Raw genomic sequence first — 57,671 nt, 5'->3', positions numbered from 1 at the left:
GTGAACTTCCATCACCATGATGTTGGAAGGGGCGGCATAGCGTTTAAAACCGGCAACATCGGTGGTGTCATAAAACGGGGCTTCAATTGTGCTGGCACCACACGCAGCAAGCAGCGGGGCAGCAATACCCAGTAAAACCAGAAAAACGGCTTTGGGGTGGCGTTTGGCAAACATGGCAGGCGGGCTCCTTACGGGATTTCCCAAGGGGTGTTTTTGTTTATGTAATCAAAGGTTTGAACGCTTTTCCGGGATGCGTCAAAGCCTGAGGACAAATTGATACAATTCAGGGATCAGGGGGTTACAGGTGGGAATTATGATTGTGATCCGTAAAACATAGTTTGCAGGATCGCAAAATGTCAGTGCCTTCACAAAATTTGTCTGTGTCTGCTTCCAGAATCGTCGATCCCGAGGGGATGAACTGCCCGCATTGGGTGGTGCCTGTTTTGCACTGGGGGATGGCGGTATTGATTGTGGCCGTATTTATCGTTGGCAAGATCATGGAAGATTTACCCCGTGAACAGCGGTTACCGGTCATGGGATGGCATATCTTGTTTGGTCTTTCCGTTCTGATACTGTTTTTACCTCGAATTATTGCCGTGCTTGCCAATGTGCGCCGACAACATGCCATATCGCCCGAAAACATCGTAAAAACCAATCTGGCAGCTCGAATTATGCAGGGTGTGTTGTATTTTCTGATGCTGGCCGTCCCCCTTGCCGGGTTAACGGCCATGACGACGATTGGCCGTAATTTTTCGGTGCTGGGTTTGTTTTCTCTACCGAATTTTACAGCAAATCATGAGTTGCACGAACTGGCGGAAAATGTTCACGGAACCATGGCGACAATCCTGATTATTTTGGCGGGGGCGCATGCCGGAGCCGCCTTGTGGCATCACTTTGTTGTCAAAGACAATGTTTTGCGTCGTTATTTGCCGGGACGGTAAAAATTATTCAAAAAACCGAACGACCGATGGCGTCGGTCAATATTTCCAACGCCGCAATCCCGGGGGCGGAATTACCCCGGCTATCGAGGCGCGGAGACCAGACGCAAACCGAAAATTCATTCGGAATAACGCCAATAATTGCACCGCCAACACCGCTTTTGGCCGGAATGCCCACTGAAAATGCAAAGTCGCCGACGCCATCATACATGCCACAGGTTAGCATTAAGGCGTTGATACGGCGGGCTTCAGAGGGCGAAAGAACTTCGCTGCCTTCAATGCCAACACCCTGATTGGCAAGAAAAAGCGTTGCCCGGGCCAGTTCGCGGGCTGACATGGTGATTGCACATTGTTTGAAATAGGCACGCACAACCGATTCGACCGGGTTATCGAGTTTGCCAAAACTTTTCATTAAATAGGCAATGGCGCGGTTGCGGTTGCCATGCTGGTCTTCGGATAGATAAACCTCGTTATCAGCGCGAATTTCGGGGTTTTTGCACAAACGCCCCAAAAATTCGGCAACGGAACGATCCGGGTTGGCAAACCGTGATGAAATCATATCACAAACCCGGATGGCACCGGCATTGATGAACGGGTTACGCGGAATACCTTCTTCCTGTTCCAGCAGGATCAGGGAATTAAACGCCGACCCACTGGGTTCGCGACGAACCGCTTGCCAAAGGTCGTCGCCACAGCTTCGCAACGCCAGTACCAGGGCAAAGACCTTGGACACACTTTGGATTGAAAAGGGGATATCGGCATCGCCAATGGCAAATTCGGCCCCGTTAACATGGCGAATAACCATGGCGAACCGGTCGCAGGGAACGGCGGCCAGGGCGGGGATGTAATCGGCATTGCGCGCGGTTTGAAAATCGCGCTGTTTTATACGTTCGGAAATATCAGCCAAAATTGATGTATAATCGGCACGCATAGCACAGGCCCCTGAAACAAGCGGACAAAAAACCCGGCACTGAAAGGCCGGGTTTGATGAAGGTGATATGGCGCAGAATTAAACGTCGATATCCTCGACAAACCGCGCATGTTCCTGAATAAACTGAAACCGCAATTCCGGTTTTTTACCCATCAGGCGTCCGACCAGGTCCTTGGTCTGTTCCCTTCCGTCCGGCTCGGCGGCATCGGGCAGGGTAACGCGTAGCAAGGTCCGGTTTTTGTGCGACATAGTGGTTTCGCGCAATTGTTGGGACGGCATTTCCCCCAAACCTTTAAACCGTGAAATTTCAACCTTGGCCGGGTTTTTAAACTCGGTATTTAACAGCGTTTCCTTTTCGGCATCATCCATCGCATAGATGCTTTTGCCACCCTGTGTCAGGCGGTAAAGCGGCGGCATGGCCAAAAACAGGTTGCCGTTGTCAATCAGCCCCGGCATTTCCTGATAGAAAAATGTCATAAGCAGGGATGCGATATGCGCTCCGTCGACGTCAGCATCGGTCATGATGATGACGCGTTCATAACGCAGGTCTTTTAACTGGAAATCGGACCCGGCACCGCAGCCAAAGGCTTCGATCATGTCCTTGATTTCCTGGTTGGCCATCATTTTTTCGCGGGTTGCCGATGCCACGTTCAGGATTTTACCCCGCAGCGGCAAAACAGCCTGCGTTTCGCGATCACGCGCCTGTTTGGCTGAACCACCAGCCGAATCCCCTTCGACCAGGAAAATTTCAGTTCCCGCCGCAATCGAGCGCGAACAATCCGTTAGTTTGCCGGGCAGGCGCAGGCGCCGGGTGGCGGACTGGCGTTTGGTTTCTTTCTTTTCCTTGCGGCGCTGGCGTTCTTCGGCGCGCATGATAATGCGTTCAAGCAGGCGCTTGGCATTTTCAGTGTCCCCGGTCAGCCAATGGTCGAAATGGTCGCGAACGGCGGTTTCAACCAGTTTGGTGGCATTTTGTGTGCCCAGTTTTTCCTTGGTCTGGCCCTGAAATTGCGGGTCAGGCAGAAATACCGACAACATAACGCAGCCGCCGCCAAAAACGTCTTCGGCGGTAATCGCCGATGCTTTTTTCACGCCAACCATATCGCCATATGCCTTGACCGCCTTGGTCAGGGCATAGCGAAGCCCGGCTTCGTGCGTGCCGCCCAGCGGGGTGGGAACGGTATTACAGTAGGAATGAAAATAACCTTCGCCGCCATCAGGCCAGCCAACCGCCCATTCAACCCGGCCCGGGCTGTCTGAAAACTTCGCTTCGCCGGCAAACGGGCGTTCGGTCACCATATCGCGACCTTTAAGCGTCATTTCCAGATAGTCGAGAATCCCGTTGGGGAATTTCAGGACTTCTTTTTGCGGGGTCGGATCGTCGCTGGTGATCAGGGACGGATCACAAGACCAGCGAATTTCAACGCCCTTGTACAAATAGGCCTTCGACCGCGCCATACGAAACACGGTGCCCGGTTTCAGTTTGGCGCGTGCGCCGAAAATTTCGGGGTCGGGCCGGAAAATAACCGTGGTGCCGCGGCGATTGTTCACCGCGCCGCCATCCTGAAGCGGGCCCAGAGGCGTCCCTTTGGAATATTCCTGAAAGACCAGTTTGCGGTCACGCGCAACTTCAACCCGGAACTTGTCGGTCAGCGCATTCACCACCGACATGCCAACCCCGTGCAAACCGCCCGATGTTTCATAGGCATTGCCGGAAAACTTGCCGCCCGAGTGCAGGGTGGTCAAAATCACTTCCAGCGCCGATTTATCGGGAAATTTAGGGTGCGGATCGGTTGGAATACCACGTCCGTTATCGCGGACCAGCACCGTATTGTCGGTCTGAAGTTCCAGTTCAATCCAGTCGGCATGGCCGGCAACCGCTTCGTCCATCGAGTTATCAAGGATTTCAGCGACAAGATGATGGAGTGCAGTATCGTCGGTGCCCCCAATATACATACCGGGGCGACGACGGACTGGTTCCAGTCCTTCGAGAACCTCGATATCCTTGGCTGAATACGCGTTTGTGGTGCTTTGGTTTGAATCTTCGAAAAGGTCGGTCATGTTCCCCGGAACGCAACTGGTTGTTTTAATAGAATAATCTGGCGGCCCGATGCCAGCTTGCGAATGTTGCGTATAATGCATTTCTGCTATAGCTAACTCGGCGCTGGTACGGCCTGCCGATAAACGAGTACCATAAGATTTAAATCCCGGCTCATAAAAATGTTTTTCGTTTTGCAATGCAACCGGGTTCGATGAAAAAAAACACAGGACAGCGCCGGATTTCCGGCGTTCAGGAGTGAGCGCGATGGTCGAAAAAAATGAAACTGCCAATGCCGACAGCACCATGCCGCGCGGTGATATGTGTACCCGCACATTGGCAATGCCAAGCGATACCAACCCCAGCGGCGATATTTTTGGCGGCTGGCTGATGTCACAAATGGATATTGCTGGCGGTGTTCTGGCCAGTCAGATTGCAGAAGGCCGTGTTGCCACTGTTTCAGTCGATGGCATGACATTTCATCGCCCGGTTTATGTTGGCGACGTTGTATGCGTGTATGGCGATATTGACCGTATCGGCACCACATCCATGGTCCTGCATCTTGAAGCATGGGTTCTGCGTCGTAATCAGCCGCCGCGCATTAAGGTAACCGAAGCCACCTTTACCTTCGTGGCCATCGATGCCAATGGCCGCCCGCGTCCGGTACGCAAGGATGAAGCGACAGCCTGATTAGCAGGTTGCGCATCAGGAATGCTATGAAGGACAAAGGCAGCATTCAGGTGCTGCCTTTGTCTATTTTAGGCGCCGGGATTAATTGTTAATGCCGGATTACCAGCCTTGTTCGGTTGGCATGATAAAGATTTCTGCCAGATCGACATGGCCGGGGGCCTGCACTGCGTAGAGCACGGTATTGGCGATGTCGTCCCCTTCAAGGAAGGTCATGTCGTTACGCAAATTTTCCATCTGCGCCTTTACTGCCGGGTCGCTGATCTGGTCGTAAAGTTCTGTCGCCACTGCGCCGGGCTGAATGCAGGTAACGCGGATATTGTGTTTTTTGCCGACTTCCATACGCAACCCGTCAGAAAACGCAGTAACGGCATGTTTTGTGGCGCAGTAAACCGTAAGGCCACTGAATACTTTACGTCCGGCAATCGAGGACGTATTGAAAATATGGCCTGATTTTGCGGTGATCATGTGCGGTAATACCACTGCGGTGGTGTTTAAAACTCCGTTGATATTTACATCAACCATGCGACGCCATTCGTCAGTTTTAAACTGGTCGATATCTGAAAGTGGCATTAGCCCGGCATTGTTAAACAAAATGTCAATGCTGCCTGTGGTTTTAACCAGTTTTGCCACACCGGCCTCCACGGATGAAACATCGCTAACATCCATTTTAATTACCACGGCTTTGCCGCCCTGGGCCTCAATTTCGGTTTTCAGGGTTTCAAGACGATCAGTACGGCGGGCTGCCATACCTACAGTGATACCAGCCTCTGCCAGTTTGCGGGCGGTGGCCGCGCCAATGCCGCTTGATGCACCGGTAATAAGGGCTGTTTTACCTTCAAGATTGGACATTTCGAACTCCTGTCAAGATAGAGTCCCGATCCACCGTCGTGCGGTGACATATCGGGTTGCTCAACAGGGCAGATCCTACGAGGGGGTGCTTTTTTCTTCTCGCGGTGGATTGCGAAAACTATCGCGTTTTTGCGCAAAATTTTGCTTTTGGTCGGTTGGGGAAGGTTTATTTCTGGCGATACTGTCGAGGTGTGACACCGGTTTCGCGTTTAAAAATCTTGGAAAAATGGCTGGAACTCTCGTATCCCAGCATTAGGGATATCTCCAGAATGCTTAAATCGGTTTCGCGCATTAATTGTTGTGATTTTGCTATTTTTTGCGCGATAAAATAATGTGATGGCGTTGTGCCGGTTGTTTTCTTAAACAGCCGTGAAAAATGATAAGGGCTTAATCCCGCTTCCTTGGCACAGATATCAAGGTCGAATTTTTCGTCAAGGTGGTCCCTGAAATAGGACTGAACGCGATGCAGCCGGTGTGCAGGCAACCGCGAGCCGCTGTTTTTCGCATCTTTATCGGACCGTCCATATTGACGCACAAGATGGACGGTAAGGCTTTGCACAATTCCCTCAATATAGGTCAGGCTAGCGGGCTGAGTGCTGGTTATTTCATTGTAAATCAGCCCCAGAAATGTACTGACCTTTTCATCACGAATTCCTGAAACTTCACCAAGAAAACAGGAATAAGATTGGCCTGTTTGCTTTGGTGTTTTTCTTGCGACGGTTTCAAGCAGGGGAATGGGCAAATAAAGGTGCATGACCTCAAACGGGGTGTCGTCATTAGCCTGCCAGCGAATTTCATATGGACTGTGAGAATGGGTCAGGAAAAAATCATGTGATTTGACATGAGATGTTTGCCAGTCGCCTCCGATTTCACGTTCTTCGACAATTGCCGATCCGCGAACGACCCAAACCAGCATAGGTTCAGCCACGGCAGGAACCAGAAATGCTGCCGTCTTTGCCTGATGTGAATAGATCTGTATGTAAATGTCGTTCCCGGCGGCACCTTTGGTTCCCAAAAGGTTGCGGCTTGGAACAAAATTATCCATGCCCAGGGGAGACGTGCGCGCGGGCGTTGGACTGTGGGTGTTTGTGCTTGTCGGGTTGGTCTGTGGCGTCAACCGGTGTTCCTGTTATTGTAATGGCAAGGTTCCCCACCCGGTTTCCCGGGTCGGGAACAATATGTTGCCTGGCGCTTTACCAGCTTTCCTTCGCCACCCGGACGAAATTTTCACCCATGATTTTATCAACCATATCGGGCAAATAGCCTTCGTTGATCAGGGCGTCGGCAAGGGCAGGGAGCTTGCGTGGGTCAAACACAGCCGCACCGCCAGCATTGGGGCCATAACCGCGCTCTGCCGGCCAGTAATAGGCCCGGTCAACGCCTTCGGGGAAGTCATTAGCCCCTTTGACAGATGGCATGGTGTCCAAACCAATGCCGACATGGTTAATGCCCACCAGTTCCACCAGATAATTGATATGGCGCAGCATGTCGGGAACTTCGGGGGCATTGGCCGATTTCATGAAACGCTGGAAACCACAGACCCCAATCACGCCATTGGTATCAGCACAGGCCTTGATCTGTTCGTCGTCAATGCAGCGTTCATGCCCGCCCAGTTCTTTGGGGTTGGCATGGCTAAACACCACCGGCTTGGTGGATGTGCGCATAATGTCAAGGCTGCTTTGCCGCCCGGTATGGGAACAATCCATGATCATGCCCGCCGCATTCACGGCTTTGACCATCTCGTGGCCGAGCGCGGTGAGCGGAATATCATCATCATGGCAGCCGCCCGCGACTGAATTGTTGCGGTTATAGGCAAAGTGGATTTGCTTGACGCCCAGCTTGGCAAAAACCGGCACCATTTCGGGCATGTCCTGCAGCATCATTGACCCTTCAAGGTCAAAGCCAACCCCCAGAAGACCGGCCTTTTTTGCCTTTGTCAGATCATCAAAACTTTCGATTTGCATATATTTGTCGGGGTGGGCCCCAATTTTGGCGCGGAAATCGGCGATCACCCGCATGATATGCGCCACCGAATTCATATCCATGCCGACATTGATGCAGACATAATCGATATGTCCAGCCCGATAGGTATCAAGCAGGTCGATCGGAATGATCGGGTCCAGCGGCAGGCAGGCATGCGCATCCCAGGTAAAGGAGGGGACGTGCTGGCGTTTATAGTCGCTTAATGCGCTATCGGCCGGGGCGAACGGGGTGGCAAATTCGGTGTTGGTGGCGATTGTCATGGTAACTCCGGTCAGTCCCAATCAACAAAGCTGTCAATAACGGCACGGTCATATCCACCGGCGGCTTTGTAAAGCTGTTGTGAATAGGGATGTTCAAGCGAACCCTGGGCAAGCTGGCTGGCAGTGGCGCGTTCAACAATGCGGCCATGGTTCATAATGGCAATATCGTCGCAGACATGGGCCACAACCGCAAGATCGTGACTGACCATGATATAGGTCAGCCCCAGGTCGCGGCGCAATGCCGAGAGCAAATTAAGGACTTCTGCCTGAATTGACACATCCAGTGCCGATGTCGGTTCATCTAGCAGCAGAACCCGTGGCTCAAGGATAAGGGCACGGGCAATTGACACACGCTGGCGCTGCCCGCCGGAAAGCTGATGCGGATAGCGAAACCGGAACGAGTTATCCAGTCCGACCTGTTCGAGCACCTTGATGACACGTGCATCGGAATTTCCCAGCTTATGCACGGCAACGGGTTCGCTTAAAATACGGTCGATGGTGTGACGCGGATGAAGCGATCCGAACGGGTCCTGAAACACCATTTGAACCTGGCGGTAGAAATCCTTGTTGCGTTTGTGGCCAAGTTCCTGGCCACCGACCACGATGTTTCCTTCCCAGTCCTCGACCAGGCCGGTCATGGTGCGCAAAACAGTGGATTTTCCCGAGCCCGATTCGCCGACCAGCCCGAACGAGCCGTTGGCAGGAACCTTTAGCGAAACGTCTTTAAGGACATGGTTTTCACCAAACCACGCATTCAGATTTTTAATTTCAATCATGGTCTTATCCCTCGGCCCAGCTTGCCTGACGTTGCAATACCGGCAGGTCGTCGTGGTTGCCATCCATTTTCGGCAGGCAGTTTAACAGGCCCTGCGTATAGGGATGTTTGGCCTGATCCAGCTCGCTTGCCCGAATTTCCTCGACCACATGGCCCTGATACATCACCAGAACCCGGTCGCAGAAACTTGAAACCAGATGCAAATCATGGCTGATGAAAATCAGTGCCATGCCACGTTCACGGACCAGATCATCCAGAATTGCCATGACCTGAAGCTGCACCGTTACATCAAGGGCAGATGTGGGTTCATCGGCGATCAGCAATTCGGGGTCCGGGATCAGCATCATCGCAATCATCACGCGCTGGCCCATGCCGCCGGAAACCTCGTGCGGATAGGATTTGAACACACGTTGCGGATCGCGAATTTTAACCGCTTCCAGCATTTCAATCGCACGGTGGGTGGCTTCTTTGGTGCCGACCTTGTGGTGTTCGCGATAGGCCTCGATAATCTGGTCGCCAATCGTCATGACCGGATTGAGCGAATATTTCGGGTCCTGCATGATCATGGAAATGCGCGCACCCCGCACCTTGCGCCATTGTTTGGGCGAAAGATGGCGCAAATCGACGTCATGAAATTGCATTTTATCTGCCGTAATGCTGCCATTGGCTGCGGTCAGGCCCAAAATGGCCCGCCCGGTTTGCGACTTGCCCGAACCGGACTCGCCCACAATGCCCAGCCTTTCGCGGCCCAGATCAAACGAAACACCGCGCACAGCATTCACCGGCCCCTTTGATGTGGTGAAGCTGACCGCCAGATTTTTAACAGATAACAGGGTTTCACTGGTCATGGTCAGTCTCCTCCACGCGGATCAAGCACATCGCGCAAACCGTCACCCAAAAGGTTAAAGCCCAGACTGACAACAAAAATAGCCAGACCCGGCACGGTTGAGACCCACCATTGTTGCAACAGGAACTGCCGACCTTCGGAAACCATGGCACCCCATTCCGGCATCGGTGGCTGTGCGCCCAGACCCAAAAAGCCAAGACCGGCGGCAATCAAAATCATGCCTGCCATATCAAGGGTGACACGAACAACAACCGAACTGATGCACATCGGCATGATGTGGCCCAGAATAAGCCCACGACTGGAAACACCCTGCAGGCGGGCCGCATCGATATAGTCTGACCGACGGACCGTAATGGTTTCAGCCCGGGCAATGCGGGCGTAGGGGGGCCACGCGGTAAGGGCAATGGCAAAGACGGCATTTTCCAGACCCGGCCCAAGGGCCGAAACAAAAGCCAGTGCCAAAATCAGTTTTGGGAAGGCCAGAAAAATGTCGGTGATGCGCATTAAAACGGCATCAACCCAGCCGCCAAAATACCCTGCAATCGTGCCGATCAGAAGGCCGACCGGGGCGGCCGTAATGGCAACAAGGCCAACCACCATCAGGGTATATTGCGCCCCGTAAATCAGGCGCGATAAAATATCGCGGCCCAGTTGGTCGGTGCCAAACCAGTGGGCGGCACTGGGGGGTAAAATACGTTTGGTCAGATCGGCGGCAATTGGATTATAGGGCGAAATAACCGGCGCCAGAATGGTAATAAGAATCAGGGCGACGACAATGCCCAGCCCGATCATGGCCAGCCGGTTTTCGGTTAGTTTGGTCCATGCCAGCCATGTGCGGCCACAGCGGGCCTGAAAACGCGACTGGGGCGTGTTTGATGTCAGCCACTGCCGCAGGCCACCGGAATTTTGATTGGTCACTGTTTGCATGTTTTTTACCTTCGGGCGCGCGGATCAAGCAGGCGATAAAGTAAATCGGACAGCATATTGACGCCGATAAACACAGCACCCACAACAACCGTTCCACCCAGAACGGCATTCATATCGGCATTAAGCAACGAATTGGTGATGTAAAGCCCAAGGCCCGGCCAGGCAAAAATGGTCTCGGTTAAAACCGACCCTTCAAGCAGGTTGGCATAGGAAAGGGCGATAACGGTCACCAGCGGTACCATCACATTGCCCAGGGCATGACGCCAGATAATGCGAAATTCCGAAATCCCTTTGACCCGGGCGGCCAGAATATATTCCTGGCTTAATTGCTCAAGCATGAAAGAACGGGTCATGCGTGCGATATAGGCCAGCGAAAAATACGCCAGAAGCGACGCGGGCAAAATGATGTGGCTGACGGCATTCCAGAACAGGTCGATATCGCCATCTAGCAGGGTGTCGACCAGCATCAGACCCGTGGTGGGTTCGATGAAGTCGGCATAAAAGGCATCTACACGTCCCGGTCCGGCAACCCAGTCCAGTTTCATGTAAAAAACCAGCAAGCCCATCAGGCCGAGCCAGAAGATCGGCATCGAATAGCCGACAAGGCCAAAAATTCGTACCAGATGATCGGGCCATTTTCCCTTGTGAACGGCAGCAAGAACGCCAGTGGGAACACCCAGTATCACACCAATGATGGTGCCAAGGGTTGCCAGTTCAAGGGTGGCGGGAAATACCCGGGCAATATCGTGCAAAACCGGCTGAGATGTCAGGATCGATTTGCCGAAATCGCCATGCAGTACATTATTTACATAAACAAAAAACTGCTGCCACAGGGGCAGGTTCAAGCCCATTTCCTCGCGGACACGGTTATAAATTGCCTCGGAGGCATGGTCGCCCACGGCGGCAATAACCGGGTCAATCGGCAATATGCGGCCGATAAGAAAGGTGACGAGCAACAGCCCGAAAAACGTGATGATCACGGAAGCTACTACGCGCAGAATGCTGCCGCCTGGCCCCGAAAGGAGACGGGCGCGTTTGCGCCCGCCTCGTCTGGTTGGTGTCACGGAAGACATCTAACCGTTCCTTAGTCCTTGGTCACAAAACGATATTTGTTGTCGTCAAACGACGGCCCAAGTTTGAAGTTATGAACATTGCTGCGGACACCGGCAATTTCGGTTTCCTGGAACATCACCACAAACGGACCGCGCTCCATGACCTTTTTCTGAAGGTCCTTGTACATATCGATACGTTTCTGGGTGTCGCGTTCAAGAATGGCGGCTTCGGTTTCGGCCGTCATTTCTTTCGGATCCCAGCTGTTACGCCATGCCAGCGGTTTTGCTGCGGCATCGTCGGAATTATCCGGGTTCCAGGCAAAGGTCGATGCGTTGGTGTTCGGGTCCTGATAGTCGGCACCCCAACGGCCAATATAAATGTCGTGCTGGCGGGCACGGTATTTGGTCAGGGTCTGTCCACCATCACCCGGGATGATTTCAAGATTGATACCAGCCTGGGCCCAGGTTGCCTGCAATGACTGCGCCATAGCGGTAATGGCGGTGGTGTTGCGGGTGTCCATGGTTAGGCTAAAGCCATCCGGGTAACCTGCTTCTTTTAGCAGTTCCTTGGCTTTATCGACATCAAGTTTATAGGGATTGTCGTTCGAGGCGCCAAGGAAGCCATCGGGCAAAAATGCCTGATGAATGGTGCCGCGACCTGCCAGAATGGTATCGGCAATGCCATTATAATCGACCAGATATTTCAGGGCTTCACGAACTTTGGGGTTCGACAGATATTCGTTTTTCTGCGACAGACCCAGATACCAGACCGTGCCTTTGGCCCGTTTCTGGAAGTTGATGTCGTCATTACCCTTAAGGGCTGCCAGCTGGTCGGCTTCAAGATTGCGGGCAATATCGATATCGCCTTTTTGCAGCAACAATTGCTGAGACGCAGCTTCGGTTACATTTCGAATGATCACGCGCTTCATTGCCGGCGCGCCATCCCAGTAATTGTCGTTGGCAACCAGCGACAGGCTTTCATTCGGGGTCCATTTGTTAAGTTCGAACGGACCGGAACCGGCATAGTTGGTTTTCAGCCATTCATGCCCCATATCGCCGTCTTTTTCATGGGCCATGACTTCTTTTTTATCAATAACCGAACCAACACCTGCCGTGAGGCAATACAGAACAAAGGTCGGTGCATAAGGCTTGTCGACCTTCAGGACCAGTGTGTGGTCATCGGGTGCGGTAATTTGTGTGTCGACATTTTCTTTGGTCAAACCGAACTGTCCCAGAATAAAGGCGGGTGACAGGTCCAGTTTGATTACACGACGCAGCGAAAATGCGGCATCTTCGGCGGTAAGGGCATCGCCGGATGCGAATTTGATGCCGTCGCGAATTTTAAATGTGTAGGTCATGCCGTCGTCGGAGATGTCCCAGCTTTCGGCAACAACGCCGTGAATTTTGGACACGTCGTCGATGTCATAACCGATCAGGCGGTCATAGGTGTTGCCGGAATATTCAGCGCCGGAAAATTCAAAAATTTCTGCCGGATCAAGGGTGATGATGTCATCGATTGAAAACGCCATGATCAGCGCGTTTTTAGGGGTTTCTGCCATGGCCGATATCGGGGCCGAAGCCAAAGCGGTTCCCAGAATCAGCCCTGCGATTAGCTTGCGCATGTTGCGCCTCCCGTACTGGTGATGTCGAAGGTGCGAACGTTAAAATGGTAATACCATTGTTCGCCTCATTTTTGTAACGGCGAGATGACAGCACACTTTGGGGGGCTGATCAATGCTGCGGCGCGGCAAATCAGTCTTTTAGCATGTAAAATACCGTTAATAATTACATTACGGGAAATTACGCAGATAAAAACGATTAAAGATTGTGGGTTTTGCCCGGGAAGGATGGTGTTTGATTTTTCTCAGGCAATAAAGAGACGCCGCACGGTTGAATATTTGTAAGGGAAATTTTTAGCACGCCGCCGGATTCTGCAATAGAACCAATATATTGGTTCGTTCCCTGCGATCATTCTGTGTTTTTGCATACATTATAATATGCATTGAGCTGGGGGATGCTGAAAATAGATACAAAAAAAGCCGCATGATCCAGAGATCAGCGACCTATTTGTACTCTAAAAAGAGTGGCGCGAGTGACGGGACTTGAACCCGCGGCCTCCGGCGTGACAGGCCGGCGCTCTAACCAACTGAGCTACACCCGCTCGGTGTGTGGCGCGGTTTATATAAAGGGCTGCCGGGTCTGGCAAGCGTTTTTTTATAAAAAAATAACAGGTACTTGGCAGCCCCGGTTTTCTGCCAAAAAACGCTGGCGTTATCTTGGGGGCGCTATGTTGGCCTGTTGGAAGAACCATGGCGCAAACCGCAAAATGGGGTGTTGTGATGCCTGTTTGCCACATTTGGCGTAACACGAGATACCGCAAAGCGATGATTACCTGTTCGATGAAACGGGTATGTGAGGGTGCGCTAGGGCATCAAGCCTGGTTTGCCCGATCGTCACCCGCATTGACCGGGATATTTTTTCATCACGGGTCTTACATTACGGTGGATGTGGAGAAAGGGCAGATGGATGCGTGCCCGTATGCGTGTTTTGTGGTCGGCGGGGGATTGTCAAAACAGGTGGTTATTGTGCGGCCAGCGCGCATTTGGTGTGTTGGAGAAACACCTTAAAAAAACAAAAAACGCCAACGAATAAATCGTGGCGTTCTTTTGTTTTTCCCCTAAGGGAAAATGGCGCGAGTGACGGGACTTGAACCCGCGGCCTCCGGCGTGACAGGCCGGCGCTCTAACCAACTGAGCTACACCCGCTCGGTGTGTGGCGCGGTTTATATAAAGGGTCGCCCGGTCTGACAAGTCCTTTTTTTCACGATTGGACGTTTTTTTTATCGGAGTAACCCAGACGGGTTTTTTGCCGGGGGAATTCTCTTTTTTGATGTTGCGTCGCACGACGAATTACCATTTGCCCGCCATGCCGTTTTTTCCGTTGTTTAGAAGTCTTCTTGATACGGATCAACGTTTTCGCAGACGCGAAAAGGTAACAATAAAACTGTAACGTTTTCAGTAAACTATCGTTTCCAGGCAAACATGTTTGCCAGAAAACGGCCAAGCAGGAATGGACCCTGCCATGATTGATGATGGACCCATACCGCCACTGTTGCGGCAAATTAACGACGCGCTGACCCATATAAAGCCGGACGCAGTATCGCAGGGCAATGGCACCGATGGATGCGGAAAGAAAGAGGTTTCCGATTTGCTCGGTTTGCTGCGCAGCATGGTGATGTTGTGGGGCGCACAAAATGCCATGTTGCGTGGTGATGCGCCGGTGGCACGCGACTGGATGACATCCCGGCTTGATGCGATCTCTGGCGAACTTGATGGCATTCTGGTGCGCCTGAACAAGCTGGGGGCAGGGGGCCATAAACAGGATATGCGTGTTTTGTCGGATTCAACCGGTGTGGATAAAACCGGTGCAAACGAAGATGCGAATTTTGAACTGATAGATTTCATGCATCATTTGCATGCCCAGCAGGGGAAATAAGCTGTGGCCGTTTGTGGCAACCGGGCGCTGGCCGGTTTTAGGTTTGAGGGCGAGCAATAAAAATGCGGGCAAGGCACATGCTGTTAACCCAGCTGGATTATTCACGAGGTTCGGCGTAGCGAGACGCCAGTTTGGCAAGGGCAACAGTAGTTGCCTGTTCAATCGATGAGCCAAAACCGGTAACCCGGCTGGCCAGAATAACATAGATGGCATCAATATGCAGTTGGGTTACCATAAGCTGGCGGCGGGAAGCCGTTGTGCGGTGTGCCAGGAAAATTTCCAGTGATTTGGCAATTTGGGTCATCAGGGGGTAATCAAATGTGCCGCCCAGTGCCTTGGTTGAATAGGCAAGGTCGGCGCTTTTTTCTATTGCTGTGCCGCGAAGGTCGGGATTCCCGATAGCTGCGATGACAAGCTGGCGTGTTTCGGCAAGATCATGGCCAATGCTGCGCACAAAAGAATCACTGCTGCGCTGGACAACCTTTTCCAGTTCTTCAAGTTGTTCCGGCGCAAGTTCGACGTCAAAGCCTTTGGTGAAATTAACCGCGCGCTGTTTTAATTCAGTGCGGGGCGGGATGATTTGAACTTTGGGCGGCTTTTGCTCATTCATTTAAATTCGGTGCGTCCCGTCAAGTTAAAATGAATGCCACATAACGGGCATCCAACCTTACCTGTTTTACGGGCGCTGTTCTAGTTTCTCGTGCTGCTTTCGCGCCGGTCGGGGCCATCAAACGGTGTTTGACGTCGGCGCCGGTCGGGGCCGAAATAGGTGCTGGTATTGATGAAATGTCGCGGGCGGGTAATGACCGATATAAGACGGCTGTATAATGCCTTGGCATTAAATGGTTTCGCCAGAAATTCGGTAATGCCCAGATCACGGGCTGTTGTGACATATTGCTGTTCGGAATGCGCGGTTAGCATGATAACCGGCACAAACCTGTTGGGGGAAGATGTCGAATTACGCAGGGAATCGAGAAATTCCAGTCCGTCCATGCCGCGCAGCCGCCATTCAGTGATGATGACGTCTATTTGACGGGTCCGTAAAATGCGAAAGGCTTCTTCGGGTTTTCCCACGCGCTGCACATCTGTCGCCCCAAGATAGGACAATGTATCAAACACGACCTGTGCCGATATCTTGTCGCCATCGACAACCAGAAAACTGATTTTGCTAAAATCGATTTTTGCACTCATCAAGCCTAGTTTCCGCGTTGGGCTGAACGAAGATTGTCACTGTCGATGGCAACATTTCTGCAAATTGGCAGCCAGGTTAACAGGTTAGATTATATAAACCGGTTCTGTTTTCTTACCGGTTTGTCGGGCGGGCGGCAAGGGAGAACTCCATGATATCCATCGGTAAAAACCCGGTACTTTTGCGGAGAAAGGCGCCGTTTTTTATCCATGTTATCGAAGTCTTACTGATTTTTAATATCGGTGGTCGTTACCGTATTTTCTCCATCCGGGGTGTCGTCGGTCTCGGTGGTCAAAACGGTTGTGGCACCGTCATTGTCAATAAGGCGGACGCGCACACCGGATTCGCCAAACATTTCAGTTGATATGTTCATGTCGTTTTCCCAGCGTTCAAGAAAATCCGGCGTCAGTTTTTGCTGGTCAACATAAACCTCGGCAATGCCCGCCTGAATAATGGCGCGGGCGCAATCGCTGCATGGAAAATGTGTTACATATAGCGCGCAGCCATCAAGCGAGGTGCCGGTATAGCTGGCGTTATAAATGGCATTGCGCTCGGCGTGTTCGGTATAGGCGTATTTGGTTGGCCGTTGATGGCGGCTTTCTATTGTATCATCGACCCCGCGCGGGAAGCCGTTATACCCGACAGCACGAATTTCCTTTTTCGGACCGATTACAACAGCACCAACTTGGGTGCTGCGGTCTTTTGACCAGTCTGCGATATGGGCGGCCAGTGCCAGAAAACGATGGTCCCATTTGCTCATTTTAAAAAATCCCCGATTGGGCCCCGAAACGTTCATAGGGGCATTTTATGGCTGATTTGTCTTTTAAAGAGGTGTCGACAGGGGGGTGTCCAGCGAAAAAAATGTCATTCGGCCTTGGCTGAGCAGAAAAGTAACTGTTCAAAGCGGGTGTGATTCACTATTAAGGGAAGACCCCCAGACACCAAGAATCAGGATATTCTGGCGCGCCCTGTGTCATTCTGGTTGTCGCGCCAGAATTCAATGGAAACCGAAAAACAACGAGGTAAAAGCGGATGCGCCGTCAACGTAAGGCGAAAATCATCGCAACCCTGGGGCCAGCAAGTTCTAGCCCGGATGTTCTGGAAAAGATCGTCCAGGCAGGCGTCGATGTCTTTCGTTTGAATTTCTCTCATGGCGAGCACGCCGAACATCAGGCACGGTTTGAAACAATTCGGGAAGTAGAGGCCAAACTTGGTCGCCCGATTGGCGTGCTGATGGATTTGCAAGGCCCGAAAATTCGGGTGGGAACCTTCGCCGACGAAAAAATCGAAATCGAGGCAGGTGCATCATTCCGGTTCGACATGGATAAAACGCCGGGTGATCAAACCCGTGTGTCGCTTCCTCATCCCGAAGTTTTTGCTGCTCTTCAGCCGGGTGCCAACCTGTTGCTTGACGATGGCAAATTGCGGATGCGGGTTGATAAATGCGATGCCAATTCGGCAGATTGCACTGTTGAAGTCGGTGGTCCGCTGTCGAATCGCAAGGGCGTTAACCTGCCTGACGTCATGCTGCCCATGTCCCCTCTGACCGAAAAGGATCGCATCGATCTGGTTTATGGTCTGGAGATGGGCGTTGATTTTGTGGCCCTCTCCTTTGTTCAGCGTCCCGAAGACGTGGCCGAAGCGCGTAAGATCATCAATGGTCGTGCTGCCATCGTCTCGAAGCTGGAAAAACCCCAGGCTATTGAACATCTTGATGAAATTGTCGCTCTTTCTGACATCATCATGGTGGCCCGTGGTGATTTGGGCGTGGAATGTCCGCCTGAAGATGTGCCGATTTTGCAAAAACGCATCATCAAGGCCTGTCGCGAAGCCGGCAAGCCGGTGATTGTGGCAACCCAGATGCTCGACTCGATGGTGACAAATCCGGCACCAACCCGGGCCGAAGCATCCGACGTGGCGACAGCCATTTATGACGGTGCCGATGCGGTTATGCTGTCAGCCGAAAGTGCGGTTGGCAAATATCCGCTGGAAACAGTGGGCATCATGAACCGAATTATGGTGCGGGTAGAGCGTGACGAGCTTTATTTCCGTCTGCGTGAAGCCTCCCGCCCGGACCCGGAACATAACGCCCCGGACGCCATTAGTGCCGCAGCCCGCCAGGTTGCCGGGACCATTGGTGCCAAGGCCGTTGTGACCTATACCACGTCGGGCTCAACTGCCTATCGGGCAGCCCGCGAACGGCCTGAAGTGCCAATTTTGGGCCTGACCCCGAAAATTCAAACGGCGCGCCGTTTGGCGCTGTGCTGGGGGATCCACCCGGTTTTCACCCGCGATGCCACCAATTTTGGTGAAATGGTGGGGATTGCCTGTGACGTTGCCAAACGAGAAGAATTTGCCGAAAACGGTGATTCTCTGGTGATTACGGCGGGGGTTCCGTTTGGAACGCCCGGGGCTACCAATATTTTGCGAATCGCATGGCTTTCTGGCCGTAGCTGATTTTAAAAATAGTCCGGATTTGGCATAACTGCGCCAATTCCGGTGTTTTTCAAGGGGCTGCCTTCGGGCGGCCCTTTGTTTTTGCCGGTTGTGTGTTGCTGTGTGGTCCAGGAAAAGCGTGGCCAAACCATACGCAGAGGTAATTTCCGCGGATGATAATGGTGATTTGTGCGTTTTGGCTGGCTGCGGGTCGCGTTAAGGATGTGATTTGGCTAACCATATGAGGTTTCTGGGTTTTGCGTGGTGGGGCGTTAAGGTTTTTTTGAACATTTCTGTCGATAGTGAAACCCGTGAGAGCCAACCCTGCGCGGGGACATATTGACGACAGGTGGTTGGTTTACAAAGAAGTTTTGGGTTGAGATGTTGTTTCGGATGGTGCTGCTTGATAGAACGGCGTGCGCCAGACGCCAGAACAGACCCGGGAATCGGCTGATTGTTGCTGAAACCCGGAATAAAACGGGGAAATAAACGGAACATGCTGGCCTGGATGTTCAATCGGCAAAAATCAAAGGACGCGGATAACAAGGACCGTTCTGGCGATAAATTGCGCGAACTGGCCGACATTGTTCGCACTGTTGCCCCTGGTGAATTCTCGACATCTGCAAGCAGTAGCGAAAATAATTCGCGTGCGGGTTATATTCCGCGGCGCAAGGCCGATAGCAGCGATCTGACGTCATCATCCGATGAATCGTTTTTAAATTTTGCCGCCCGGATTGGCGCAGATGAAGACGAACTTGATGATGACGAGGACGCGGTTTACCTGCCGACGCGCCACGGCGAAGACGATAGCGAAGCCCGGATGGATGTTGCGCGCCGTTTGCGGCGCCACCTGTCGGACCTAAGCCCGTCGCAGCGCCTGGAAATGGTTGACGAATTTATGGATGCCATTGTGCGGCTGGCCGATTGTTATCGCCCGCAGGTGATCGCCCTGATTGAACAGGAACTGGGCCATACCCCCTATTTGACGCGACAGGCAGCCGCCCGTATGCGGCTTGACCTGGCGGCAATTGGCCAGGTCCATATTATTGAATATGTTGAACTTTTAAACGATTCGGATTTTCTCGACCTGATGCGCGGACGGGGGGAATTTACCACCACCGCCCGGGCCCGCGATCGTTTGCGGGCCAACATGGCCGAAGCCCGGCGGATGCAGGACCGAACCGATGCAAAGGCAGGCCTGTTTTCCCGGTTGCGCGCAACGGACGATGTGCCGCGCAACGTGGTTGATATGGCACCGCATCTCGAACGCGCCCCTGTCGATAAACACGAAAGTCCGGAAGAACGTATTCTGGTTGGCCGTGACCGGTTGTCGCGCCAGGCGCAACGGCGGATGGCGCATTTTATTGCCGCATCCCTGTTTGACACATTGGTGGAAGAAGGGCGTTTGCGCGCGGAAGTCGCCCGTGCCCTGCGCCAGGCCGTGCGACAGCGGATTGAAAAAGTCCGGTTTGACAGCCGCGTTGCCCGCGATACGCGCCCGCCAATTGGCGAAGATATTGCCAATGCCGAATTAAGCCTGGATGCTGTAAATGCCGCGGAAAGTGCGGCAGTTCGTGCGCCAAGTGTCGAGCAATATGTGCTTGATGCATTGTCCCGTAACGATGATGAAGCCGTTGTGCGGGAACTTGCCCGTTATGCACAATTGCCCGGATCGGTGATTGCCAAAATTCTTGATTCAGGCAGTGCGCGGGCGATTACGGCAATGGCCTGGCGTGCCGGTATGTCGGCACAATCCGCCGTGGTCTTGCAAATCAGTTCCGGTATTGATGAAGAAGCCATTGAAACCCCGGCAACTGGGGGCCGCTATAGCATGCCGCGCGGCGATATGGACTGGTATATTGATTTCTTTACCGAATTGCGTCCGGTGCCAGCGCCCGAATCATCAGGGGTGTCGGCAACTGTGGCCGCCAATGCAGGAAAAACTGGCGATGGGGCGGCTGGCCCGGCGGGCGGGGATGCTGCCGGTTCGAAATCGCCATCCTTGCGGCGCCGCTTTGTGCGCAAGGGAGATTAGGCGAAAATGTCGCTCGATCTCGGGATTTCTTATGATGGTTTAAAATATGCCCTGTCGATCAAGGACAGTTATCGTACGCGTGAACCGCTTACGGTTACGGGGGCGGGTGATAAAAAACGTCTTTTGATGCCGGAACATCTTCTCAGCAATGATCTGGCGCTTTTGCAATATGACGACCCGTTGGCATTGGCTGTTATTGCCACCAAAGACCCCGAAAGCCCGATGGCCCTTGCTGCGGCGACTCGTATGGGGCCACATGCCAAATGCAAGGAACTGATTTCCGGTATTTTTGAAGTTGTTGGCGACGCAACCAAGCACGAACTGGTGCATGATTGTATTAAACTTCTGACCAAAAATGCCTTTAGCCCCGAATCGATGCATGTGGTGCGCAATCGCGCATCAAACCATGTTGTTGAAATTCGCGAATTTTATCGCCGTGCCATGACAGAAAATTTGCGCGCCTTGCTAGATGGGAAGCGTGAAGCCCGCGATTTTGTTGACGAATTTATCGAACTTGCCACCAGCGGCAACTTGCGGATCGAGATTTACAAGCGTCTGGTTATTAAGCTTATGCGCTCGGATGCGGTGCGGCCCAGCGTGAAGTTTATGCTGCTTGAGCGTCTGGATTGTTTTCCGCAAATGGTAAAAATCCAGATTGTATCCGAGGTTAATGCAGCCCCTGATACGGCTGAATATCAAACTTTGAAGCAGGAATTGCGTTGGATCTACGACGCGAAAACCCGTGAAGCAAAGCGCGATAGTGCCGAAAAAACCGGTAAATCGTGGCTGGCACCAGCCAAAATGGATTTTGGTGTTGCCGTTGGCATGCAGGCCAGCCGGTCGGTGGATGGTGTGCGTGGGCGTGATGCTTTTCGGAATGCCCGAAATACCGCGCCGGGCTTTAACAGCCGCGATATTGCTTCGTGGTTAAGTTAAACGACAAAATACGCTTACATACCCGTCTAACCAGGCCGAAAACCACCCTTTAAAGATATAACCTGGTAACCCTGCGTGATGGGCCCGGGCAACTTTGTGTGTGAATACCCCGGAAATATTTGTGAGACTATCTGTCCGTCGTTGCCAGATAAGGGTGAGCCCTTTGATAAAATGCGAATCCGCCAGGTGTTATGTTGGTAAATTAGCTTAACGACGCCTGTATTGCGGATACGTGGTGGCCTGGCGTTCGGGCTGTTGTGCCGGTTTTGATGGCCGTTGATGCAGGGTAGGGGGGCTGATTTTGCAAATAAACGGTGCAAACGACGCGAAGTAGCGAGGCAAAATTTGGAATGTCCCCTCGTTCGGCAACGACTTCATCATGTAGTAACCCCAGAAATTGCGGTGTGCTGTAACCGTCTTTCTGGGCGATTTCATCGATAATCTGCCAAAAACGCAATTCAAGGCGCAAACTTGTCACCACGCCGTTAATCCGAACAGATCGTGTTGCTGTTTCATAAAGGGCAGGGTCAGTACCCGAATATATTTTGCACATGGAACTTCCTTTCCTACCTTGCAACCAACATGGAGACGGACGTGGCAAGGGGACTGTTATTGCCAGCATGTTATCGGCAATGCTCGTTGGCAAATCGTGAGGGATGGCAGGTCAAATGGCAAGATGTATGTGCAACTGGCACAGCGCCGGGAAAAGAAGCGTGTTGGCACTGCATTAAAGGGCATTTGAGATAACTTTACGGGGTAGGCCTGATCGAAGTCTTTATTGTTTGGTGCGCGTACTGATGCCTGTCCTTGCCGAACGGCTCATATGGGCATTACCCGTTTAGCAATCCGGTGTGCCAAGGTCGATTTCGGTATTTCCAGGAGAAGGCGTGTGCGATAATGGCCCGCCAATGTTAACAATGCATACATTGACGGGCCATCCGTATTTTCAGATCCCTGTTTTGGCATAAAGTTGCCTGATACAGGGCAGGTTACAGGTCGATTTTTGTTCCCAGAACGGCAAGGAATTGTGCCATCCATTGCGGATGGGCAGGCCATGCCGGGGCCGTTACCAGGTTGCCATCGGTATGTGCACCATCAATGGCAATGTCCATATAGGTACCACCCGCGAGCTGAACCTCGGGGGCGCAGGCAGGATAAGCCGAAATTTTGCGATCGCGGATAATATCGGCAGCGGCAAGAATTTGTGCGCCATGGCAAACAGCCGCGATGGGTTTGTTCGCGCTATGAAAATCCTTGACCAGCGCAATAACCTTGGGATTCAGGCGCAAATATTCGGGCGCGCGTCCTCCCGGAATAACCAGTGCGTCGTAATCTGCGGCACTTGCACCTTCAAAGTCGGCGTTAAGGGTAAAATTATGCCCGCGTTTTTCGCTATAGGTTTGGTCACCTTCGAAATCGTGGATAGCGGTGCGAACACTGTCGCCTGCTACCTTGTCGGGGCAAACGGCATCAACTTTGTGACCCACGGCCAAAAGCGTTTGAAACGGAACCATGGTTTCATAATCTTCGGCGTAATCGCCAACCAGCATCAATATTTTCTTTGCAGCCATTTTGATGTTCCTCCCATCATGTGATGTTCAACCTTATTATAGGTGATCCGTACGCAAGGCGGGTAACAGCTGGCTACTACTTGTGCCAAAACGCTTGCGGGATAGCCTAGGTTCAGGATGATTTCGGGACTCCGGTATTTTTTAGTATTTACAGTTTAGGCACTTCAGAAGTTTTGTCGAAAAGCCGGTAAATGCAGCATGCCGATAAGGGGCGCTATGGCTTTGTGCTTTTCGAATGCCATGGGCAAGATAAGCAAGATTTGAGCAAAATCGCGCACCGGCATTTGGTATTATTTAAAACATGTCCGGAGATTTCGGGGGCGCAAGCGGACCGCAATAAAAAAACGGATGGCGGTTGGGCCATCCTTTTTACGCAAGTGATTATATGTATCATTCGTTGCAGCCTGTCATATGTGGTTTGACGGGGCTGATTATAAATGATCAGGCTTTGGTTTCATCGGTGGTTTTTTCCGAGTCCGCATCGGCGCCAATGCCTTCTTCTGCGGTTTTGCTGGTCGCAGGTTTTGCCGTTTTCGCCTTGGCTTTCGAGGCGGTCGCCCGGGCGCGAGGGGCGGGTTTGGGGGCCTCTGCCTTGGCCTGCATTGCCGCAGACAGGGCATCCGCGCTATCAGCCTTTAAATGCAGGTCCCGTTGCGGGAACGGAATGGTAAAGCCGGCAGCTTCCAGTTCGGTTTTCGAACGACGGCTCAGATCCCAGAAGGCAGCCCAGAAGTCGGGGGTATTGGCCCAGCCACGTGCGGTAATATCAACCGAGCTTTCACCCAGGTTGGCTACAAATGACATCGGGGCAGGCTCGGCGAGAACGCGCGTGTCGCTGGCAACCAGGTTTTTCATGAATTCCAGCGCGGCATCAACGTCGTCATCATAGGCGATGCCGACTTTGATATCGAGGCGGCGGGTGGGGTTACGTGAATAGTTGGTGATGGCGCTGTTCCAGATTTGTGAATTCGGAACTGAAATAAATACGCCATCGGCCGTTTTCATCAGTGTGGTGAACAGGGTGATTTCAACCACCGTGCCAGATACGGAACCGGCAGAAACAAATTCGTCAACCCGCAACGGGCGCAACATCAAAATCATGACGCCGGATGCGATGTTGGACAGGGTTCCTTGCAATGCAAGGCCAATGGCCAGGCCAGCAGCACCAAGAACAGCGATGATGCTGGTTGTTTCAACACCGAATTTTGACAATACCGCGATGATCACAAACACAAGGATCGTGTATTGCACGATGCTTGCTGCAAGTGGTTTCAGGGTGCTATCGACAAATTTGGCATTTTTCAAAGCGCGTCGAACCAGTGCGGCTGCTTTTCCAGCAACCCACCAGCCAACAATCAGAATAATAATGGCGCTCAGGATTTGTATGCCCATGCCAAGCGCAAAAGCGCGAATCATTTCGACTATCGTGTTTGCGTCTGTGCCGTCCATGTGAACCTCGTATGCTTGGTCACCAAAAATAAAGTGATCTTCTTTTTCATATACGGAGTATGATTATCACAGGATTACACGGTTTGAGAGGCTTGAAAAGATCACGAGGTATCGCAATAAAAATAATATCTTGGAACCTTTCGCTTTTTTGCGCGTTTCCGGTCATAATAATACCACGTTTGGTACTATTATTAGAGTTTGATAACAACCTGAACTACTGGGGCAAATAACATGCAGTTTCGTTCGTCTTTCCTTTTCGCACTTGGCAGCGTAAGTATGCTGGCAGCATGTAGCAGCATCGACAACTCTGGCACTGCTGTTGCTTATGGTGGCAACCCGCTGACGTATGACAGCTCGCTCGACACCGCTATGCATGGTGCCGAACCGACCACCGCTTTCGGTAAAGACCTGAAAGCCGAATACATCGCTTACGCAGAACGCGAAGCCGATGAATGGTATGACTTCTTTGACGCTGACTTCTTTGCCCGTAAGGCAGCAAAAGTCGCGCAAAATGAAACCATCCTTCCGGAAGATCCGGCAAACTGGCGTTTTGACGACCAGGAAATCGCACAGAAGCGCTCCGTTCGTGAAGAACTGATCGGCCTGCTTGACGGTGGCGCACGTGAAGCAATGCCTGATGTTGCTGCAACCGCGCAGGCTCGTTACGATTGCTGGATCGAAGAAAGCGAAGAAGGTTGGCAGACCGACCTGATTACCCAGTGCTGGAAAGAATATGAAGACGCAATCAACACGCTGAAAGCACCGAAAGTTGCTGCCGCTCCGGCAGAAACCCAGCCGGTTGCCGCTGCACCGCGTCTCTTTACCATTTTCTTTGACTTCGACAAATCCGCCATTACCCCGGTTGCCAAACGCGTTCTTGACGCCGCTGCTGACCAGTGGGCAAGCAGCCCGGGTACGGTTTCGATTGTTGGTCACACTGACTCTTCGGGCCCGAATTCCTACAACATGAAGCTCTCCGAGCGTCGTGCTGATGCTGCCGCAAGCGCTCTTACCTCGCGCGGTATCAAGGCTGATGGCGTGAAGAAAGATGCTGTTGGTGAAGGCGATCTCTTGATCCCGACTCCGGATGGTGTTCGTGAGCCGCGTAACCGTCGTGTTACCATTTCGATCGATAACTAAGATAAATTATCGGTCCTTTACCAAATCTTCGGCAACGGGATGGCATCATGCCATCCCGTTGTTTTTTTTGGATAGTCAAAATAACGGGGCGGCAGGTGAAGAAAGTCTGCTTGAAATGAACGCATAAACCCATACAGTCGTTGAACCGTGCAGGTTGAGCGTATTGAGACTCCGGGGGGAAAATGAACACAAAGTCGTTTTGGCAAAAGGGTGTTTTGTGTGCTGTTGCGGCAGTGATCGTATTCGGAATGGCCAGTTTTCCGGGTGGATCAGCGCAGGCGGGCGAACCAACACCTGTGGTACCGTTTGAAAAATTGTTTGCCAAGGAACGTGGGGATTCGAAAGTTCTGCGTTTTAATGGCTTTTCCGGCGAAATTCCCGGCAAACGGATTAAGGCATTGTTGCAGTCAGGTCCTATTTTGGGGGACCGTGTCTTGTTATCCGAGGATGTCGCCGTTTATTTCCCCGATGGATATATCGTTCAGTCGCAGGCCCGGCTGGCAAAATATGTACCGGTTCCGGGGCTCAAGCCAACCCAGGTATTAACGCGCGGTAATTTAATGCCAAATCCGCGCTACAGGCTGGTTTCGGAATTTGATAGTGCATTAGGACTGGAATGCGCCCGTGTTGCCTATGGCGATGGTTTTGCCTCGCTGCGCATCAACCGAAGCGGCGTTATGTCGCTGATTACCGAAGCACCGGGTATTTTTGATACGCTGCTCGAAGAAAACACTACCACTTATGATATCACGAGCGCTGTCAAACCGGTCTTTATGGGTAATAAAGGGTTGTTGCCCGATTTGATCCGCCTGTGCCAGGGCGGAAGTAAAAAAATCGCCGGTACGCTTACTGCCCAGAAATAAAATTTAATGTGAAGATTATTGTAACTGCGATAGCGGTTTGGTGTCGTCCCGGATTAATAAATTTAAAATCGCCCGCATTTCAAACGCGGGCGATTTTTTTGCGATTTGCAGCCTGAAAAACTGCCGGGCAGGATTGGGTATGGCTGCCGGCTTGGCGGATGTTGCATGTTCGTGATATCGCAAATGCCTATTTGTGCCAGTCTGCCACGAACAGCTGGGGGATTTCGATGGCCGGGCAACGGTCCATAACTGCGATCAAACCGGCATCGCGGGCGCGCAGCGCGGCATCTTCATCAATCACATTTAACTGCATCCATACCGATTTTGCGTTGATTGCGATGGCTTCATCGACCACGCCGCCAGCATCTTCTGAATTTCGAAAAATATCGACCATATCAACCGATTCAGGGATATCTGCCAGTTTGGCATAAACCAGTTGCCCGTGAATTTTATTGCCAGCCTGGCCGGGATTAACCGGTATTACATGAAACCCGTGCGAGAGCAAAAATGCCATAACACGGTTTGACGGCCGTTCGGGTTTTGGGCTTGCACCAACCAGGGCTATGGTTTGGGTGGTGTTAAACAATTCCCGCAAGGCAATATTGTCGGGGTTGTTAAAGGTGCTCATCGTCCAATCTTTCCATCAACTGAAAATGGTAAATCTTTTAAAAAATATCGGGACATTGCGTCGGCACAATGGCGATAAACTGGCCCATCACTTTTTTTCCGGTTTTGCCTCGCGCAGAGTTGATCACGAGTTTAAGTGACCCCGACAACCTTTTTGCGTTCTATTGGCATGACGATTTACTTAGGTTTGTTGGGGGGCAGTAACCCGAACGAACGAACACCTAGAATAGGGAAGCGCCCATGTTTCCGTGGCTTGATCATTCCGGACGTTTTTCAATGTTCAAATTGATGGTGTTTATCGCCATCCTTGTACCCGGATGCGTCGTGCTATGGCCGGTTTTATTTCATGAAGGGGTTTCCTTGCCAATCAAGGATGCCATTCATGGCAGCGGCGATTGGGCGATTCGCATGTTGCTGATTTCGCTGGCTATTACGCCGTTGCGACGCGTGACCAAATTTACCCGCGTTGTTTTGGTTCGGCGGATGGTCGGGCTGGCGGCAATGGGCTATGCGCTGTGTCATTTGTTGTTATATTTTGTTGACCAGTCATTTGATATTTCGCGCATTGCGACCGAAATCCTCGTGCGTATCTATCTGACTATCGGGTTTGTGGCTGTGATGGGACTGGTCGTTTTGGGCATCACCTCGACCAATGGCATGATGCGCCGCCTGGGGCGCAACTGGGGACGCCTGCACAAAGCCAGCTATGTTATTGCGGCCCTGGGTATTTTGCATTTTTTCATGCAATCGAAACTCGACGTTACCGAAGCAACCTTAATGGCCGGTTTTTATCTGTGGCTGATGTTGTCGCGCTTTGCCAGCAATATGAACTGGAAAATGAAATCGCCTGCAACATTGCTGGGGCTGGCGGTTGCTGCAGCCCTTGGCACAGCGGCAATTGAATATGCCTGGTTTGCCATTGCGACCGGCGTTCCGCCGCTGGTGGTGTTGGAGGCCAATTTTCACTGGATGTATCCGTTGCGGCCCGCCTGGACTGTGCTGATTGTTGGCTTGCTGATTACGGCATTTCCATTGGTCAAACAATTGTGGGGTAAGTTTAACCCGCAATCGGGAAATATTCGCACGGGGCGTGCCCGTGTCGCCAGCCGATAACAATATCCTTACAGGTATGTTGCCTGATTGTGACGGGGTAAAACGGATGCCGCCACGTTATCAGGTGGCGGCATTTGCCCGGCGTGCCAGCGCTGTTAATAACCCCGCAGCGATGAGCACCGATCCGCTTGCCCGCCCCATGATTTGCATGGCGCGCGGGCTGCGAAATTTTGCGCGCATAGTGCCAGCGGCCATCGCCCAGATGAGAACATTTACGACCGCCAGGCTGACAAAGGTTGCAATTAATATTGTAAATTGCGCCATTACCGGCTGATGTGGGGTAATGAACTGCGGCACAAAGGCGATAAAAAAGATAATGCCTTTCGGGTTCAGGGCCGTCACGATATAGGCGTGTAAAAACATGCGTGATGGGCGGTTGCGCCGGGTTTCGTGGGAATCTTCAAGTTGGTGGGGTTTTTCGCGCCACATTTTTACACCCAGATAAACCAGGTAAACCGCACCAATCAGCTTTAACGCGCTAAATGCTGTGGCCGACGCCGAAAGCAATGCACCAGCCCCCATTAGTGAAACCGTCATCGCCGTGAAATCCCCCAGGGCAACGCCAGGTACGGTCGCCCATGCGGTTTGGCGACCTTTTCCCAAGGCATAACTAACCACCAGCATAATGGTCGGCCCCGGAATGGCCAAAACAATGCTGCAGGCCAATACATAGGTTGCCCAGATTTCGAATGTCATGGTTGTGATCCTTGCCATGGAAAGGGGATGTACCGCCACTGTGCCGTATATCTATGGATCTGGCAAAGATTTGCGCATCATTTACGAAACAGATTTTCAGGCGATTGATGCTTTTGCAAATGGTTATGACGCCTGCGCAAAGGTATTTGAGGATGAAAATCATTCTTATCTTTGTTATCTCATCATTAAGATATTAATAATCATTTGCAAAATTGAATGCCGAATGATGCGGGTGACGGGACATCCTGGGGTGTCTGAAAACGGGGGATACATGCCAGAACATGAGCATCAGCAAAGTTCAAATAGAACGCGGACGTCCTATTGTGTGTTCGGGCCATAAGGTGTGTCGCCACGCATTAATATGATGCGGCGTAAGGGCATATTGTCGGGGGTCTCCCGGCTGGGTCTGGAACATTCCAGCACATAGCGGTCATTTTGGCCTCGGGGGCGGTTTCACCATCCCTGCCTTTTTCGCATTAAAATCTGACCGGCCAGCGGGGTGTACCGCTTTATCACTGCCTGAAACGGCAGAACGGGACCGGTTTATCCAAATTTATCGATCTGGAATATCAAGGACATCGCAATGATGGGCACTATGGCACAACAGGTTTTACGGGCAAATCGCCGTTTGGCACGATCGGGCAGCACAGCCATGCTGGTTGTTGGTTTATATGCAGGTGTAAGCCTGGTTGCGATGTCGAGCGCCATGGCACAGTCGGAAAATGTGACGAAAACCGGCGCGAATGTCGAAAGTAGTGAAGACGGTGCGATCACGCTGGACCCGATCCGGGTTGAGGAAGCCGGCGAGCACGGCGATGGCCCGGTTCAGGGGTATGTTGCCAAACGCAGCCGGGCTGGTACAAAAACCGACACGCCGCTGATGAAAACGCCGCAATCGGTTTCTGTGGTGCCAGGCGCGCAAATCGAAGACCAGCAGGCCGGATCAGTTGCCGAAGCCCTGAGATATTCTGCCGGTGTCTTTACCGAATATCGTGGGGGTTCCAACATGCATGATGAAATGTATGTGCGTGGCTTTTCCTATGTGCCTCGCTATCTTGATGGCTTGACCTACGGTCTGGGGTCGCTTGGTCAGGTGGAACCATATTTTCTGGAACGTGTGGAGGTTTTGCGCGGTCCGTCCTCTGTTTTATATGGTCAGGCCAACCCGGGCGGCATTGTTAATATGGTGTCAAAAAAGCCCACGGGCGATACGGCACATTCCGTTGAATTTACCGCCGGTACGGATAACCTGTTTTCAACAGCAGGCGATTTTTCCGGTGTGCTATCGGTGGAAAAAGGCATTTCCTGGCGCATGGTTGCAAAGGGAATGACCGAGAACGAACAGGCAGGTGATGTTGATAAAAAACGCATCGCAGTGATGCCATCCATCAACTGGTCACCCAATGAAAAAACCAGCCTGACTGTTTCCCTGATGTATCAAAATGACCCTGATGCCGGAACACGTAATTTTTTGATGTCGCAAGGTTTGGTAACTCCCACCAGTTCGGGCTATATTCCGCAGGATTTTTATATCGGGAACCCGAATTTTGAAGAATCATCACGGACCCAGGCATCGGCAGGTTATGAACTGGAACATGCCGTAAGCAATGGTGTGACCCTGCGCCAGAACGCCCGATACACCATGGTCGAAAGCGACGTTAAGTCGATGGTTGGCTGGAGTACGATTGATGATCAAACCATTGACCGTCGGGCAACATCCTATAGCGATGATCTGGACCAGTTTGCCATCGATAATCAGGCCCAGTTTGATTTTGCGACCGGTGCCTTTGGTCATACGGTGCTGGTTGGGCTGGATGCAAAGCATTCCGTTTATGACAACAAATATAAACGCAGCAACACGTCCTATCCCATCAACTGGGTTTCACCCGATTACGGGCCGATTGGCACGGTTGTTTACGATGGCTATTCCTATGACGAACGCACCAAGGCAACCCAGATAGGCCTTTATGTGCAAGAACAGCTTGAAATTGGTCAGTTAACGCTAAGTGCCGGCGGGCGACATGACTGGGCCAGGAACACGTTCGAGGACAGGGCTGCCGGAACCTCAACTGATTATTCCGATAGTGCTTTTTCAGGCCGGTTAGGGGCGATCTATAATTTTGAAAACGGCTTGGCACCTTATGTGAGTTACAGCACCTCGTTCGAGCCACAACTAGGCAGCAATGGCAGCGGCGAGCCGTATGACCCGGTAACGGCGCAACAATATGAAGCCGGTATCAAGTTTGGCCCCGATAGCGGCCGTTATCAGTTGATTGCATCGGTTTATCAGATCACCCAGCAAAATGTGGTGTCCCGCGATCCGGTTTCCAATCTGAGTTATCAGACCGGCGAAATTCAAAGCCGTGGCTATGAGCTTGAAGCCCATGCCGAAGTGCTTGACCATTTGAATGTTGTTGCCAGTTACAGCCACATTAACGCTGAAATTTCCAAGGATGCCAACCCGGACAGCGTAGGCCTGAAACGGGACCGCACCCCAGAGAACCAGGCATCGCTGTGGTTAAAACAGGAACTGGCATCGGGAATGTTTGACGGTTTGGCGCTGGGAGCCGGGGTGCGATATATCGGCGAAAGTACCGATCGTACCAATACGATCAAGGTATCAGACGTGACCTTGTTTGATGCCATGATCAGTTATGACCTTGGGGTTTTATCAAGCACATTTGAAGGGGCGAAAGTACAGTTTAACGCCATTAATCTGGCCGATGAAACCTATGTTGCCAGCTGTGCCGGTTCGACATCGTGTTTTTATGGGCCAGGTCGAACTGTAACCGCGACTTTAAAATATAGCTGGTAACCGGGGCCTCATATTAAATGATACGTTTATATCTGATTGCGCTGTGGGTGTTGTTTTCGGGGGGGTCAGTTGCGCTGGCATCCTCGCCATCCCAGCCACGTCAAAAGACACAGGAAACCGGCATGACCATCACCGCGCACTCCATTATCAAGGATGGGGCGCTTCAGGCGGTGTTGCCTGCGTCTGGTGCTGTTCACATTATGGCATTTGCAACCCGGCCCGGTGATTATGTGCGGGGCACGATTGATACGGGCAATATTGCAATTGATCTGGAGCTGCTGGACGACAATGGCATGACATTGCGCCGGTTGCTTGGGCAGTCCACCGGCAAGGGTGAGTTTCAGTTTGTCGCCCCTGAGGGTGAAGTGTCATTGCAGCTGACCCGCGCAGAAGCAGATTTTACACCCTATACGATAACTGAAAACAGGCCGGAGATCGCAGATGATAGTGCCGATAACGCGAAGGGGTTTGATCTGCAGATTTCGATGCATGTGCCGGTTAACCAGCAAATTGCCCCGGCAGCCGGTTATCAAAGTCAGTTGATCAGCCAGGCGGCGCGTGTTGTCGCAAACGGGGGAAATACCGATGGTTTCTGGCGGCATGTGGCACAAACAGGTACGCCTCTTATTGAAGCAGGGTTAACACCGCCCGGGTTTGTTTTGGTGACATTTGTTTATCGTGGGGCGCAGCATAATGTGCGTTTGTTTGGTGCGCCCTCGGGCAATCATGAATATCTTGATCGCCTGGAGCAATCCGATATCTGGTTTAAAAGTTTTGTTGTGCCCACCTCGACCCGGATGTCGTATCAGTTGGCCCCTGACGTGCCGGATGTTCCCGGTTCGGCCCGGGACCAGCGTGTCGCCATTTTGGCAACAGCCCAACAGGACCCGTTAAACCGTTTTCCCCAGCCTGCCGATGGTCCTGACCTTTTTAACCGGCAGTCTACCATGGTACTATCCGATGCACCCCTGCAACCGGGTATGGCGGCCCCCGATGGGCCTGTAACACCGGGGCAATTGGTTCATTACCGGCGCGACAGTGCGATACTGGGTAATCAGCGCGATGTTTATATTTACACACCAGCTGGCTTTAATCCGCAGAACCCGAAAAATGTGTTGTTGTTTGTGTTCGATGCCCGGGCATATCTGACAAAAATTCCGACACCGGATATTTTGGATAACCTGATGGCAGAGGGTAAAATTCCACCGGTAATGGCTGTTTTTATCAGTAATCCCGATGCCGACGCCCGTGCCCGTGAATTGCCTGCCAATCCTGATTTTGCCGATGCCATGGCAACCGAATTTTTGCCGTGGGTCATTTCCGAAACCGGGATAAAGGCAGTGGCGGCGCGCACCGTGCTGGCGGGGTCAAGCTATGGTGGGTTGGCAGCCGCGACAATTGCCTTGCGACACCCGGATGCATTTGGGAATGCCTTGTCCATGTCGGGGTCGTTTTGGTGGCATCCACGCAACAGTGCGGCCAGTGCTGACGAATTTGTCGCGCGCCATATTGTTAACCAGCCTGTTGTGCCGGTGCGCTTTTTTCTAAGTGCCGGTTTGTTTGAAACCGGTCATAGCGGGGTAGGGGGCATCATTGATACCAACCGCCATTTGCGAGATGTGCTGGAAGCCAAAAATTATGATGTACATTACCGCGAATTTGCCGGTGGTCATGATTATCTGGTGTGGCGCGGGGCGCTGGCCGACGGGTTGATCGACTTGTTTGGTGCGGAACAAGCCAAATAACATGTGGTTATACCGCGAAATTTGCGAACCACTGAAATGGGCCCCGTGGCGATACGCGATGCATGGCGTTTGATGTCATTAGCGGTTTCGTCAACTATCACGGAATATAAGGCGTTTCTCATGGGTAAAACACCCTATATCCCGTTTGTGGTTGCTTCTCGCCGTTTTATTTGTGGTGCCATGTGGGGTGGCGTTTTTCAACGAAGGCTCCAATGCCTTCATTTGCGTCGGCTGTTTGCATGTTGGTGGTCATGACCGACGAAGCATAATCATATGCAGCGTCCAGGGGCATTTCTATCTGGCGGTAAAAGGCTTCCTTGCCAATTTTAATGGTCGATGCTGATTTCCGGGCAATTTTTTCGGCCAGTTCGAAGGTTGTACTTTCCAGCATATCGTCGGCAACCACGTCGGAAACCAGCCCCATTTGCCACGCCTGATGTGCGGAAACCGGATCGCCGGTTAACAGCATGCGCATGGCATGTTTCCGGCTGATATTGCGCGATAACGCAACCATCGGAGTCGAACAAAACAGGCCAATGTTGACACCTGGCGTAGCAAAGCGCGCCGTTTCACTGGCAACGGCCAGGTCGCAACTGGCAACAAGCTGGCAACCGGCAGCGGTTGCCATGCCGCGTACACGTGCGATGACCGGTTGGGGCAGGGTAACAATACGCATCATCAGGTCACTGCATTGGGTAAATAAAGCGGCATGACCATCGCAGTTGGAGATACCTTTTAACTCCTTTAAATCATGGCCGGCACAAAATACCGGGCCATTTGCCGCAAGAATCACAGTGTGAACTTTTTTATCCGTAGCAATGGCATCAAGTTCTGTTAGCAAAGCCGACATCATCTTTGAGGATAGGGCATTCCTGTTTTTGGGTTGGTTCATTGTAAGTGTAATAGTAGTGCCGCTATCCTCACGGACTACATAATTTCCGGCGAATTCATCTTTTTGGATCATTTTTTCCTCCCTGGTGCAATTTTTTCTGCACGTAATTGTACTTTTGTCATAGCATGAAAAGCATGGTCGCTGTTATCACTTCAATCAGACTTTTCTGACATCATAGCGGACCTTACTAGTGCCTCGGTATCTGCAACTGTTGCTGACATCAGGTGAATGTCATGGAAGAGCGCGAAAGACCGGAACGCGGCCCGCAGGACAAGGCGCCTACGGCATTTGTTTCTGAGAGCAAGCTGCAAGAAACCCGGCGGGTTTTGTCACCCGCAACGCAGTCTTCGATGAATAAATATGATCGTTCCGATGTAATAGAACGGGAATTTGAAGGAAAAAAAGCCGCAGCCATTGAAAGGCTGGCGGCCAAGGGGATCAATGTTGCGCGAATTGGCCCTGACCCGGCATTAAAAAACGGGCGAGGATCGGATCAGTTCGTTTGGGATACGGGCAACACGCCCTCTGTAAATCCGGGAGAAACGCCCGCTGAAAACAGGGCAGCAGCGCCACCTTCTTATAATTGGGGGCAAGGCGACCTACATGAAACAGATGCGAACAAAAATGCTGCAATTGCCGATGCAAACACGTCCCGGGGCGATGCCCCGACAGATCAGCCACAAGATGCCGTGGAGAAACCACAACCGGAAAACTCTAAAACAGATGACCTTCTTTCGCGATTTACACAAGTACCATCAAATGATGCAGCGGCATCTGTGCCCAACCCGGATTTGACTGACATGGCAATTGAACATCATGGGTTGCGCTTGCCGGATAAAAAACCGGGAACCCCAAAAGCACCAAAGCCTGTGGCAACCGAGCCGGTTGACCAGTTACATGCCGGACGCAAGCGTGCGACGGCTGAAAGCTATGCTGCATTGGACAGTTTGGCATCCCGACCGCCAAAGCCGGTTGAAAAACCGCAACGCAAGGGGGTCGAAAGATGGGCGCCGCGCATTGGTGCCTATATGATTGCAGCAATAGCCGTCGGGTATGTTCTGGTGCTTACCATGATCGAGCTTTATTCGTTGTTTTGAAATACCGGCTGTGGCGTAGCGTCAGACGGGCAGGTTCCTTGCGTGTTCACTTTGTCCTGTTACGGACAGCATAACAGCGTTGTTGTGTGGTATTGGCCAGGCTGGATAGTGTTCACCAACGCGATTGAATACCGGATGTGGTGGTATGGTTACATTCCTCAATGACGGATACTCATATTTACGTTAACGTTGACGTAAATATGAGCGGGCGAGCGAAAGCCGCTGGAAAAAACGTCAGGATATTTCAGGAATGGATAAAACCGTAAACGGTGCGCCGACAATTGGCATTAGCGAGCGCGATTTCGATCGGATCATGGCTGAAAAAGTGCCGTTTGTCGGTGATATGGGAATTATAACCGAAAGTCTGGATGGTGCGGTTGCGCGGTTGCGGTTACCTTTTAACCCGCGCCATATCAGACCCGGCAATGTGATATGTGGACCGGCAATTTTTGCATTGGCTGATATTGCTCTTTATGCTGTTGCCTGGATGCATGTTCCCGTTGCCGATCATGCAGTGACGACCGAGGCCACGGTGCATTTTCTTTCGGGGGCCAGGCCGGGGGATTTGATCGCAGAAGCCAGTGTTCTAAAGGCTGGAAAGCGGTTGCTGGTCGCGCAATGTCATATCCGTTCTGCCGTGGATAATACCCTGTGCGCGCATGTCGTGGGCACCTATGCGATGCCGCCGACAGCAAAAGCGGGATAAAAAAGTGAAAAAAAATGTGGTAAAATAATACCAATTTACATAAGTGTTTGTTTTATAACGTTTTATTCCTGTTGCTTTCCCGGTAAAAATTGGCATACTGCGCCCACTTTCAGCGAGGGGCGATTCCCTCCGTGAAAACCAGTTTCAGGTAATGAATTTATGAAAACCTTCACTGCGACACCGAGCGACATTGAGCGCAAATGGTTCGTGATCGACGCCGAAGACGTCGTTCTCGGTCGTTTGGCTGCAATTGTTGCCAATCGTCTTCGGGGCAAACACAAAGCGATGTTTACGCCTCATATGGATTGTGGCGATCACATCGTTATCGTCAATGCCGAAAAAGTAAAACTGACCGGTCGTAAACTGACCGACAAGAAATTTTACTGGCATACCGGTTACCCGGGCGGCATTAAAGAACGCACCATGGACAAGCTCCTGGGCGGTCAGCATCCGGAACGTGTGATCATCAAAGCTGTTGAGCGTATGATGTCACGTGGTCCGCTGCGCAGCCAGGTTCTGACCAAATTGCACGTCTATGCAGGCACCGAGCATCCGCACGAAGCGCAGCAGCCGGAAGTTCTGGATGTGGCGGCAATGAACGAAAAGAATAAGCGGAGCGCGAAGTAATGGCCGACACCAAAACTCTTGAAGATCTCAAGGATCTGGCGCCAGCCGGTCAGGCCGCTGCTGCTGAAGGCACCCTGCCGGAGCCGAAAATTGACGAACTGGGCCGCGCCTATGCGACCGGTCGTCGTAAAAATGCTATTGCACGCGTCTGGATCAAACGTGGCTCAGGCAAGATCACCGTTAATGGTCGTGAATTCGAAAATTATTTCGGTCGTCCGGTTCTGCGCATGCTGATCAACCAGCCGTTCGGTGCAGCTGCCCGTAACGAGCAGTATGATGTGTTCTGCACCGTTGTTGGTGGTGGTCTTTCAGGCCAGGCCGGCGCTGTGCGTCATGGCATTTCACGCGCTTTGATCAATTTCGAACCGGAATTGCGCAAAGTTCTGAAAGCCGGCGGGTTCCTTACCCGTGACTCACGTGCTGTTGAACGTAAAAAATACGGTAAAGCCAAAGCCCGCCGCAGCTTCCAGTTCTCGAAGCGCTAACCGGCAGCTATACGCAATCGCGATTTTCAAAAGCCCGCTGGTTACGCCAGCGGGCTTTTTCTGTTTTGAACTTTTCATTTATACCCGTCATTCATCTTAATTTTCAGGAAACACCATGCAGTACAGACTTCTGCACGAGCCCGACCGGGCCGCCCTTGAACACTTTTTGTCGACCCATACCAGCAGCACGATGTTCCTGCGCAATAATTTGCGTGCTGCCGGTATGGGCCGACGTCAACATCCCCTGTCAGCCGATTATTTTGCCGCTGTTACTGCCGATGGCACTGTCCATGCTGTGATTGCACATATGCGTGCTGGCAATGTTCTGGTGCAGGGGACGCCCGACAATGTCGGTATTATTAATCAATTGGCTGATTTTTGCCGGGATCACGTAACAGGCCCTGTTGCAGGCATATTGGGACCATCAGAAGCGGCACAAGCTGTTATGCAGTGCTGGGGCCTTATGGATAGCCATTATGCAACCAACCACGACGAAGCCCTTTATCACCTTGATCTTGATCGGCTTGAATTATCAATGCCGCCTTTGGCCGATAGTTACCAGGTGGTTGATGCCGCAAAAATAGATCGTGCAACATTGCTGCGCTGGATGCGCGATTATGAAATGGAAGCGCTGGGTGCTGGTGAAACCCCGTCACTTGACGGGCGGGTGGCGGCGCGTGTGGTTACCGCCCTTGAAGATCGGGCCTGGTGGGGGTTGATCGTGGAGGGGGAGCCGGTTGCCCTGGCTGGTTTTAATGCCCGATTACCCGATATTGTTCAGCTTGGCCCGGTCTGGACGCCGCCAGCATACCGAAATTTGGGATATGCGCGCCTGTTGGTTGCCAAATGTTTGCAGGCGGTCCGGGCACGGGGGTGTAAGGCATCGGTATTATTCACAAATAATCCCGCTGCTGCCCGCGCATATGAAGCGGTCGGTTTTGAGGTAATTGGCACATATCGGCTGGCCCTGCTTGAAAAGCCACAGACCCTTGTTATCGCGCAGGCCGTGTGATCACGTTGTTTTAAAGCCCCGGATCAAATGCAAGAAGGCACGATTGCCTGGTTTGTAAAACGGTTCGGGGTTTTTCGTTTTATTGAAAACGGTTAACCCTGTTTGTTGCTTTTATTTATAAGGATAATGGCAACGGGTTGCAGGCATTTTGCCAGAATGATGGCCCCGATAACCGTTATGAAGCTGTAAACAACAAAGTTCAGCGATACCAGATCGAACCCTGTATGGGCGATGGCCAATAGCACCAGCACTGGCCCTGCAATATAAAGCGCCAGATAGATCATCGTGCTGAAAAGTTCGTTTTGTGCGTCACGGCTCATTTTTGTAAAGGCCGGGCGGCGATGGCGTTTTGGCTCGTTATCGGATGGCATGGTGTCGTCATCTCGCTGTAATTTTTACCATACGGTTATGGGGGAATATCAGCGTATTGGTAACTGTAACAGGGCCCAACCCTGCCAAGGGTTTAGGGCCAATCTGTGGCAGGCCGGCCTTGAAAATGATATGGATGGATTTTGCTGGTCGCCCTGATCATTGGAATATAGATGTAAAAACAGGTGCTGGTTTGACTTTGGCATGGCGGAATGACTACCTGAACGAACTGGTATGGCAAAACGGTTTTATCATGGTTGGCAGGCACGAATGAATTGGGTGCGGCACGGCACGATACAGCGATTTATATGTATGCTGGTGTGTATGGCAGGCATGATGATGCCGTTGGGGGGCAGGGCGCAGGCCGCGGCCAACCCGCATCAGGTGTTATATGAATATGATCAACGCCCGCTTGCTGTCGGAAAGTTCAGTATAGTTTCGGTGTTTCAGGAACGGTTATTTGCTGCCGCCGCCAAATGCCAGCATACATCACCCTCGCAATATGGGGCACCCGACGGTGCCATCGGAGAAAACACCCGAAAGGCTGTGAAGGATTACCTGCCGTGCAGCCCAATGGGCCGGGACAAGGTAAAAGACCCGGCGGATCAGGGGGCTGTTACCATTGGCCTGTGGCAATCCATCATGCCCGAAATAATGCCATATCCCGATGCCATCGAGCGGGCAAATCAGTTGACCTTTGCGTTGGAAGGAACCGATTTTGACCGGGTGGAGTTCAATTTTTGCCAGTCACGTAACCCTGCCACCGGTAAAAGATTTATCGAGGGTGACCGCAACTGTTATTCGAATGACAAGGCATCCTATCTGACATGGGGGCCGCGTGGGGCGACGGCCGGGCACGGGGCCGAAATTCAGCAAATTATTGTGCTGGCAGAAAAGGCTCATCCCGGATTATTGCAAACCGTATTTGGGCCAGAGGCCGACACCATGCGCCGGGTGGTGCTGGGCGATGACGACAGTGTGGAAACCATATTGTGTGCCGCATGGGCCAATGCTCATCGGCGAAACGATTTAAAAAAACGGTTTGCCCGTTATGGTGCCTTGCCCGAAGTGCAGGAAGCCTACAGCATGGTGTATGAAGCTGCCAATGCCGATGGCGGCAAGGTGCAGCGGTTTTTTAGGATTTACAAGGCATTAAAGCCGGTTATTCATCGCGACCCGACCGAAATTGATGTGGCCTTTTTTATTGACCGGGCCACGCATGGCGGGGCCCCGCCAGGGAACCTGGCCCCGCTGATCGAAAAAATGCAGTATTTTGTTTCTCGCACCCGCATTGTGCCATCGCCTGGGCAAATGCGCCGTCAGTTGGCCGCGTGGTTGCCATCACCCCATAAATATAACGACCGGCTGGCCCGCGATGCGATCTTTCTGATTGATGATCCCAAGGTGGATCTCTCCGATGCTCATCGTCGTATCTGGCAAAAGCGTTCCGGGTTGCGGGCCAGTTCGTTTGGGCTTTCAGATGATCGTTATGTTCCGGCCTATCCGGTAATGCCGGTTACCGGCTATGAAGCCATAAAAAGATTCGCTACCGCCCGTCCGGCCGAGAAAAGCGCCTGTCCCGTAATTGCGCGCAAGCCTCGTAATCCATGATATTTTTATGCCATCTGCACGTGGTTCTGCGTATATGCAGAAGTTGCATGGCGAAGCTGTGTGATCGCGGAGCGGAATGTCTTGCATCATGGGGGCATGTTTGCCAACATCCGCCCGTAATCAAACGTGAATATATGCTGTAAGGAGCAAGATTTGAAATGAACGACGTCAAGGTTAAAGTCGGAATTCTCGGTGCCAGCGGATACACCGGCGCGGAACTGGTTCGCATTCTTGCGCACCACGACGCTGCCGAAATTGTATTGTTGACCGCCGACCGACGCGCCGGACGTCCGTTTGGCGAGGTATTTCCCCATCTTGCCCATTTGAATCTGCCCACCATGATCCGGATTGACGAAGCAGACTGGGACAGTGTCGATTTCATTTTTTGTGCCTTGCCGCATGGCACGACACAGGAAGTGATTGCCGGGTTGCCAAGCCATATCAAGGTTGTCGATCTGTCGGCCGATTTTCGTTTGTTCGATGCCGCGACCTACAAGGAATGGTACGGGGCCGAACATGCCGCCCAGGAATTGCAAAAAGAAGTGGTTTATGGCCTGACCGAGCTGCACCGCGAAAAAGTTGCCAAGGCACGGATTGTTGCAAACCCGGGCTGTTATCCAACCCCGGTACAGCTTAGCCTGACGCCGCTTTTGGAACAGAAACTGGTATTGGCGCAGGACATGATCGTTGATGCCAAATCCGGTGCTACCGGTGCAGGCCGTTCGCCCAAGGAAGGGCTTCTATATGCCGAGGTGACCGAAGGCATTCATGCCTATGGTACCGGCGGGCATCGCCACGCGCCCGAAATTGAACAGGGTTTGGCATGGGCATCGGGCGAGGATGTGGTGATTAACTTTTCCCCGCACCTGATGCCGATGAGCCGGGGCATTCTGGAAAGCATCTATGTGAAGATGGCTGACGGTGTGACGCCCGAGCAAATTCACGAAGTGCTTGCCAAACGTTACGAGGATGAACCGTTTGTGCGGGTTTTGCCCTTTGGTGCAACACCGCAAACCCGTCATGTGCGCGGATCAAACTATGTATTGATTGGTGTCGTCAGGGACCGGGTACCAGGCCGTGTGATTATTGTCGCGGTTGAGGACAATCTGGTGAAGGGGGCGTCTGGTCAGGCGGTTCAGAATATGAATGTGATGATGGGCCTGCCCGAAACCATGGGGCTTGAGATCGAGCCGTTATTTCCCTGATCGGTACTTTCTAATCTGACAAATCAAAGACGCGTTACCCATAACAGGTAACGCGTCTTTTTATTTTTCAACATGTTGTGGCTTGTTTTTGTTCTGAAATCCCGGTTTTTAAGAAGTCCAGTAACCGTGGGTCTTGCGACTGGGTAACGTTAAACCGCATTAAATTGCCCGCTGTTTTTGACAGGCTGAAAACATTACCCGGTGCCAGAATAATGTTTTCGCGCAAGGCTGCATGGGCAAGCGCGGTTGCATCCATATCATTTGGCAGGCGTGCCCATAAAAACATGCCCGCTGTGGGCGGGGTTAGCGGGGTAATGCCCAATTGGCCGAATTTTGCGGTAACGTCGGTCATGGCGCGGGCCAGTTTTTGGCGCACCTGTTCCATATGTTTGCGATAAGAACCATTACGTAAAACTGCCAGCACAATTTCAGATGACAGATTGCCGCCACCAAAACTGGTGGCGATTTTCAAATCCACCAGCTTGTCGATCCAGTTGCCCCGGGTGGCGATATAGCCACAGCGCACCGACGCCGAAAGGGTCTTGGAAAAACTGCCGATATGGACAACATTTTCCAGTCCGTCAAACGCGGCCAGGCGCGGGGCGGCGGTTGTTTCAAAATCGGCGAAAATATCATCTTCAATAATGGTGACGCCGTGTTTTTCACACAGCTTTAAAATTCTGTGTGCCTTGGCCGGCGACAGGCTGGCCCCGGTTGGATTATGCAGGCCCGAATTGGTGACATACAGCCGGGGTTGATGATGGGCGATGGTTTCTTCGAACGTATCCATCGCCGGGCCGTCGGCTTGATAAGGGACACTTGTAATTGTTGCACGATGGGCATGGAACAAGGCCTGAAAATTGAAATAACACGGGTCATCTACCAAAACCGTATCACCTGGCTCAATCAACATGCGGCACAGCAGGTCAATTGCCTGTGTGCCCGATTCCGTTAGCATGATCTGATCCGGTCGGGCGGGGATGCCGTAATCGCCCATGCGTCGCCCCAGTAATTGTCGCAGGGGCAGTAAACCTAGCGGAGTACCGTAATCGGTAAGGCTGCCAGGCTCGCCCCGGGCTATCTGACGCAGGGCGCGGCGCAATGCATCCTGTGGCATCCAGTCTGGCGGTAACCAGCCACAGCCAGGCTTTAACACGCTATCATCGGTGCTAAGTGATTGGCGCGATACCCAGAACGGGTCAATCGCCCGGTCCAGTTTGGGGGCCAGTTGCGCAATCGACAAGGGGGGTAAATGGCCTGCGACAAAAAAGCCGGAACCCCGCCGGGATGTAATTTTACCGTCGGCGACCAATCGGTCATAGGCATCGACCACGGTAGATTTGGAAACACCCATTGTATCCGCACATTGCCGAATTGATGGCAGGCGCGCGCCAGGCATCAGGCTGCGTTGTGCGATACGGGCATTAATATGCGCCATAACCTGAGCCACAAGTGTGCTGTTATGGTCCTCAACGGGCGATGATATCGTCATCTGTACTTCCAATAATACCAATACAGTTTGGTTAAATTGTATTGGTATTATGTCTGGCGCAAATGCATTGGGCAAGCGATTGCTGTTCCTGTTTACAGACAGGAGGATGTCGCGATGAGCCGCATAACGCAGGGCTGGATATTCGGATTTTTGGGAATGTTGATTTTTAGTGGTTCCTTGCCTGCCACCCGTCTGGCGATGACCGGTTTTGATCCGGTGTTTTTAACCGTGGCCCGGGCCGTTTTGGCGGCGGGGGTGGCACTTTGTCTGTTGCTGGTTACACGGCAATTGCTGCCATCACGGCGCGATTATATGTCATTGCTAATTGTTTCGCTGGGTACTGTTGTCGGCTTTCCCCTGTTAACGGCACTGGCGTTGCAATTTATCACATCGGCTCATTCGCTGGTGTTTATTGGCCTGTTACCGTTATCAACAGCCATATTCGGGGTGCTGCGCGGCGGCGAACGTTTAAACCCGGTGTTCTGGCTGTTTAGTATTCTGGGCAGTGCGCTTATTTGTGGTTATGCCTTGCGTAACGGGGTGCAAGGGGCGATCCGGGGCGACCTGTTAATGCTGGCCGCTATTGTTGTGTGCGGTCTGGGCTATGCCGAAGGGGCAACCTTGTCGCGTAAAATTGGTGGCTGGCAGGTGATTTGCTGGGCACTGGTATTTGCGTTGCCCCTGATGCTGGTTTTGTTGTTTTTTACCTTTCCCGCTGATTTGCACGGCATTGATGGGGCGTCGTGGTGGTCGCTGGGCTATGTCGCGGTTTTTAGCAGCCTTGTTGGATTTTTGTTGTGGTATCGCGGGTTGGCGCTGGGTGGCATCGGGGCGGTTGGCCAACTGCAATTGTTGCAGCCGTTTTTTGGCATGGTGCTGGCTGCTGTTGTTTTATCGGAAACCGTAGACCCGGCAATGGTGCTGGTCACGATGGCGGTGATTGCCTGTGTTTTTGGGGCCAAGCGGTTCGCCAGGCCGAGCCGTTAAAATTTGCCGGGCCGGTTTGGCAATGCTGCATGTTCCCTTGGCGTGGTGAAGGCGGTAAGCTGCGCCAAACCATTCCCGTAAAGAGACAGGGACGACAGATATTATGCCAACAATCCTGAAATATCGCGATGCAGTGCCACAAATTGCTGATACTGCCTTTATCGCCCCCAATGCGACCCTCATTGGTGATGTCGAAATCGGCCCGGAAACCGGCATCTGGTTTGGTTGTGTGATTCGCGGGGATGTGCATGAAATTCGCATCGGGGCGCGCACCAATATCCAGGATCTGACCATGGTACATGTCGCCAAGGGCAAGTTCGGCACCTATATCGGTGATGATGTTACCATTGGTCATTCGGCGGTCATTCATGCCTGCACGCTGGAAGACCGCAGTTTTGTCGGCATGGGGGCCACTGTAATGGATGGCTGTGTGATTGAACAGGGTGCGATGCTGGGTGCCGGGGCCTTGTTGTCGCCGGGTAAACGCATTCCGGCGGGCGAATTATGGGCCGGTGTCCCTGCGCGCAAGGTTCGCGAACTTACCCAGGAAGAAATCGAATTTTTCAAGGTGTCAGCCGATCGTTATGCCGGGCTGGCGGAAGAATATCGTGTCGGTATTGCGTCGGGCGATGCGATTGATTCCCTGCCTGATACGGAAGACTGACGCACCGGTTTGTGATCATTATACCAAATCATTGCGATATCTGTTCTGCAGGGCGGGTATCGCAATTTTTATGTATGAAACAGATTTCTTGAAGCGCGGCGACCGCTGCGCTAAGAGGATTTATATATTATACAATTTTAAAATCGCGACGTCAGATCGCGTTAGGGATGGACCAAAACCATGACACGCTGGCAAGCCAATGGCGTTATCCTGTTTGTGGCCCTGATCTGGGGCACGACCTTTGTTGTGCAACAAACCAGCATGGATAGCATCGGTCCGTTCTATTTTACCGGTGTGCGATTCTTGCTTGGCACCGTGGCCGTGTTGCCCTTTGCCTTGCGCGAAGTTTCACGCCTGCATTTGGCCGGTTATCGTTTTTCCACCCGCGATAAGCTGGGCTTGCTGGCAACCGGCATTGCCATGTTTCTGGCATCCATCCTGCAACAAATTGGCATTATGGATACGTCGGTAACCAATGCTGCATTTTTAACCGCATTTTACGTGCCGACGGTGCCGATCCTGGCGTTGCTGGTATTTCGTATTGTGCCGCATTGGGCAGTTTGGCCCGGCGGGGTGCTGTGCGTAATCGGTACCTATATGCTTAGTGGCGGGGATCTTTCCGGGTTAGGCCGTGGTGATTTCTGGGTTATTGGCAGTGCCTTTTTCTGGGCCAGTCAGGTGGTGCTTGTTGGCATTATGGCACAGCGAACCCGTGCGCCGCTTAGCGTTGCGGCGGTTCAGTTTTTTGTTACCGGTGTGTTGGGCATGGTTATGGGGGCCTTCACCGAGGATTTCAGCCTGCAATCCATTTATGGTGCCGGGTTTGAAATTCTATATGCCGGTATCATGTCGGCAGGGGTGGCCTTTACCCTGCAATGTGTCGCACAAAATTATACCGAAGCGGCCGATGCCGCGATTATCATGAGTGCGGAAGCCGTTTTTGCGGCCATTGCCGGGGCCATATTTTTGGGTGAACGTCTGTTGCCCATGGAATATGCCGGATGCGGGCTGATTTTGGTGGCGATTATAAGTGTGCAGCTTATGCCGTTACTGCGTCGTCGCCGCCGTTCGGTGACTGTTTAGGCTGTGTCCCATGGTATCGGTGTTGTGCCTGATGGTTTGGTCTTGGCCTTGGGTTTCTTGCTGTTTTTAACGGTTGAGTCTTGACCTTTGTCAAGGAATGGCACAGATAGGGACTGTAGAAAGCAATTCAGAATGATTTGCGGTCACACAGCGCCTGAAAGTCCCACCATGCATCGTCCTGCTTTGAAAAATCAGCCATCTTTGTTGGCTTTACGGCCATTTATAATGACCAGCGCCATTGGTTGCGGTGTGGCCTTGTCTATTTTGGCGATGATGCCCTTGCCGGTCCTGGCGGCAAATGCAGCGCCCGATAGTGCTGAAACATCGCAAACTTCAAAGGTTGTTCCGCACGATCAGGGGACCGCGAACAGTGATGCCCATCTGGCGGGTGGGTCGGTGCCGTTTAAAACCTTGTCCGAACTGGGCGAAGCGCTTTATTTCGATACCAATTTGTCAAAAAACCGCAGTCAGGCCTGTGCCAGCTGCCACGACCCGGAAACGGCATTCCGCGACCCGCGCGATACGGTTGCCAACGGGTCGTTTTCGATGGGCGATGACGGGGCATCTTTTGGTGATCGGAATGCGCCAATGGCGGCCTATGCACGCCTGGCGCCCGATTTTCATATTACCAAAGACGGCGTCCCGGTTGGGGGGCAGTTTTGGGATGGCCGCGCCAAGGACCTTGCCGCACAGGCCGGTGGCCCGCCGTTAAACCCGGTTGAAATGGGCATGGGCGGCGCTCATGATGTTGTTTCGCGCCTGAAGGAAGACCGGGATTATGTAAACGCATTCAAGGTGCTGTTTGACCAAAATATCTGGGATGATGATGACGCCGCGTTTACCGCAATGACACAGGCCATTGCGGCCTTTGAAAAGACCGACCAGTTCGCGCCATTTGATTCCAAATATGACCGCTGGCTGCAAGGCGATTATAAAATGACCCCGAACGAAGAACTGGGCCGGGTGTTGTTCTTTTCCCAGCAATTTACAAATTGTAACGAGTGCCACCAGTTAAAGGCCGCCGGTGCAAAAGGCGAAACCTTTACCAATTATCAGTATCACAATATTGGTGTTCCCCAGAACCGCGCCCAGCGCGAGGCTGATGGTCGTAACCCCGATTTTGTTGATAACGGCCTTTTGGATAACCCGGCCATTACCGACCCGTCCTTTAAGGGGAAATACAAGGTTCCGTCCTTGCGTAATGTCGCGGTGACAGCGCCTTATATGCATAACGGTGTATTTCATGATTTGAAAACGGTGGTGCGATTTTACAATAAATATAACAGCCGGTCCAAAGCCGCCCAGATCGACAATGAAACCAAAAAGCCGTGGGCTGCACCCGAAGTCCCCGACACGATTTCACTGACTGAACTTGAAAAGGGTGACGCCCTTGATACCCGTCGTGAAAATGCGCTGGTGGCGTTTCTAAAAACCCTGACTGACAAGCGGTATGAACCGTTATTAAAGGCGCAGGAAGAAGCCGCGAAGCAGGCAAAAGCCGAAAAGAGCGCGCAAAACTGATTTGGTACTGCAATACATTGACGCCCCCGCCTGGAATAAGTTCAGGCGGGTGTTTTGTTTGTTATCGATATTGCTATGGTCGTTCCGTCTGAGTGTTTTGCCTGGGCAAGACCTCTCAGATGATGGTGGCGGCTTGGCAATAGGTGCGGTGTTGTTTGCCCCTAAGTCAAAACTGATCGTTGTTTTTTGCTGTCCCTGTAGGGGCAAGATGCATCTGTTTAAAAATCAGTTGTCTGCCTGCTTGACAAATCTAGATATTCCGATATGTAGATGACATGAACATTCATCTCGTCATCAAGGCTCTTGCCAATCCAACCCGGGTCGCCATTTTGAACGGCCTTAAGAACCCTGCTGCGCATTTTCCGCCGCAGGATGAAGGCGATATTGCGGTGGATGGTGTTTGCGTAAGCAGCATTCAGGAAGGCATTGGTCTTTCACAGTCCACTACGTCCAGTTATCTGGAACTTCTTCAGAGGGCAGGGCTGGTAAAAGTAACCCGGCGAGGGCGATGGACCTATTACAAGCGCGATGAGGACGGGATTAGTCAGTTCGCAGAGGCTGTGAAACAGCAGCTCTAGCTGGCTGTTTTGGCTTTTAAATTTGGCTCAATACATCGAAATATCTCGATAAATAGAGGAATGAGACATGTAGTGTTCGCGCAAAACCGCTGTTTTGGTCAATATTTTCGCCGTGATGATATCCGGGGCTTTACTCCCAATGTCTGCCGTTGAGGCTCTCAGGTTACGATTATTAATCAGTGGCCTGCGGGCAGGGGGTAATATTTCAGGCAAGCTTGAGCGTGCCGGTATGCCCGGGCCAATGACAGGTTAAAGTGGAAATAACTTACCCCAAACAATGTGGGGTGAGGTTTGAACTCGAAGAAAACAAGTCTCGGGCCGATGCTCCTGTCTGGAACGAGACCGGTTTAATATATCGATATATCGCGATAAATAGAAGGATAAGAGAATGGAACGTTTAATGAAAGCTGCAGTTTTAACCAAATTCGGGGGCTACGACGCCTTTGACATTAAAGATGTTGTCGTGCCGTCTGTCGGTGCGCGCGAGGTTCGTGTACGGGTTCACGCGACGGCTGTTAATCCGCTCGATTATCAAATCAGGCGGGGGGATTATGCAGAATATGTTTCGCTTCCTGCAATCACAGGGCACGATATTTCCGGGGTGATCGAGGAAATTGGCGAGGAAGTAACGGAGTTTGCCGTCGGTGACGAGGTTTACTATACGCCTTTGATTTTTGGCGCTCAGGGTTCCTATGCCGAACAGCATGTTGCCAATGTGGATTTGATTGCTCGCAAGCCAAAGAACCTTACGCACGGGGAAGCGGCGAGTATGACGCTTGTGGGGGGTACTGTCTGGGAGGCGTTCGTTACGCGCGCGCAGCTTAGGGTTGGGGAAACGATATTGGTACATGGTGGTGCTGGCGGTGTCGGCAGCATCGCAATCCAGGTTGCCAAAGCCATGGGAGCCCGGGTTTTCACGACGGCAGCACAGAAACATCATGCCTTTGTTGAGGGACTTGGTGCTGATCTTGCCATAGATTACAACGCGCAGGATTACGTTGCGGTGGTTAATGAAGCAACCAGCGGTGCAGGTGTTGACGTGGTCTTTGACACAATAGGCGGCGACACCCTGACAAGAAGCCCGCTTGTCCTGGCCCAGATGGGCAGGGTTGTTACATTGGTCGATATTGCACAACCGCAAAACCTGATCGAGGCCTGGGGTCGTAATGCATCCTATCATTTCGTGTTCACACGTCAGAACCGGGGAAAACTTGATGCCCTGACCGATCTTTTGGAACGCGGCCTTGTCAAACCGGTTATCGGTGCGACCTTTCCGCTTGAGCGTATCGGCGAAGCCCATGCGTATCTTGAAGCCGGAACGGCAAATAACCTGCGCGGGAAAGTGGTTGTCACGGTTTAAAATCAAAACCCGAAAGCATTGCAGCGCGAACGCAGTGCTTTCGGGCGATACCCGGATTGTTAATTGATGGCGGGTTTATCTGTGATGCCGGTCGATATAACCGGGCGGATTTACCGCCCGGTTCGTCCGTTTAATTTTTCAGAATGTCGATAATTGCACTTTGTGCCAGATCACCCATGCCGGCCTCGGTAGCGTGTTCAAACACGGAACAGGCCGCATTCCCAACCGGTACAGCCTGTTGTAGTTCCTGTGCCAGTTGCATGGCATAGCTGGCGTCCTTGGCCCTTAAGGCAGTGGTGAAATGAATGCCTTCATTGTGGTTGCCCGAAATCATGCCGGGCAGGGTCATGGATGCGGGGCCGCTGGCAAGCGCCCCGCTTAAAAAGGTTTGGGCAACCTGTTCGCTATCCAGCCCTGCCTTTTGGGCAATAGCGACAAGTTCGGCTGCGCAGGCAATGTGAACCGCGCCAATCAGATTGTTCATCAGTTTATAGACTGTCCCTGACCCCGCAGGTCCAAAATGGATAATTTTGCTGGCAACGGATTCCAGTACCGGGCGTGCGCGTTCAAGAACGGCCAGATCGGCACCAATAAGAAAAACGGTTTCACCGCGTGCGACCTGTTCAGGAACAGCCGTAACCGGTGCATCAATATAGGGAATATTTTGAGCATCCATAATATCGGCAAGTTCGCGTACGAACGCGTGTGACAGGGTTGAACATTCAATTGCAATCGTACCAGGGGCGATGGCATCAAGGGCACCATTATCACCCAGCCATACGTGACGCGATGCAATGTCGTCAGCCATGAATGATATTACAAATTCGCAGCTTTCAACGGTATCTGCGGGGGTTTCACAGGCAATGGCACCCTGGTCAGTCAGCGGGGCCAGCTTTTCCGGGCTGCGATTCCAGACGCGAATTTTATATCCCTTGGATAAAAGGCACGTGATCATGGCACTTGCCATGCGTCCTGCTCCCAAAAAGCCGATTGTGTTGCTCATGCTTGTATCCGTCCGCATTTAAAACAGGGTTCTGACTGCTTTGATAAAATCAAAAAACGACCGGAATATGTATTCCGATCGTTTTTTATGCTGTGCCTGTTGGCTATGGAAAAAGACCGGTGATTATGGCCGGACTTTTACATATTCACCCGGTGCCGGGCCAATTACCTTGCGGTCGCCATCGCCGGGTTTACGGGCGTCAACCTCGCCACCACTGCGGCGGCTGATCCAGTTTTGCCAGTCCGTCCACCAGGACCCTTCATGCTGGGTCGCTTTTTCCAGCCACTGGTCCGGGTCGGCCGGGTTGCGGTTATAAGTCCAGTGGCAATATTTGTTGGCTGCTGGCGGGTTAACCACACCGGCAATATGCCCCGATGCAGACAGAACAAATTTCACCTGCCCTGATAACAGTTGCGTTCCGGCATAGGTTGCTTTCCACGGCGCAATATGGTCTTCGCGGGTAGACAGAAAATAGGCCGGAATTTTAATGTCACGCAGGTCGATCCGTTCGCCCAGAATGCTGATGCCACCTGGCTCGCGCAGAAGGTTTTTCTGGTACATGTTGCGCAGATAAAAACTGTGCATTGCTTTTGGCATCCGGGTCGAATCCGAATTCCAGTATAGCAGGTCAAACGGGAACGGGTCCTTGCCCAGCATGTAGTTGTTCACAACGAACGACCAGATCAGGTCATTGGCGCGCAACATGTTAAACGATGTCGCCATGTCGCGGCCATCAAGGAAGCCGTCTTTTTCCATGCGTTGTTCCAGGCTTTCGATTTGTTCTTCATCAACAAATACCGAAAGTTCACCCGGTTTTTCAAAATCGGTCAGGGTGGTAAAGAACGTCGCCGATTTAATGCGGTCATCGCCTGTTTTGGCCATATAGGCCAGGGTCGATGTCAGCAATGTGCCACCCAGACAATAGCCGATGGCATTCACATCGTCTTCGCCCGTGGCTTCCTTGATCATGTCGAGTGCGGCCAGAATCCCTTCCTTGGCGTAATCGGAAAACGATTTTTCGGCCAGTTCACTATCAGGGTTAACCCAGGACAGGACAAAAACGGTGTGCCCCTGGTCAACCGCCCACTTGATAAAGGAATTTTCCGGGCGCAGATCAAGAATGTAATATTTGTTGATCCATGGCGGAATAATCATTAACGGCCGCTTGGCCACCTTGTCGGTCGACGGGGTATATTGCAGCAATTCCATCAAATCGGTTTTGCCAATAACGGCCCCCGGCGTGGTTGCCACATTTTCACCCACCTTAAAGGCATCAAGGTCAGTCATTTTGATCTGAAGTTTGCCTTTTCCCCGTTCCAGATCATCAAGCAGGTTTTGCAAACCCTTAACCAGGTTTTCACCACCCGATTCGACCGTGGTGCGCAAAACTTCGGGGTTGGTCATCAAAAAATTGGTTGGTGAAATGGCATCAACGAACTGACGGGTATAAAAATCGACTTTTTGTGCTGTTTTGTCATCCAGCCCGTCAACGTCATGTACCAGGCCCTGAATCCATTGCGACGACAAAAGATAGGACTGTTTGATATAGTCGAAAACTTCATTGTCCTGCCAGGCTTCGTCACGAAAACGACGATCACCTTTAAGTGGTGTTACAATCGGTTCGGCGTCCTGGCCCAGCATCCGCAACGTGGTATTTTGCCACAGTTGCATGTAATTCTGCCATAACTGCATCTGCGCTTCGACCAGTTTGGTCGGGTTTTGCATCATATGGGTGCAAAGTTCCATGAAGGCCGATCCGATATTTAGCGGGTCAGGATCAGCTATTTCAGGGTCGTCGGCCTGGCGTGCCAAAAAATCAGCAACAAGACGCTGGCTCCTTTCCGCAATTTCGGCCATCGTGGCGGAAATTTCTTCGGGATCGGGATGTGAATTTTCGGTTTCGCTGGCCTGTTGATCGGTCATGGCGCATTCCTTTATGATATCGCCCGTCATAATCGGCACGTAAGTTGAAACACTGCTTGATCCCAAGCTTATCATATCCTTAGACTTTCGCAGCCTAACGTGCCACGAGGGCATGATACAAGAAATATAAGATGACGTGTTTGTCGCAGATCACATGCACGCGTTTCTTCATTTTGGAGCAAGGAATATCAATGGCTGTCTCGAAACCGACATTGCGCGCTGGGCATAAACAGCCGGGCTTGCGCGGTCTTCTTCACACAGGGTCGGCACTGGCCGTGGTCTTGATGTTGGGGGCCTGTTCGTCGGTGCCTGATGCCATCAACCCTGTTGAATGGGGCAAAAGTATTGGCGATGCATTTACCGGGGACGAGGGGCCGGAAAAATCCGAACAGCCGATTCCCGGTCAGGAAAACGATTATCCCCGTCTTGGCGACACCCCAAGCCGCCCGGTTGCGACTGGCGATAGCGAACGCGACACCCTGATCGCCGGTCTGGCCGCTGACCGTGCCAATGCCAAATACACCAATACGACAGGCCGGGCGGACCATGTTGCCGTTAATCCGATTGCGCCGCAGGGGGCTGCAACGACTGATGCCACGCCAGCCGCACCGGCACCGGTTGCGGCGACTAGCACGCCGGCACAAGGCACGGCACCCACCCCGAAACCTGCTGCACCGGAAAAAATGCCCGAACCTGCCGCAGCCATGCCCGAACCAAAGCCGGCTGATTTGAAAACAACACCGATTGCCGATGCCGACCCGTCGTCAAGCGGATCGCGGATTGTCGATGAATGGAACGCCAAGGCGGCCAATAATCCGCTGCCAGTGCCCAAGGCTGCCGAGTTGCCCGACTCACCCGACCTGAAAGCCGAGGATACCGGAGCAAAGGCCCCATCTGCCAACACGCAGGCCGAAGCCGCAGCACAGGCACAAAGCAAAGCTGAAATAAACGATGCGCCGCCTGTTCCGGCTGCACCGAAACTTGAGCCGAAAAAGCTTGATGCCGAACCACCTGTGCCAGAAGCCAGTAGCCCCTCGGCAGCCGTAAAACCGGCACCTGCCGCTGCTGATGACGATCCGGTGATGACGCAGTATAAACGCCGTCTTGCCGAAGGACAGGGGCAGTTTGACAAGGATCCGATGCCCTCTGGTACCAGTAAGGATGCCAGCGGCGATTTTGATTATTCGATGTATACCGATAACGGGTCGGTCAAGGTGGACGAAAGCCAGCTTGAAAACAAAGTGCCACCCGCGCCGGTGGTTGGGGATGTGACCGTTAACGACGAAGCGATTGGCGAAACCCCCGACGAATTACTGGCATCGCGCCTTGGGGTAAAGGCCGTAACCCGGATGCCAGATGCCGAGAATAATACGCAAGTTGCACAAATCCAGTTTGCTTACGGGTCGGCAAAATTAAGCTCAACCGATGTAGCCGTATTGCGCAAGGTTGCCATCGCCTGGAAAAAACATGGTACGGCCAGCTTGAAGGTCATCGGTCATGCGTCGTCCCGAACCGAGAACATGTCGATCGAGGAACACGAAAAAACCAATCGCATGATTTCAGAGCGCCGTTCGTCGGCGGTAATCAACCAGTTGCTGGCCCTAGGTGTTAACCCTGACGCCATTTACGTTTCGGCCGAAGGTGCGTCTGATCCCCGCTATTTTGAAGGGGTTCCGGCAGGTGAAGCCGGAAATCGGCGCGTCGAAATCTTTATGGATTATTGAGCGTAAAAAAGGTACATCCTTCGAATTGTACGGCGCGCCACCAGGATAAAGCCGGGTGGCGCGCAACTTTTTTCACCAAGAGGTCGCCTTTGCCGCAGAAAATTGCGTTTGGGCGAGTTTGATAAGGATACAGGATAATGTCCTCTGAATTTCACCGCGTAAAACGTCTCCCTCCTTATGTCTTCGCAGAAGTAAATGCGATGAAGGCGGCGGCGCGGCGAGCGGGAGAGGATATTATCGATTTCGGCATGGGCAACCCGGACCCGGTCACACCGCAACATATCGTCGATAAGCTGGTAGAGACGGTGCAAAATCCGCGCACGCATGGCTATTCGATGTCGCGGGGCATTCCCGGTTTGCGCAAGGCATTGGCCGCCTATTATGGCCGTCGCTTTGGTGTTGATATTGATCCGGAAACCGAAACCGTTGTTACCATCGGCTCCAAGGAAGGTCTCGCCAATCTGGCCGCCGCCATTACCAGCCCTGGCGACATCATTCTGGTGCCCAATCCCAGTTATCCGATCCACGCGTTTGGCTTTATTATTGCCGGGGCCGCCCTGCGCCATATTCCAATCGGGCATGATGATCAGGGCACGTTTAACGCCGAAAGTTTCATGGAACAACTGCATCGTGCAGTGAAACATTCCGTGCCCAAACCCAGTGCCGTGGTGCTGAATTTCCCGGCCAACCCAACTGCCCTGACGGTGGATCTGAACTTCTACAAAGAAGTGGTCGATTTCTGCTGCGAGCATGAAATCTATATTCTGTCGGACATTGCCTATTCGGAAATTTATTTTGATGGCAACCCGCCGCCCTCGATTCTGCAAATTCCGCGGGCCAAGGAAATTGCGGTGGAATTTTATTCGCTGTCAAAAACCTATTCGATGGCAGGCTGGCGTATTGGCTTTGCCACCGGTAATAAAAAACTGATCAATGCCCTGACGCGGATTAAATCCTATCTGGATTACGGTGCCTTCACCCCGATTCAGGTCGCAGCAACGGCAGCCTTGAACGGCCCGCAGGATTGCATCGACGAGTTTCGTACTCTTTATCGGGATCGGCGCGATATTTTTATCGAGGGCATGCAGTCGGCCGGCTGGAATATTCCGTCGCCAGCGGCCACCATGTTTGCCTGGGCGCCTATCCCCGATCAGTTTGCTGAACTGGGTTCGCTGGAATTTTCCAAACTGTTATTGCAGGAAGCAGGGGTTGCCGTGGCACCGGGCCTGGGCTTTGGGGAATATGGTGATCGCCATGTTCGTATTGCGCTGGTTGAAAACAAACATCGTATTCGCCAGGCCAATCGCAATATCAAACAGTTCTTCCAAAAATGCCCGGATGCAAATTCTGCACGGGAACTGTTGAAGAAAACCGTCTAATATTCGATAACTCACTGTCGACATGTTCCGGGGCGCCTGTGTTGCGCCCCGGATTTTGTGCGATAATGGGTAAAATATACCGCAATGATAAGGAGTTATCGTGGAAGACGTTGTCAAAATCGGTGTGGCTGGCCTGGGTACGGTCGGTGCCGGTACGGTAAAACTGCTCAGTGAACATCGCGACCTTCTGACCGACCGTTGTGGTCGCCAGATTATTGTGACAGCTGTATCGTCACGGGATCGAACTCGTGATCGCGGTTTTTCGACCGAAGGCCTGACCTGGTACGAAGATGCCCGGCTTTTGGCAACCGATGACAATGTTGATATCGTTGTGGAACTTATTGGCGGGTCCGATGGTATCGCCTATGAAGTTTGCAAAAATGCCCTGATGGCAGGCAAACATGTTGTTACCGCGAATAAGGCGCTTTTGGCCCTGAAGGGGGCCGAACTGGCCCAGATCGCCGAAGATCATAATGTAACCATCGCCTATGAGGCCGCCGTTGCCGGGGGCATCCCCGTGATCAAGGCCTTGCGCGAAGGTTTGGCGGGCAATGCTGCCAGCCGTGTCACCGGCATTTTGAACGGTACATGCAACTATATTCTGACGACCATGCGTGAGCAGGGCCGCGATTTTGGTGATGTCCTGTCTGAAGCCCAGAAACTGGGCTATGCCGAGGCTGACCCCAGCTTTGATGTTGACGGGATTGATGCCGCGCACAAGCTGGCCATCCTCGCCAGTCTGGCCTTTGGCATCGAGGTTGACTTTGACGCGGTTTCTATTGAAGGCATCCGCAGTGTTTCGGCCCTTGATATCGAATATGCCGAAGAACTGGGATATCGCATTAAATTGCTGGGTATTGCCAAGCAAACTGCCGAAGGTATCGAGCAACGTGTCGCCCCGGTAATGGTGGATCGTAACACCCAGATCTCCAAGGTTGAGGGGGTGTTTAATGCGGTTGCGATTGAAGGCGATTTTGTCGGTCCGGTTATTTTACAAGGCAAAGGGGCAGGCGAGCGTCCAACAGCATCGGCTGTTGTTGCCGATATTGTTGATATTGCGTCAAACCGCACGGCACCTGTTTTTGGCGTGCCGGCAAAGCGTTTGAAAAAGAACGTGCGTGCCTCGCTCGAAAAACATTCAGGGCCTTATTACCTGCGCCTGATGGTGTGGGATCGCCCTGGTGTGATGGCAAAGGTAACGACGGCTTTGTCGCAGCATGGGGTGTCTGTTGCTTCCATGATCCAGCATGGCCGGGCGGAAACCGAAGGCGGCGTGGTGCCGGTGGTTTTCATTACCCATGAAACCAGCGAAGGTGCGATGCAGGAGGCCCTTGAAACCATTACGGCATTCGAAAGTAATTCGCAGCCGCCGGTTTTGATGCGCATTGAAAATTTCGCTTCGTAACAAAACAAAAAAAAGACATATGCGCCCCGCAGGTTTACACCAGCGGGGCGTTATAACTTTGGGATAACCAAAGAATTCGCCTACCGGGAAGAATGAGACGGGGCCCCCAGACCCCGCACCAACAGACAAGGACGGAAGATATGGATCGAAATCTTGCGCTTGAAACAGTACGCGTCACCGAAGCAGCCGCATTGGCATGTTCCGGGTTGATGGGGCGCGGCGACGAGAAGGCCGCCGACCAGGCCGCCGTCGATGCGATGCGCAACGCGCTTAACAGCCTCGACATTCGTGGCACTGTGGTTATTGGCGAAGGCGAGCGTGACGAAGCGCCGATGCTGTTTATTGGCGAAGAAGTTGGCAGTGGCGAAGGCCCTGAAATTGACATTGCACTGGACCCGCTTGAAGGGACTACCATTTGTGCGACCGGCGGGCCGAACTCGCTGGCAGTTGTTGCGATGGCTGAAAAGGGCGGTTTTTTGAACGCGCCTGACACCTATATGCAGAAAATTGCCGTTGGTGGTGGTTTGCCTGATGATGTCATCGATCTTGATGCGACCCCGGGTGAAAACCTTAAAAGCATGGCATTGGCCAAAGGTTGTGATGTTTCGGATCTGGTTGCCTGCATTTTGAACCGCCCGCGCCACGAAGAACTGATTGCCAAAACCCGCGAAGCCGGTGCGCGTATTATGTTGATTGACGATGGTGATGTGTCGGGCGTTATTGCAACGTCGCAAAAAACCTCGGGCATCGATATTTATATGGGAACCGGTGGCGCCCCTGAAGGTGTGTTGGCCGCGGCGGCGCTGCGGTGCATCGGGGGTCAGTTTCAGGCCCGGTTGGTGTTTCGTAACGACGACGAAGTTGCCCGTGCCCATAAATGGGGTATCGAGGATCTGAACCGTAAATACACCCTGACGGACCTTGCCCGTGGCAATGTGATGTTTGCTGCCACTGGCGTGACCGATGGTGCCATGTTGCGCGGTGTTCGGCGTTTCGCGCATGGTGCAGAAACAGAATCAATCGTGATGCGCAGCCAAAGCGGCACGGTTCGTTATATCCGCGCAGTGCATGATTTCAGCCGTAAGGTTTGGTACAAGTAAGTTTTCCGATTTTATGACCAGACTGAAAAACGGGGTGCTTTAGCATCC

53 protein-coding genes and 2 tRNA genes (1 of these 55 running past the window's edge) are annotated in these 57,671 nt (G+C 52.3%); 29 read left to right on the top strand and 26 right to left on the bottom strand.

Translation table 11 applies throughout. The annotated features are described in order from the left end of the window. Nucleotides 1–174 carry the beginning of a hypothetical protein gene (locus THS27_RS16250; RefSeq protein ID WP_085592712.1) on the bottom strand. It extends 438 nt beyond the left edge of the window, so the window shows 174 of its 612 coding nt (coding positions 1–174); the start codon lies at nt 172–174; its stop codon lies beyond the left edge, outside the window. A 179-nt stretch (nt 175–353) separates the two neighbouring features. Between THS27_RS16250 and THS27_RS16245 the strand changes: the two genes are divergently transcribed. Then, on the top strand, nt 354–941 hold the full coding sequence (locus tag THS27_RS16245; RefSeq protein WP_085592710.1) for a cytochrome b: 588 nt from the start codon (nt 354–356) through the stop codon (nt 939–941). A 7-nt stretch (nt 942–948) separates the two neighbouring features. Here the strand turns inward: THS27_RS16245 and THS27_RS16240 are convergent, their stop codons facing one another. After that, nucleotides 949–1,869 carry a glutaminase gene (locus THS27_RS16240; RefSeq protein WP_085592708.1) on the bottom strand — a complete coding sequence of 307 codons (921 nt, stop codon included), beginning with the start codon at nt 1,867–1,869 and terminating at the stop codon, nt 949–951. A gap of 78 nt (nt 1,870–1,947) precedes the next feature. Then, nucleotides 1,948–3,930: a DNA topoisomerase IV subunit B gene (gene parE, locus THS27_RS16235; protein ID WP_085592759.1), complete on the bottom strand. Its 1,983-nt coding sequence runs from the start codon at nt 3,928–3,930 to the stop codon at nt 1,948–1,950. 244 nt (nt 3,931–4,174) lie between these two features. Here parE and THS27_RS16230 point away from each other — a divergent pair, with 244 nt between their 5' ends. Continuing rightward, the gene (locus THS27_RS16230; protein ID WP_085592706.1) at nt 4,175–4,597 is read left to right on the top strand and encodes an acyl-CoA thioesterase; all 423 of its coding nucleotides are present in this window, start codon (nt 4,175–4,177) and stop codon (nt 4,595–4,597) included. 99 nt (nt 4,598–4,696) lie between these two features. Here THS27_RS16230 and THS27_RS16225 read toward each other — a convergent pair whose 3' ends face one another. From THS27_RS16225 to THS27_RS16180, 10 genes are all read right to left on the bottom strand, one after another. Continuing rightward, nucleotides 4,697–5,446, bottom strand: coding sequence for an SDR family oxidoreductase (locus THS27_RS16225; RefSeq protein WP_085592704.1), 750 nt, complete (start codon nt 5,444–5,446; stop codon nt 4,697–4,699). 166 nt (nt 5,447–5,612) lie between these two features. After that, nucleotides 5,613–6,563 (bottom strand): AraC family transcriptional regulator, encoded by a 951-nt coding sequence (locus THS27_RS16220; protein ID WP_246832989.1) that lies wholly within the window; start codon nt 6,561–6,563, stop codon nt 5,613–5,615. Between the two features lie 76 nt (nt 6,564–6,639). Then, the gene (locus THS27_RS16215; RefSeq protein ID WP_085592700.1) at nt 6,640–7,689 is read right to left on the bottom strand and encodes a dipeptidase; all 1,050 of its coding nucleotides are present in this window, start codon (nt 7,687–7,689) and stop codon (nt 6,640–6,642) included. A gap of 11 nt (nt 7,690–7,700) precedes the next feature. Further along, on the bottom strand, nt 7,701–8,465 hold the full coding sequence (locus THS27_RS16210) for an ABC transporter ATP-binding protein (protein WP_085592698.1): 765 nt from the start codon (nt 8,463–8,465) through the stop codon (nt 7,701–7,703). Between the two features lie 4 nt (nt 8,466–8,469). Next, the gene (locus tag THS27_RS16205; protein ID WP_085592696.1) at nt 8,470–9,312 is read right to left on the bottom strand and encodes an ABC transporter ATP-binding protein; all 843 of its coding nucleotides are present in this window, start codon (nt 9,310–9,312) and stop codon (nt 8,470–8,472) included. 2 nt (nt 9,313–9,314) lie between these two features. Further along, on the bottom strand, nt 9,315–10,238 hold the full coding sequence (gene nikC / locus THS27_RS16200) for a nickel transporter permease (protein ID WP_085592694.1): 924 nt from the start codon (nt 10,236–10,238) through the stop codon (nt 9,315–9,317). Between the two features lie 5 nt (nt 10,239–10,243). Next, complete coding sequence (locus tag THS27_RS16195) at nt 10,244–11,311, bottom strand: ABC transporter permease (RefSeq protein ID WP_085592692.1); 1,068 nt, start codon at nt 11,309–11,311, stop codon at nt 10,244–10,246. 11 nt (nt 11,312–11,322) lie between these two features. Then, nucleotides 11,323–12,912 carry an ABC transporter substrate-binding protein gene (locus THS27_RS16190; RefSeq protein ID WP_085592690.1) on the bottom strand — a complete coding sequence of 530 codons (1,590 nt, stop codon included), beginning with the start codon at nt 12,910–12,912 and terminating at the stop codon, nt 11,323–11,325. A 462-nt stretch (nt 12,913–13,374) separates the two neighbouring features. Further along, nucleotides 13,375–13,451, bottom strand: a tRNA-Asp gene (locus THS27_RS16185). Nucleotides 13,452–13,978: 527 nt separating this feature from the next. Beyond that, nucleotides 13,979–14,055, bottom strand: a tRNA-Asp gene (locus THS27_RS16180). Between the two features lie 316 nt (nt 14,056–14,371). Between THS27_RS16180 and THS27_RS16175 the strand changes: the two genes are divergently transcribed. Beyond that, entirely contained in the window at nt 14,372–14,785 is a 414-nt protein-coding gene (locus THS27_RS16175; protein WP_139835611.1) for a hypothetical protein, read from the top strand. Nucleotides 14,786–14,882: 97 nt separating this feature from the next. Here the strand turns inward: THS27_RS16175 and THS27_RS16170 are convergent, their stop codons facing one another. The 3 genes from THS27_RS16170 to THS27_RS16160 form a co-directional block, all read right to left on the bottom strand. Beyond that, entirely contained in the window at nt 14,883–15,395 is a 513-nt protein-coding gene (locus THS27_RS16170) for a transcriptional regulator (RefSeq protein WP_085592687.1), read from the bottom strand. Between the two features lie 80 nt (nt 15,396–15,475). Next, nucleotides 15,476–15,976 carry a response regulator gene (locus THS27_RS16165; protein WP_085592685.1) on the bottom strand — a complete coding sequence of 167 codons (501 nt, stop codon included), beginning with the start codon at nt 15,974–15,976 and terminating at the stop codon, nt 15,476–15,478. A 221-nt stretch (nt 15,977–16,197) separates the two neighbouring features. Next, nucleotides 16,198–16,734, bottom strand: coding sequence for a dCMP deaminase family protein (locus THS27_RS16160; RefSeq protein ID WP_085592756.1), 537 nt, complete (start codon nt 16,732–16,734; stop codon nt 16,198–16,200). A gap of 272 nt (nt 16,735–17,006) precedes the next feature. Between THS27_RS16160 and pyk the strand changes: the two genes are divergently transcribed. The 3 genes from pyk (at nt 17,007) to THS27_RS16145 (ending at nt 21,381) form a co-directional block, all read left to right on the top strand. After that, nucleotides 17,007–18,431, top strand: coding sequence for a pyruvate kinase (gene pyk, locus THS27_RS16155; protein WP_085592683.1), 1,425 nt, complete (start codon nt 17,007–17,009; stop codon nt 18,429–18,431). 475 nt (nt 18,432–18,906) lie between these two features. Next, a complete protein-coding gene (locus THS27_RS16150; RefSeq protein WP_085592681.1) occupies nt 18,907–20,445 on the top strand; it encodes a DUF2336 domain-containing protein in 1,539 nt (512 codons plus the stop codon). 6 nt (nt 20,446–20,451) lie between these two features. Continuing rightward, complete coding sequence (locus THS27_RS16145; protein WP_085592679.1) at nt 20,452–21,381, top strand: hypothetical protein; 930 nt, start codon at nt 20,452–20,454, stop codon at nt 21,379–21,381. 202 nt (nt 21,382–21,583) lie between these two features. Here THS27_RS16145 and THS27_RS16140 read toward each other — a convergent pair whose 3' ends face one another. From THS27_RS16140 to THS27_RS16125, 3 genes are all read right to left on the bottom strand, one after another. Continuing rightward, nucleotides 21,584–21,934: a ribbon-helix-helix domain-containing protein gene (locus THS27_RS16140; protein WP_085592677.1), complete on the bottom strand. Its 351-nt coding sequence runs from the start codon at nt 21,932–21,934 to the stop codon at nt 21,584–21,586. A gap of 436 nt (nt 21,935–22,370) precedes the next feature. Continuing rightward, nucleotides 22,371–22,952 carry a DJ-1/PfpI family protein gene (locus tag THS27_RS16135; protein ID WP_085592675.1) on the bottom strand — a complete coding sequence of 194 codons (582 nt, stop codon included), beginning with the start codon at nt 22,950–22,952 and terminating at the stop codon, nt 22,371–22,373. 441 nt (nt 22,953–23,393) lie between these two features. Next, on the bottom strand, nt 23,394–24,368 hold the full coding sequence (locus THS27_RS16125; protein WP_246832988.1) for a mechanosensitive ion channel family protein: 975 nt from the start codon (nt 24,366–24,368) through the stop codon (nt 23,394–23,396). Nucleotides 24,369–24,632: 264 nt separating this feature from the next. Here THS27_RS16125 and THS27_RS16120 point away from each other — a divergent pair, with 264 nt between their 5' ends. Both THS27_RS16120 and THS27_RS16115 read left to right on the top strand, forming a co-directional pair. Beyond that, nucleotides 24,633–25,541, top strand: coding sequence for an OmpA family protein (locus tag THS27_RS16120; RefSeq protein ID WP_085592669.1), 909 nt, complete (start codon nt 24,633–24,635; stop codon nt 25,539–25,541). A gap of 182 nt (nt 25,542–25,723) precedes the next feature. Next, the gene (locus tag THS27_RS16115; protein WP_085592667.1) at nt 25,724–26,404 is read left to right on the top strand and encodes a hypothetical protein; all 681 of its coding nucleotides are present in this window, start codon (nt 25,724–25,726) and stop codon (nt 26,402–26,404) included. Between the two features lie 187 nt (nt 26,405–26,591). Here THS27_RS16115 and THS27_RS16110 read toward each other — a convergent pair whose 3' ends face one another. Beyond that, a complete protein-coding gene (locus THS27_RS16110) occupies nt 26,592–27,032 on the bottom strand; it encodes a CoA-binding protein (RefSeq protein ID WP_085592665.1) in 441 nt (146 codons plus the stop codon). A gap of 239 nt (nt 27,033–27,271) precedes the next feature. Between THS27_RS16110 and THS27_RS16105 the strand changes: the two genes are divergently transcribed. Further along, nucleotides 27,272–28,144 (top strand): sulfite oxidase heme-binding subunit YedZ, encoded by an 873-nt coding sequence (locus tag THS27_RS16105; protein ID WP_085592663.1) that lies wholly within the window; start codon nt 27,272–27,274, stop codon nt 28,142–28,144. A 60-nt stretch (nt 28,145–28,204) separates the two neighbouring features. Here THS27_RS16105 and THS27_RS16100 read toward each other — a convergent pair whose 3' ends face one another. Further along, entirely contained in the window at nt 28,205–28,840 is a 636-nt protein-coding gene (locus THS27_RS16100) for a LysE family translocator (protein ID WP_085592661.1), read from the bottom strand. On the opposite strand from THS27_RS16100, the gene THS27_RS16095 reads away from it, so the two are divergent. From THS27_RS16095 to THS27_RS16085, 3 genes are all read left to right on the top strand, one after another. Further along, entirely contained in the window at nt 28,839–29,180 is a 342-nt protein-coding gene (locus THS27_RS16095; RefSeq protein ID WP_085592659.1) for a hypothetical protein, read from the top strand. The two genes, THS27_RS16100 and THS27_RS16095, sit on opposite strands and share 2 nt — an antisense overlap. Before the next feature lie 243 nt (nt 29,181–29,423). Continuing rightward, nucleotides 29,424–31,655 carry a TonB-dependent siderophore receptor gene (locus THS27_RS16090; RefSeq protein ID WP_085592657.1) on the top strand — a complete coding sequence of 744 codons (2,232 nt, stop codon included), beginning with the start codon at nt 29,424–29,426 and terminating at the stop codon, nt 31,653–31,655. Nucleotides 31,656–31,672: 17 nt separating this feature from the next. Further along, nucleotides 31,673–33,400, top strand: coding sequence for an alpha/beta hydrolase-fold protein (locus tag THS27_RS16085; protein WP_246832987.1), 1,728 nt, complete (start codon nt 31,673–31,675; stop codon nt 33,398–33,400). A 166-nt stretch (nt 33,401–33,566) separates the two neighbouring features. Here the strand turns inward: THS27_RS16085 and THS27_RS16080 are convergent, their stop codons facing one another. Beyond that, a complete protein-coding gene (locus tag THS27_RS16080) occupies nt 33,567–34,364 on the bottom strand; it encodes an enoyl-CoA hydratase (protein WP_085592655.1) in 798 nt (265 codons plus the stop codon). Nucleotides 34,365–34,525: 161 nt separating this feature from the next. Between THS27_RS16080 and THS27_RS16075 the strand changes: the two genes are divergently transcribed. The 5 genes from THS27_RS16075 to THS27_RS16055 all read left to right on the top strand — a co-directional run bounded on the left by THS27_RS16075 (nt 34,526) and on the right by THS27_RS16055 (nt 38,219). Further along, the gene (locus THS27_RS16075; RefSeq protein WP_085592653.1) at nt 34,526–35,389 is read left to right on the top strand and encodes a hypothetical protein; all 864 of its coding nucleotides are present in this window, start codon (nt 34,526–34,528) and stop codon (nt 35,387–35,389) included. A gap of 250 nt (nt 35,390–35,639) precedes the next feature. Continuing rightward, complete coding sequence (locus tag THS27_RS16070; protein WP_085592651.1) at nt 35,640–36,095, top strand: PaaI family thioesterase; 456 nt, start codon at nt 35,640–35,642, stop codon at nt 36,093–36,095. A 159-nt stretch (nt 36,096–36,254) separates the two neighbouring features. After that, nucleotides 36,255–36,722 (top strand): 50S ribosomal protein L13, encoded by a 468-nt coding sequence (gene rplM, locus THS27_RS16065; protein WP_085592649.1) that lies wholly within the window; start codon nt 36,255–36,257, stop codon nt 36,720–36,722. Further along, nucleotides 36,722–37,207 (top strand): 30S ribosomal protein S9, encoded by a 486-nt coding sequence (rpsI, locus tag THS27_RS16060; RefSeq protein WP_085592647.1) that lies wholly within the window; start codon nt 36,722–36,724, stop codon nt 37,205–37,207. The genes rplM and rpsI overlap by 1 nt, the downstream gene beginning before the upstream one ends. Nucleotides 37,208–37,322: 115 nt before the next feature. Continuing rightward, a complete protein-coding gene (locus THS27_RS16055; RefSeq protein WP_085592645.1) occupies nt 37,323–38,219 on the top strand; it encodes a GNAT family N-acetyltransferase in 897 nt (298 codons plus the stop codon). A gap of 92 nt (nt 38,220–38,311) precedes the next feature. On the opposite strand, the gene THS27_RS16050 is transcribed toward THS27_RS16055, so the two are convergent. Further along, the gene (locus THS27_RS16050) at nt 38,312–38,590 is read right to left on the bottom strand and encodes a hypothetical protein (protein WP_085592643.1); all 279 of its coding nucleotides are present in this window, start codon (nt 38,588–38,590) and stop codon (nt 38,312–38,314) included. 310 nt (nt 38,591–38,900) lie between these two features. On the opposite strand from THS27_RS16050, the gene THS27_RS16045 reads away from it, so the two are divergent. Beyond that, nucleotides 38,901–40,199 carry a hypothetical protein gene (locus THS27_RS16045; RefSeq protein WP_139835610.1) on the top strand — a complete coding sequence of 433 codons (1,299 nt, stop codon included), beginning with the start codon at nt 38,901–38,903 and terminating at the stop codon, nt 40,197–40,199. 158 nt (nt 40,200–40,357) lie between these two features. Continuing rightward, a complete protein-coding gene (gene argC, locus THS27_RS16040; protein WP_085592641.1) occupies nt 40,358–41,404 on the top strand; it encodes an N-acetyl-gamma-glutamyl-phosphate reductase in 1,047 nt (348 codons plus the stop codon). Nucleotides 41,405–41,471: 67 nt separating this feature from the next. On the opposite strand, the gene THS27_RS16035 is transcribed toward argC, so the two are convergent. Then, complete coding sequence (locus THS27_RS16035; RefSeq protein WP_085592639.1) at nt 41,472–42,896, bottom strand: PLP-dependent aminotransferase family protein; 1,425 nt, start codon at nt 42,894–42,896, stop codon at nt 41,472–41,474. Nucleotides 42,897–43,010: 114 nt separating this feature from the next. Here THS27_RS16035 and THS27_RS16030 point away from each other — a divergent pair, with 114 nt between their 5' ends. From THS27_RS16030 to THS27_RS16005, 6 genes are all read left to right on the top strand, one after another. Then, complete coding sequence (locus THS27_RS16030; RefSeq protein ID WP_085592637.1) at nt 43,011–43,883, top strand: DMT family transporter; 873 nt, start codon at nt 43,011–43,013, stop codon at nt 43,881–43,883. A 103-nt stretch (nt 43,884–43,986) separates the two neighbouring features. Further along, nucleotides 43,987–44,547, top strand: coding sequence for a gamma carbonic anhydrase family protein (locus THS27_RS16025; protein WP_085592635.1), 561 nt, complete (start codon nt 43,987–43,989; stop codon nt 44,545–44,547). Between the two features lie 180 nt (nt 44,548–44,727). Next, nucleotides 44,728–45,630 carry a DMT family transporter gene (locus tag THS27_RS16020; protein WP_085592633.1) on the top strand — a complete coding sequence of 301 codons (903 nt, stop codon included), beginning with the start codon at nt 44,728–44,730 and terminating at the stop codon, nt 45,628–45,630. Between the two features lie 225 nt (nt 45,631–45,855). Continuing rightward, complete coding sequence (locus THS27_RS16015) at nt 45,856–47,151, top strand: cytochrome-c peroxidase (RefSeq protein WP_210402924.1); 1,296 nt, start codon at nt 45,856–45,858, stop codon at nt 47,149–47,151. A 275-nt stretch (nt 47,152–47,426) separates the two neighbouring features. Further along, nucleotides 47,427–47,729 (top strand): helix-turn-helix transcriptional regulator, encoded by a 303-nt coding sequence (locus tag THS27_RS16010; protein WP_085592629.1) that lies wholly within the window; start codon nt 47,427–47,429, stop codon nt 47,727–47,729. A 388-nt stretch (nt 47,730–48,117) separates the two neighbouring features. Continuing rightward, nucleotides 48,118–49,089 (top strand): zinc-dependent alcohol dehydrogenase family protein, encoded by a 972-nt coding sequence (locus THS27_RS16005; RefSeq protein WP_085592627.1) that lies wholly within the window; start codon nt 48,118–48,120, stop codon nt 49,087–49,089. Nucleotides 49,090–49,219: 130 nt separating this feature from the next. Here THS27_RS16005 and THS27_RS16000 read toward each other — a convergent pair whose 3' ends face one another. Continuing rightward, on the bottom strand, nt 49,220–50,092 hold the full coding sequence (locus tag THS27_RS16000; protein WP_085592625.1) for an NAD(P)-dependent oxidoreductase: 873 nt from the start codon (nt 50,090–50,092) through the stop codon (nt 49,220–49,222). A 123-nt stretch (nt 50,093–50,215) separates the two neighbouring features. Continuing rightward, nucleotides 50,216–52,015, bottom strand: a complete 1,800-nt coding sequence (locus tag THS27_RS15995) for an alpha/beta hydrolase (RefSeq protein ID WP_085592623.1) — start codon at nt 52,013–52,015, stop codon at nt 50,216–50,218. Between the two features lie 191 nt (nt 52,016–52,206). Between THS27_RS15995 and THS27_RS15990 the strand changes: the two genes are divergently transcribed. The 4 genes from THS27_RS15990 to glpX all read left to right on the top strand — a co-directional run bounded on the left by THS27_RS15990 (nt 52,207) and on the right by glpX (nt 57,623). Further along, on the top strand, nt 52,207–53,739 hold the full coding sequence (locus THS27_RS15990; RefSeq protein WP_085592621.1) for an OmpA family protein: 1,533 nt from the start codon (nt 52,207–52,209) through the stop codon (nt 53,737–53,739). 137 nt (nt 53,740–53,876) lie between these two features. Beyond that, nucleotides 53,877–55,118 carry an LL-diaminopimelate aminotransferase gene (locus tag THS27_RS15985; RefSeq protein ID WP_085592620.1) on the top strand — a complete coding sequence of 414 codons (1,242 nt, stop codon included), beginning with the start codon at nt 53,877–53,879 and terminating at the stop codon, nt 55,116–55,118. Nucleotides 55,119–55,218: 100 nt separating this feature from the next. Continuing rightward, complete coding sequence (locus THS27_RS15980; protein ID WP_085592618.1) at nt 55,219–56,523, top strand: homoserine dehydrogenase; 1,305 nt, start codon at nt 55,219–55,221, stop codon at nt 56,521–56,523. Nucleotides 56,524–56,663: 140 nt separating this feature from the next. Further along, entirely contained in the window at nt 56,664–57,623 is a 960-nt protein-coding gene (gene glpX, locus THS27_RS15975) for a class II fructose-bisphosphatase (RefSeq protein ID WP_085592616.1), read from the top strand. Nucleotides 57,624–57,671: the final 48 nt, after the last annotated feature.

Origin of the sequence: Thalassospira sp. MCCC 1A01428, assembly GCF_002115825.1 — a bacterium.
In the GTDB taxonomy this organism is placed as follows: Bacteria; Pseudomonadota; Alphaproteobacteria; order Rhodospirillales; family Thalassospiraceae; genus Thalassospira.
The sequence above is the reverse complement of the archived record's forward strand: the minus strand, read 5'-3'. Positions and strand labels throughout refer to the sequence as shown.

Excerpts from the sequence above, each read along its gene's own strand:
- THS27_RS16245 (WP_085592710.1), top strand. The coding sequence starts at position 354 with ATGTCAGTGCCTTCACAAAATTTGTCTGTGTCTGCTTCCAGAATCGTC.
- THS27_RS16240 (WP_085592708.1), bottom strand. The coding sequence starts at position 1,869 with ATGCGTGCCGATTATACATCAATTTTGGCTGATATTTCCGAACGTATA.
- parE (WP_085592759.1), bottom strand. The coding sequence starts at position 3,930 with ATGACCGACCTTTTCGAAGATTCAAACCAAAGCACCACAAACGCGTAT.
- THS27_RS16230 (WP_085592706.1), top strand. The coding sequence starts at position 4,175 with ATGGTCGAAAAAAATGAAACTGCCAATGCCGACAGCACCATGCCGCGC.
- THS27_RS16225 (WP_085592704.1), bottom strand. The coding sequence starts at position 5,446 with ATGTCCAATCTTGAAGGTAAAACAGCCCTTATTACCGGTGCATCAAGC.
- THS27_RS16215 (WP_085592700.1), bottom strand. The coding sequence starts at position 7,689 with ATGACAATCGCCACCAACACCGAATTTGCCACCCCGTTCGCCCCGGCC.
- THS27_RS16210 (WP_085592698.1), bottom strand. The coding sequence starts at position 8,465 with ATGATTGAAATTAAAAATCTGAATGCGTGGTTTGGTGAAAACCATGTC.
- THS27_RS16205 (WP_085592696.1), bottom strand. The coding sequence starts at position 9,312 with ATGACCAGTGAAACCCTGTTATCTGTTAAAAATCTGGCGGTCAGCTTC.
- nikC (WP_085592694.1), bottom strand. The coding sequence starts at position 10,238 with ATGCAAACAGTGACCAATCAAAATTCCGGTGGCCTGCGGCAGTGGCTG.
- THS27_RS16195 (WP_085592692.1), bottom strand. The coding sequence starts at position 11,311 with ATGTCTTCCGTGACACCAACCAGACGAGGCGGGCGCAAACGCGCCCGT.
- THS27_RS16190 (WP_085592690.1), bottom strand. The coding sequence starts at position 12,912 with ATGCGCAAGCTAATCGCAGGGCTGATTCTGGGAACCGCTTTGGCTTCG.
- THS27_RS16175 (WP_139835611.1), top strand. The coding sequence starts at position 14,372 with ATGATTGATGATGGACCCATACCGCCACTGTTGCGGCAAATTAACGAC.
- THS27_RS16170 (WP_085592687.1), bottom strand. The coding sequence starts at position 15,395 with ATGAATGAGCAAAAGCCGCCCAAAGTTCAAATCATCCCGCCCCGCACT.
- THS27_RS16165 (WP_085592685.1), bottom strand. The coding sequence starts at position 15,976 with ATGAGTGCAAAAATCGATTTTAGCAAAATCAGTTTTCTGGTTGTCGAT.
- THS27_RS16160 (WP_085592756.1), bottom strand. The coding sequence starts at position 16,734 with ATGAGCAAATGGGACCATCGTTTTCTGGCACTGGCCGCCCATATCGCA.
- pyk (WP_085592683.1), top strand. The coding sequence starts at position 17,007 with ATGCGCCGTCAACGTAAGGCGAAAATCATCGCAACCCTGGGGCCAGCA.
- THS27_RS16150 (WP_085592681.1), top strand. The coding sequence starts at position 18,907 with ATGCTGGCCTGGATGTTCAATCGGCAAAAATCAAAGGACGCGGATAAC.
- THS27_RS16145 (WP_085592679.1), top strand. The coding sequence starts at position 20,452 with ATGTCGCTCGATCTCGGGATTTCTTATGATGGTTTAAAATATGCCCTG.
- THS27_RS16140 (WP_085592677.1), bottom strand. The coding sequence starts at position 21,934 with ATGTGCAAAATATATTCGGGTACTGACCCTGCCCTTTATGAAACAGCA.
- THS27_RS16135 (WP_085592675.1), bottom strand. The coding sequence starts at position 22,952 with ATGGCTGCAAAGAAAATATTGATGCTGGTTGGCGATTACGCCGAAGAT.
- THS27_RS16125 (WP_246832988.1), bottom strand. The coding sequence starts at position 24,368 with ATGATTCGCGCTTTTGCGCTTGGCATGGGCATACAAATCCTGAGCGCC.
- THS27_RS16120 (WP_085592669.1), top strand. The coding sequence starts at position 24,633 with ATGCAGTTTCGTTCGTCTTTCCTTTTCGCACTTGGCAGCGTAAGTATG.
- THS27_RS16115 (WP_085592667.1), top strand. The coding sequence starts at position 25,724 with ATGAACACAAAGTCGTTTTGGCAAAAGGGTGTTTTGTGTGCTGTTGCG.
- THS27_RS16110 (WP_085592665.1), bottom strand. The coding sequence starts at position 27,032 with ATGAGCACCTTTAACAACCCCGACAATATTGCCTTGCGGGAATTGTTT.
- THS27_RS16105 (WP_085592663.1), top strand. The coding sequence starts at position 27,272 with ATGTTTCCGTGGCTTGATCATTCCGGACGTTTTTCAATGTTCAAATTG.
- THS27_RS16095 (WP_085592659.1), top strand. The coding sequence starts at position 28,839 with ATGGTTGTGATCCTTGCCATGGAAAGGGGATGTACCGCCACTGTGCCG.
- THS27_RS16100 (WP_085592661.1), bottom strand. The coding sequence starts at position 28,840 with ATGACATTCGAAATCTGGGCAACCTATGTATTGGCCTGCAGCATTGTT.
- THS27_RS16090 (WP_085592657.1), top strand. The coding sequence starts at position 29,424 with ATGATGGGCACTATGGCACAACAGGTTTTACGGGCAAATCGCCGTTTG.
- THS27_RS16085 (WP_246832987.1), top strand. The coding sequence starts at position 31,673 with ATGATACGTTTATATCTGATTGCGCTGTGGGTGTTGTTTTCGGGGGGG.
- THS27_RS16080 (WP_085592655.1), bottom strand. The coding sequence starts at position 34,364 with ATGATCCAAAAAGATGAATTCGCCGGAAATTATGTAGTCCGTGAGGAT.
- THS27_RS16075 (WP_085592653.1), top strand. The coding sequence starts at position 34,526 with ATGGAAGAGCGCGAAAGACCGGAACGCGGCCCGCAGGACAAGGCGCCT.
- THS27_RS16070 (WP_085592651.1), top strand. The coding sequence starts at position 35,640 with ATGGATAAAACCGTAAACGGTGCGCCGACAATTGGCATTAGCGAGCGC.
- rplM (WP_085592649.1), top strand. The coding sequence starts at position 36,255 with ATGAAAACCTTCACTGCGACACCGAGCGACATTGAGCGCAAATGGTTC.
- rpsI (WP_085592647.1), top strand. The coding sequence starts at position 36,722 with ATGGCCGACACCAAAACTCTTGAAGATCTCAAGGATCTGGCGCCAGCC.
- THS27_RS16055 (WP_085592645.1), top strand. The coding sequence starts at position 37,323 with ATGCAGTACAGACTTCTGCACGAGCCCGACCGGGCCGCCCTTGAACAC.
- THS27_RS16050 (WP_085592643.1), bottom strand. The coding sequence starts at position 38,590 with ATGCCATCCGATAACGAGCCAAAACGCCATCGCCGCCCGGCCTTTACA.
- THS27_RS16045 (WP_139835610.1), top strand. The coding sequence starts at position 38,901 with ATGCTGGTGTGTATGGCAGGCATGATGATGCCGTTGGGGGGCAGGGCG.
- argC (WP_085592641.1), top strand. The coding sequence starts at position 40,358 with ATGAACGACGTCAAGGTTAAAGTCGGAATTCTCGGTGCCAGCGGATAC.
- THS27_RS16035 (WP_085592639.1), bottom strand. The coding sequence starts at position 42,896 with ATGACGATATCATCGCCCGTTGAGGACCATAACAGCACACTTGTGGCT.
- THS27_RS16030 (WP_085592637.1), top strand. The coding sequence starts at position 43,011 with ATGAGCCGCATAACGCAGGGCTGGATATTCGGATTTTTGGGAATGTTG.
- THS27_RS16025 (WP_085592635.1), top strand. The coding sequence starts at position 43,987 with ATGCCAACAATCCTGAAATATCGCGATGCAGTGCCACAAATTGCTGAT.
- THS27_RS16020 (WP_085592633.1), top strand. The coding sequence starts at position 44,728 with ATGACACGCTGGCAAGCCAATGGCGTTATCCTGTTTGTGGCCCTGATC.
- THS27_RS16015 (WP_210402924.1), top strand. The coding sequence starts at position 45,856 with ATGACCAGCGCCATTGGTTGCGGTGTGGCCTTGTCTATTTTGGCGATG.
- THS27_RS16010 (WP_085592629.1), top strand. The coding sequence starts at position 47,427 with ATGAACATTCATCTCGTCATCAAGGCTCTTGCCAATCCAACCCGGGTC.
- THS27_RS16005 (WP_085592627.1), top strand. The coding sequence starts at position 48,118 with ATGGAACGTTTAATGAAAGCTGCAGTTTTAACCAAATTCGGGGGCTAC.
- THS27_RS16000 (WP_085592625.1), bottom strand. The coding sequence starts at position 50,092 with ATGAGCAACACAATCGGCTTTTTGGGAGCAGGACGCATGGCAAGTGCC.
- THS27_RS15995 (WP_085592623.1), bottom strand. The coding sequence starts at position 52,015 with ATGACCGATCAACAGGCCAGCGAAACCGAAAATTCACATCCCGATCCC.
- THS27_RS15990 (WP_085592621.1), top strand. The coding sequence starts at position 52,207 with ATGGCTGTCTCGAAACCGACATTGCGCGCTGGGCATAAACAGCCGGGC.
- THS27_RS15985 (WP_085592620.1), top strand. The coding sequence starts at position 53,877 with ATGTCCTCTGAATTTCACCGCGTAAAACGTCTCCCTCCTTATGTCTTC.
- glpX (WP_085592616.1), top strand. The coding sequence starts at position 56,664 with ATGGATCGAAATCTTGCGCTTGAAACAGTACGCGTCACCGAAGCAGCC.